The following is a 57,671-nucleotide window of genomic DNA, read 5'->3' on the forward strand; positions in this document are numbered from 1 at the left end:
GGCGCGACGGCGTCGAGGCGCTGTGGATCCTGACCCGCGAACGCCGCCGCCGACCCATCCCCGTCCCGTGAGCAGGCGCCTGTCGACGGCGCGCCCTGCAACGGCGGTCCCGGACCGGGCCGCCCGGTGATCACCGCGCTGAGCTGGATCGTCCTCGCCGCCTGCACCGTCGCGCTGCTGGTCCTCGGCCGCTCCCGCACGGCCGTCCCGCTCGGCGTGTCCGTGCTGGTCGGCGCGGTGCTGCGGATCGGTTACGCGGCGCTGACGTCCCGGCGCTACACGCCGAACGACGTCGCCTCCTACTTCCAGTCCACCGGCCGGCTGGTCCTGGAGGGCCGGGACCCGGTGCACGACCTGCCGCACCGGCAGTGGAACTTCCTCGAGCTCATGCCCTGGGTGCACGCGGCCGAGCTGCAGACCGGGTTGCCCTGGGTCTACGCGGTCAAGATCGCGCCCATCCTCTGCGACCTGGTCGTCATCGTGCTGGTCGCCCGGCTGGCCAGGTCCGACGGACCCGCCCGGGCGCTGCAGTACGCCGTCAACCCGCTGTCGCTGCTGGTGGTGTCGCTGCACGGTCAGGTCGAGCCGGTCGCGCTGGCCCTGGCGCTCGGTGCCGTCGTGCTGCTGCGGCGCCGGTGGCCGGTGTTGGCCGGCGTGCTGCTGGGCGCCGCCGTCGCCGCGAAGACCTGGCCGGTGGTGATCCTGGTGGCCGTGCTGCCGCTGCGCAGACCGGTGGTGGCGCTGCGGATCCTCGTCGGCGCCGCGGTCGTGCCGGTGCTCTGCCTGCTCTCCGGTGTGCTCTTCCTGGACACCGACCCCGTGCACGACGTGCTGCACATGACCAGCTACTCGTCGTACGTCTCGCTGTGGACGTGGTCGGCCGTGGTCATCCAGACCGTCGACGTCAAGGGTGGTTACGACTCCCCGGTCGGATCCGTGGGGTCCCTGCTGCTGCTCGCCGGCGTCGCGGTGACGCTGTACCTGCTGCGCCGCCGGCCGCCCGAGGTGCGGGCCTTCGGAGTGCTGTGCGCCGCGCTGATCTGCACCGCGGGCTTCAGCACCCAGTACCTGATGTGGGTGCTGCCGTGGGCGTTCCTGCTGTCCGGTCCGGTGCGGCTCTGGTTCGTCGCCGCCTCGACCGCCTGGGGCGCGGTGTTCTACCTGCACCCGTTCCCCGAGTACGAGCAGTACCTGCGGGGCATGTCCTGGTTGCCGTGGGCGCTGCTGGTGCTGCTGCTCGTCGAGCAGGTGCGGCAGGCCCGGGTGGCCGAGGTCGCCGGCGCACCCCTGGGCGCCGACCGCCCCGACGGCGCCAGGACCGCCGACCCGGACGCCGTCCGAGCGGAGACCCCCGCCGGAGTCGGCCCCGGCAGCGCGGCGGCCGAGGCCGCGTCCGGATCGGACCGTGGAGCACCCCGCTCCCGGGACGCCGACCCGGTCACCGCACCGTTGGCCCTGCGCCCGCCACCCTGACCGGGGTCACCGGCACGCGGGGGACGGACGGCCCGGGAACGCGCGGGCTGCCACCCTGGCAGGCGCGGGGCTGCCGACCCGGCGGGTACCGCAGGACACGGCCGATCAGGCTCGGACGGGTGGGCGCGGACGGGTTCGAACCGCCGACCGCCCGGGTGTAAACCGGGTGCTCTTCCGCTGAGCTACGCGCCCGTCGCGGGCGTGCCCGGCACGCCCGCCGTCCCTCAGTCTCGCAGACCCGACCGGGTCGGCCCGGCCGTCGGCCCGCTCGGAGCCGCCGGCCGGTGCCCCGCCCGGTCAGACCTCGGCGAGGGCGTCGATCGCCCGCCGCCAGGCCGCCTGGTCGCGCGCCTGTCCCGGCTCCTGCACCTCCGACCACCGCAGCACGCCCGAGGTGTCGACCAGGAAGGTGCCGCGGTTGGGCATACCGGCGTCCTCCCGGAACACGCCGTAGGTGCGGGAGACCGCGCCGTGCGGCCAGAAGTCCGACAGCAGCGGAAAGTCGAAGCCCTGGTCCTGCGACCAGGCCAGCAGCGACGGCGCCGGGTCGCACGAGACGGCCAGGATCTGCACCCGCTCGTTCTGGAAGCTGGCCAGGTCGTCCCGCACGCTGCACAGCTCGCCGGTGCAGACCCGGGAGAAGGCGAACGGGTAGAAGACGACCAGGGCAGCCCGTTCCCCGCGGTACGACGACAGCGTCACCGGCGTGCGGTGGGCGTCGGGCAGGGTCCAGTCGGGCGCCGGGGCGCCGATCTCCAGGGACACGGGGCACACCTCTCCGGCCGCAACGGGCCCGGCGGGTCGGACGCGGCCGCAGGCGCGGCCCCGAAACGTGCACCCGGACCGGGCGACGGGCCGGACCGGGCGATACCGCGGATCAGCGGTGGATCGGCGGCGGCTCAGCGGTGGCTCAGCGGCGGATGCGGCCCTGCTTGGCCCGGGCCAGCTTGCCGATCATCCACGGGCCGCCGCTGGGCACCGTCGTGGTCTGCGCCAGGCCGGCGGTGCGGGTGGCCTCGGCGATGTCGCTCGGCTCGACGTAGCCCTCGGTGCCGGTCTTCGGGGTGAGCAGCCAGATCACCCCGTCATCGGCCAGCAGGGTGATCGCGTCGACCAGCGCGTCGGTCAGGTCGCCGTCGGAGTCGCGCCACCACAGGATCACCGCGTCCAGGACGTCGTCGGCGTCCTCGTCGAGCAGATCGCCCTGGATCAGCTCCTCGATCGCGGACCGCAGGTCGTGGTCGACGTCGTCGTCGTACCCGATCTCGCCCACGACGTCGCCCGCGGACAGGCCCAACCGCGACGCCACGGTCGCGGCCTGTCCCGACACCCCACTCATGGCGCTGTCCACCCTCTCCACGCTCGTCCGACCGCGTCACGCCGCTCGACGGCGGCCGCCGCAGTCCGCTGACCGGCTGCGATCCCGCCACGGCCGGCTGTCACCGGCCCGCGCGTTGCACCACAGTATGCGGGGCGGGCCGCGCCACCGAGACCCTCGGCGCCGATCCGGTGCGCCGGCGTCGCCGGCGCGGCGCCGCGGACCGTCGCGACCGGCCCCGTCCCGGGGGTGCGAGGTGGCTGTCGGGGGCGTGCGGGAGGATGCTGGATGACGGTCGCGTGCACCCCCGCGCGGCCGTGCCGGGCCGGCGTGTCGGCCGGTCGTCACCGACCGGGCCGGTGGGCCGCCCCGGATCCGACAGCGACGAGGAGATCCCTTGGCAGCGCCTGCCACCAGCAGCCCTTCGACCAGCAGCAACGGTGACGCCCGCGGGACCGACGGCCGGTCGGCGCGGCACCACCTGATCCGCGACGGTATCGCCGCGCAACTGCCGGACGTCGACCCGGAGGAAACCGCCGAGTGGCTGGCCTCGTTCGACGCCATGGTGGACGCCGGCGGCCAGCAGCGCGCCCGCTACCTCATGCTGCGGATGCTGGGTCGCGCCGCCGAGCGTCACGTCGGCATCCCGGCGTTGACCACGACGGACTACATCAACACCATCCCGACCGAGGAGGAGCCGTTCTTCCCCGGTGACGAGGACGTGGAGCGGCGGTACCGCGCGTGGATCCGCTGGAACGCCGCGATGATGGTGCACCGCGCGCAGCGCCCGGGCATCGCCGTCGGCGGTCACCTGTCGACCTACGCCAGCTCGGCCACCCTCTACGAGGTCGGCTACAACCACTTCTTCCGGGGCAAGAACCACCCCGGGGGAGGCGACCACGTCTTCTTCCAGGGGCACGCGTCGCCGGGCATGTACGCCCGGGCGTTCCTGGAGGGCCGGCTGTCGGCGGAGCTGATGGACGGCTTCCGCCAGGAGGTCTCGCACCCGGGCGGCGGGCTGCCGTCCTACCCGCACCCCCGGTTGATGCCAGACTTCTGGGAGTTCCCGACGGTGTCGATGGGCCTCGGCCCGATGAACGCCATCCAGCAGGCCAGGGTCAACCGGTACCTGCACCACCGCGGCATCAAGGACACCTCCCAGCAGCACGTCTGGGCGTTCCTCGGCGACGGCGAGCTCGACGAGGTCGAGTCCCGCGGGCTGATCCACGTCGCCGCGCTGGACGGGCTGGACAACCTGACCTACGTCATCAACTGCAACCTGCAGCGCCTGGACGGGCCGGTGCGCGGCAACGGCAAGATCATCCAGGAGCTGGAGGCGTTCTTCCGCGGGGCCGGCTGGAACGTCATCAAGGTCATCTGGGGCCGGGAGTGGGACGCGCTGCTGCGCAGCGACCGCGACGGCGCCCTGGTGAACCTGATGAACACCACCGCCGACGGCGACTACCAGACCTACAAGGCCAACGACGGCGCCTACGTCCGGGAGCACTTCTTCGGTCGCGACCCGCGGACCAAGCAGCTGGTCACCGGCATGTCCGACGACGAGATCTGGTCCCTCAAGCGCGGCGGGCACGACTACCGCAAGGTCTACGCGGCCTACCAGGCGGCGCTGACGCACGAGGGCCAGCCGACGGTGATCCTGGCCAAGACGATCAAGGGCTTCCACCTGGGGTCGTCGTTCGAGGGTCGGAACGCCACCCATCAGATGAAGAAGCTGACCCCGGCGAACCTCAAGGAGTTCCGGGACGAGCTGCACATCCCGATCAGCGACGCCGAGCTCGAGGCCGACCCGTACCAGCCACCGTACTTCCACCCTGGCGACGACGCCCCCGAGATCCGCTACCTCAAGGAGCGGCGCGCCGAGCTCGGCGGGTTCGTGCCGGAACGCCGGGTCACCGCCAAGCCCCTGGTGCTGCCCGGGGACAAGGTGTACGACGTGCTGCGGCGCGGCTCGGGCAAGCAGGAGATCGCCACCACGATGGCGTTCGTCCGGCTGGTCCGCGACCTGTTCAAGGACCCGGAGATCGGCCGCCGCGTCGTGCCGATCATCCCGGACGAGGCCCGGACCTTCGGCATGGACTCGTTCTTCCCGGCGCAGAAGATCTACAACCCGTCCGGCCAGCTGTACACCGCGGTCGACGCCAACCTGATGCTGGCCTACAAGGAGTCGGAGCAGGGCGTCATCCTGCACGAGGGCATCAACGAGGCCGGCTCGGCGGCGACGTACACCGCCGTCTCCACCAGCTACGCCACGCACGGCGAGCCGATGATCCCGATGTACATCTTCTACTCGATGTTCGGGTTCCAGCGGACCGGCGACGAGTTCTGGGCCATGGGCGACCAGATGGGCCGTGGGTTCATCCTCGGCGCCACCGCGGGCCGCACCACGCTGACCGGCGAGGGGCTGCAGCACGGCGACGGGCACTCGCACCTGCTGGCCGCGACGCAGCCGCACATCGTGGCGTACGACCCGGCCTACGGCTACGAGATCGCGCACATCGTGCGGGACGGGTTGCGCCGCATGTACACCAACGACTCCACGGGCGCCGGTCCCGGCGGCGACCGCGTCCTCGCCGGCGAGAACATCTCGTACTACATCACCATGTACAACGAGCCGTACGTGCAGCCGGCGGAGCCCGCCGACCTGGACGTCGAGGGTCTGCTCAAGGGCATGTACCTGCTGTCCCCCGCGCGGGAGACGGAGGGCCGGGCCCGGGTCCAGCTGCTGGCGTCCGGCGTCGGCGTGCGCTGGGCGCTGGAGGCGCAGGAGCTGCTGGCCACCGACTGGAACGTCGCCGCGGACGTCTGGTCGGTGACCAGCTGGACCGAGCTGCGACGGGACGGCGAGGACGTCGACCGGGCCCGGCTGCTCGACCCGGCCGGCGACCACGGGCAGGCCTACGTGACCGCGCGGCTGTCCGCGATGCCCGGCCCGGTCGTCGCCAGCAGCGACTACCAGCGGGCGGTGCAGAACCAGATCGCGCCGTGGGTGCCGGGCGACTTCACCGCCCTCGGTGCGGACGGCTTCGGGTTCTCCGACACCCGCGCGGCCGCACGCCGGCACTACCTCATCGACGGACCGTCGATGGTCGTCGCCGCCCTCGCGGCACTCGAGCGGCAGGACGGCTACCGCCGCGGCGCGGCCGCCGAGGCGGCGCAGCGCTACCGGCTGGACGACCCGCGGGCCGGCCGGTCCGGCAGCGCGGGCGGCGAGTCCTGACCGTCGCGGCGGCCGCTCCAGGGATCCCGCCGGCTCCTGATCGGACGCCCGCTCCCCGGCCACCCGGCCGGGGAGCGGGACCGGGTCGGTGCGGTGGGACGGGCTCGCTCCGGACGGGGTCCGGCCGGCCCGGCAGAGGGACAGCTGATCGTTTTCAGGTGTAGCCACACCCGATCGCCGCACGGTATCTTTTCGGCGTTGTTGCTCTTCTCCTGGTGCCTGTGGCTCCGACGGGGTTGGCGCATCCCCTCGGCCGGAGAAGGACCCGCCCGGGGTGTCCTACAACCGCGATCACCGCGGACAACGCTCGAGGAGAGCAAGCATGGCGCAGGGAACTGTGAAGTGGTTCAACGCGGAGAAGGGCTACGGCTTCATCTCCCCCGACGACGGCTCTGGCGACGTCTTCGTGCACTACTCGGCCATCACCGGGACCGGCTACAAGTCGCTCGAGGAGAGCCAGCGGGTGCAGTTCGAGGTCGAGCAGTCGCCGAAGGGCCCGCAGGCCACCGGCGTCCAGGCTCTCTGAGACACGACGCACCGACGCCACGGCGTCCCCGAAGGCCGGCACCGCACTGCGGTGCCGGCCTTCTGCGTCCCCGTGCCCGCCGGCCGCGCGATGCCGACCTCGGGCCACGCACGCGCCCACCGCACCGTGCCGCGCCTCGGGCTCGGCGGCGCGCGCCCCGCACCGCACCGCCGTCGGTGCACCCGGGCACCGGACCGGACCGCCGTCCGCTCCTTCGCCGTTCCCGCCGGCGCCGCCCGCGCGGCTGGCACGCTGACCGGGTGAGCACCACGGCCGCCGGGCTGAGCACCGCGACGGTCCGGCGCATCGAACGGGCCGCGGGCGGGGCGGCCACCCGCGCCGTCGCCCTGATGGACGCCAAACTGCCCTGGTTCCGCACCCTGCCCGCGGCGCAGCGGTCCGCCGTCACCCTGGTCGCCCAGGCCGGGATCTCCGGGTACGTCGACTGGCTGGCCGCCGGCGAGGCCGCCCGGGGACCGGGCGGAGCCGCCGTCCCGTCCGTCGGATCGATGTTCGGGCAGGCGCCCCGCGAGCTCGTCCGGTGGGTGTCGCTGCGCCGGACCGTGGAGCTGGTCCGGGTGGCCATCTCCGTCGCCGAGGAACTGTTCCCGGCGCTCGCCGCCGATCCCGACGAGGCGTCCGCGGTGACCCTGTCGCTGCTGCGCTACTCCCGCGAGGTCGCGTTCTCCGCCGCCGCGATCTACGCGGCCGCCGCCGAGAGCCGGGGAGCGTGGGACCAGCGGCTCGAGGCGCTCGTGGTCGACGCGCTGGTCCGCGGCGAGAACGACGACTCGCTGGCGTCCCGCGCCGCCGCGCTGGACTGGGACCTGACCCGGCCCGTCGTCGTGCTGGTCGGTAACCCGCCGGACGGCGACGCCCGCAGCATCGTGGCGGACGCGCTGGGCGTCCCCACCCGGGACGGGCGCTGGCTGCTGCTCGGCCAGCACCGCGGCCGGCTGATCGTCGTGGTCACCGCCGGCGATGCCGACGAGCTCGAGGTGGCGGCGACCGCGGCGGTCGCGGCGTTCGGTGCGGGACCGGTGGTCCGCGGGCCGACCGGCGTCGGCCTGCCCGGCGCCATCCGCTCGGCGCGGGACGCGCTGTCCGGCATGCGGGCCGTCGTCGCCTGGCCGCAGGCGCCGCGCGGCGTACCCGCCGCCCGCCTGCTGCCCGAACGCGCGCTGGCCGGCGACGCCGACGCGCTCGAGGAGCTGCGCAGCACGGTCCACGCGCCGCTGCAGGCCGCCGGCGACACGCTGCTGCGCACCCTGGACGCCTACCTCGATCGCGGCGGCGCGCTCGAACCGACCGCACGGGACCTGTACGTCCACGTCAACACGGTGCGGTACCGGCTGCGCCGGGTCGCGGAGCTGACCGGTCTCGACCCCTGGGTGAGCCGGGACGCGGCCACGCTGCGGGCCGCGTTGACAGCCGGGCGGCTGGCCACCGGCGGGTGACGGCCGGACACCCGCGCGTGGCCCCCGGACGGTGGCGGCGGCCCCGAGCCGCACGGCGCAGCGGTCGGGACTTGAACGAACCCGACCGTCGGTTTGTAGGGATCCTCCAGACTTCCGGGCCCAGGTTCGGGCGCGCCGCCCGCGCGCGTCGTGACCGTTCCGTGATTGGCTACGACGCGTGTTGGCCGTCGTCGCCCCCGGGCAGGGCTCCCAGAAGCCCGGCATGCTCGCCCCCTGGCTCGAGACGGACGGGGCCGCCGCCACCCTGGACCGGTTCTCCGCCGCCGCCGGGCTGGACCTGACCAGGCTCGGGACCTCGGCGTCGGCCGACGAGATCAAGGACACCGCGGTCACCCAGCCGCTGGTCGTCGCCGCCGCGCTGCTGGCCGCCACCGCGCTCGACCTGCCGGCCTCCGCCGTCACCGCCGGGCACTCGGTCGGCGAACTGGCCGCCGCGGCACTGGCCGGGGTGCTCACCGACGACGACGCCGTCCGGCTCGCCGGCATCCGGGGCGCGGCGATGGGCCGGGCGTGCGCCGTGACCCCGACCTCGATGGCCGCCGTGCTCGGCGGGACCGCCGACGACGTGCTGGCCGCTCTCGCCGGGCTGGACCTGGTCGGTGCCAACGTCAACGGCGCCGGCCAGATCGTCGCTGCCGGTGCCGAGCCGGCGATCCGCCGGCTGGCGGCCGAGCCGCCGGCCGGCACCCGGGTCATCCCCCTGCAGGTCGCGGGCGCGTTCCACACCGCCTTCATGGCCCCGGCGCAGGACGAGCTGCGGGACCGGGTCGCGGACATCCCGGTGTCGGACGCCCGCCGGCCGCTGCTCACCAACTCCGACGGATCCGTCGTCGAGGGTGCCGGCTCGGGCAGCCGGTACCTGCGCCTGCTGGTGGACCAGGTGACCCGCCCGGTGCGCTGGGACCGCTGCATGGCGACCTTCCGTGGACTGGGCGTCACCGGCGTGCTCGAACTGCCGCCGGCCGGCACGCTCGTCGGGCTGGTGAAGCGCGACCTCAAGGGCGTGGCGACGCTGGCCCTGCGCACCCCCGACGACCTGGACGCCGCGGCCGCGTTCGTCCGCGAGCACGAAGGAGTGCCGGCATGAGCGGCGCCGTCATCCGCCCCGCACAGGGCGCACCCGGGGCCCGGGTGGCCGGGCTCGGCCACTACCGGCCGGACCGGGTGGTGACCAACGACGACCTGGCGCAGACCCTGGACACCAACGACGAGTGGGTGCGCACCCGGGTCGGGATCCAGGAGCGCCGGTTCGCCGGGCCGGACGAGTCCGTCGTCTCCATGGGTGCCATCGCGGCCGCCAAGGCGATGGCCGAGGCCGGCGTCACCGCCGCCGACGTCGACGCCGTCATCGTGGCGACCTGCACGCTGCCCACCCAGATCCCGCACGCGGCCACCCAGATCGCCGGCCGCCTGGGCATCCACGCGCCCGGCTCGTTCGACGTCAACGCCGCGTGCGCCGGCTTCTGCTACGGGCTCGAGGTGGCGGCGCAGGCCGTCCGGTCGGGCGCCGCGACGACCGTGCTGCTGGTCGGCTCCGAGAAGCTCACCGACTGGGTGGACCCCACCGACCGGGCGAACGCGATCATCTTCGCGGACGGCGCGGGCGCGGTGGTCGTCACCGGCGCGGACACCGAGGGCGTGGGGCCGGTCGCCTGGGGCAGCGCCGAGGACCTGACCGAGACGATCAACATCCCCGACCGCGCGTCGTTCATCCACCAGGAGGGCCAGTCCGTCTTCCGCTGGGCCACCACCGCGATCGCCCCGGTCGCAGAGCGGGCGGTGCGGATGGCCGGCCTGGAGCTGGCCGACGTGGACGTGCTGGTCACCCACCAGGCAAACCTGCGCATCGTCGACGCCATCGCCCGCAAGCTGGTCTCGGCCGGCGCCCGCGACGACCTGCGCGTCGCGCGGGACATCGTCACCACCGGCAACACCTCGTCGGCGTCCATCCCCGTCGCGCTGGACCGCATGCGGGCCGCGGGCGAGGTCGCCTCCGGCGAGGTGGTGCTGGCCATCGGGTTCGGTGCCGGGCTGACCTACGCCGGGCAGGTCTTCCGGTGCCCCTGACCCCCGCCCCGACTCTCGCCGTGGCCGTGCCGGTACGCCCCGCGGCCCTGCCGGTACGCCGCCCCCGGGGCCGGCCGGAGCCGGTCGGGCAGAATGCCCGGCGGACCGGGGATCACCGTCCCCCACCGGCCGGCGGCGACCTCCGCCGGTGCCACCCCACCAGAGCCGCGGAGGTCCGCGGACACCGTCGAAAGGACACACCGTGACCAACGAGGAGATCCTGCCCGGTCTTGCCGAGATCGTCGAGGAGGTCGCCGGGGTCAGCAAGGACGACGTCTCGCCGGAGAAGTCCTTCGTCGACGACCTGGACATCGACTCGCTGTCGATGGTCGAGATCGCCGTGCAGGCCGAGGACAAGTTCGGCGTGAAGATCCCGGACGACGAGCTGGCCAACCTCAAGACCGTCGGCGACGCGGTCGACTACATCGCCCGCAACTCCAGCTGACACCGGCCTCCCGGGACGCGCGCACCGCGCCGTCCCGGGAGCCGGCCCCAGGTCCGGGCCCCGCCGATCGGCGCGGGACGACCGGCCGCACCCGGTACCGGACCGTCCCGGACCATCGGGAACCTCTTCTCCCTCCCCACCCGACGTGACAGGCGGTGAACCGCGATGAGCGACGACACGGACGTGGTCGTCACCGGCATCGGCGCGACGACCCCGATCGGCGGCACGGCGCCGGACACCTGGCAGGCCATGCTCGACGGCCGGATCGGCGTCACGGCCAACACCGCGCCGTGGGTCGAGAAGTACGGGCTGCCGGTGGCCATCCACGCCCCCCTCGCCGTCGAGCCGACCGAGGTACTGCCCCGGGTCGAGGCGCGCCGGCTCGACCGCTGCCAGCAGGTGGCGCTGGTGGCCGCGCGCGAGGCGTGGGCCGACGCCGGCGAGCCGGACGTCGACCCGGAGCGGCTCGGCGCCGTCGTCGGCACCGGCATCGGCGGCGCGCTGACCCTGCTCGGGCAGGACGACCTGCTGGAGACCGAGGGCCTGCGCAAGGTGGCCGTGCTGACCATCCCGATGCTCATGCCGAACGGCCCGGCGGCCGCGGTCGGGCTGTGGGTCAAGGCCCGCGGCGGCGTGCACGCGCCCGTCTCGGCGTGCGCCTCCGGCGCCGAGGCCATGGCCTGGGCGTACACGATGATCAAGGCCGGCGAGCTGGACATCGCCCTGGCCGGCGGCGCGGAGGCCTCCATCCACCAGCTGCCGGTCGCCGGGTTCTCGCAGATGCGGGCGATGAGCACGCGCAACGACGACCCGCGCACCGCCTCCCGCCCGTTCGACGTCGACCGGGACGGCTTCGTGCTCGGCGAGGGCGCCGGCATCGTGACGCTGGAGCGCCGCTCGCACGCGGTCGCCCGCGGCGCGCGGATCTACGGCACGCTCGCCGGCGTCGGGATGTCCAACGACGCGCACCACATCACCGCGCCCGAGCCCGACGGCGAGGGCGGCAGCCGGGCGATCGGCAAGGCGCTGCGCTCCGCCGGGCTGTCCGCCAAGGACATCGGCCACGTGAACGCCCACGCCACCTCGACGCCGGTCGGCGACGTGGCCGAGAGCAAGACCATCCTGCGGGCCATCGGCGACCACCCGGTGGTGACCGCGACGAAGTCGATGACCGGCCACATGCTCGGCGCCTCCGGAGCCGTCGAGGCCATCGCCACGCTCCTCGCCGTCCGCGACGGCGTCGTCCCCGGCACCCGCAACGTCTTCACCATGGACCCCAAGATCGACATTGACGTGGCCACCGAGAACCGGACCGTGCCGCTGACCGCCGCGGTCAACGATTCGTTCGGCTTCGGCGGCCACAACGTCGCGCTGGTCTTCACCGGCGCCTGATCCGCCCGGCGGCCCACCGGCCGCCACCCGCCACCGCCTGCCGTAGGAGCCTGCCCGTGACCACCACAGCGCCGCCGACCACGACCCCGCCGGCCCCGCCGTCGGGCGGTGGTCCGTCCGGCTCCGGGCTCGGGCCGCGGCAGCTGGACTACCGGGAGCCCGAGGTCCGACTGGCCAAGCTGCTGGATCAGGACTCGCTGGTGCCGCTGCACGGCACCGACACCTCCGGCGTGTCCGTGGTGCGCGGCCGCATCGACGGCTCCAAGGTCATCGCCTACTGCACGGACGCCACCCGGATGGGCGGCGCGATGGGGTCGGCCGGGTGCCGGCACATCGTGGAGGCCATCGACACGGCGATCCGCGAGCGCATCCCGGTCATCGGGCTGTGGCACTCCGGCGGGGCCCGGCTGGCCGAAGGCGTCGAGGCGCTGGACGGTGTCGGGTCCGTCTTCGCCGCGATGATCCGCGCGTCCGGCCGGGTGCCGCAGATCTCGGTGGTGCTCGGGCCGGCCGCCGGCGGCGCGGCCTACGGGCCGGCGCTGACCGACATCGTGATCATGTCGCCGGACGCCCGGGTGTTCGTCACCGGGCCGGACGTCGTCCGCTCGGTGACCGGCGAGCAGGTGGACATGGAGGAGCTGGGCGGCCCGGCCGCCCACGGCCGCAAGTCCGGCGTCGTGCACATCGTCTCCACCTCCGAGGACGACGCCTACGTCCGCGCCCGCAAGGTGACCTCGCTGTTCTCCCGGCCGGGTATCTCCGGCGTGCAGGGGATGGCCGACGACGAAGGCCTGGCCGCGCTGCTGCCGGCGCAGAAGAACCGCGCCTACAACGTCAAACCGCTGGTCGACCGGATCCTCGACGAGCCGATGGAGGAGCTGCAGGCACGCTGGGCCCCGAACATCGTCGTGGGGCTCGGCCGGCTCGGCGGCCGCAGCGTCGGGGTCATCGCCAACAATCCCCTGCGACTCGGCGGCTGCCTGGACTCGACGTCGGCGGAGAAGGCGTCCCGCTTCGTGCGGATGTGCGACGCCTTCGGGATCCCGCTGCTGGTCATCGTCGACGTCCCCGGCTACCTGCCGGGCGTCGGCCAGGAGTGGGACGGCGTGGTACGCCGCGGCGCGAAGCTGCTGCACGCCTTCGCCGAGGCCGTCGTCCCGCGGGTCACCCTGGTCACCCGCAAGGCCTTCGGCGGCGCCTACATCGCCATGAACTCCAAGGCCCTGGGCGCCACCGCGGTCTTCGCCTGGCCCGACGCCGAGATCGCCGTCATGGGCGCCAAGGCCGCCGTCGGCATCCTGCACCGGCGCAAGCTGGCGTCCGCCCCCGACGACGAGCGCGAGGCGCTGCACGAGCAGCTCGCGCAGGAGCACGAGAAGGTCGCCGGCGGCGTGCAGCGGGCCCTGGAGATCGGCGTCGTCGATGAGGTCATCACCCCGGAACAGACCCGGCGCCGGGTGGCCGAGGCGCTGGCTTCCGCGCCCGCCGGACGCGGCGCGCACGGCAACATCCCGCTGTAGCGGGCAGGACCGGCCGGGTCGCTCGCGACCGGGTCGACGGGGAGGGCTCCCTCTCCCGAGGACCGGGAGGGGCCGGCGCCGTCAGCGGTGGCCGGCTGCTCCCGCGGGGACGCCGGCGGTCAGCACGCGGTCCGGGTCGGCTCGCGGGTGGTGCCGTCCACCAGCAGGTGGTCACCCTGGCGCTCGAGACGGACCGTGGTCTCCCAGTGGATGCACCCGGCCCGCAGGTCGGCGGGAGCCTGCGCCAGCTCCTGCACCGACGTGAACCGGACCTCGGCGGTCCACGGATCGCTGCCCACCGCGGTGACCCAGATCGAGCTGTCCGTGGTGGTGCTGTACCCCGTCATCCAGGCCGACTGGTCCAGTATCGCGGCGACCCGCGGGGTCACCGAGTCGGCCCACGCCCCGTAGTCGTGCGCGTTGATGGCGTCGAAGTAGCGCTGCAGGCCGGACTGCACGTCGCCAACACCGTCGACGTCGTCGAGACCCGGGGCGAGCTGCACGGTGACGTTGGTCGACGGGCCGACCCAGTCGGCGTCGTCGTCGGCAGAGACCGAGGCGGGCGGCGCCGCAGCGGTCGCCGGCCCGGAGGGCTCCGGCCCCTCGACCTGCTCGGGCTGCTCGGACGGCTCGGTCGCGTCCTCCGCGGTGGGTGCGGGCGTGCCCGCCGCAGTGCTCGACGGAACACCCGCCATCGACGGAGCACCTGCCGGCACGGACGGCCGCGCCTGCGGACTCGCCGAGGTCGCCAGGGTCGCCGCGGTCGCGGCAGGTCCACCGGCCGGCGAAGGCGTCGACGACCGGGTGGCTGCTGCAGAACGACCGACCGGGGCCGAGGCGGCCGGGGAGGTCGAGGCCGGCGGCCCGCTGGTGGACGGTGCTGCGGGGCGACGGTGCCCGGTCGTGCCGGCGGCGGTCCGGGGGGCCGGCGAAGACGGGCCGGTGGCGCTCGCGCGGGACGGGCGGGCGGGCGGCGCGGGCAGCGACGAACCGGAGCCGCGGGAGGACGCGCCGGTCGAGCCCGGTCCGGACGGCGCCCGGTCGGCGGCACCGGATGCGACGGACGACTCCGCGGCGTCGGCGACGGAGAGGGCCTGCTGCCGGCCCAGCACGACGGCGGTCGTCCCGCCGGCGAGGATCACGCACACGACGGCCACCAGCAGCACCAGCGTCAGCTGGTGCCCGGACCACCGATTGCGCACGCACCGACTCCTCGAGCCCCGACCCGGCGCGCCGGACGGCGCACCGGCACAAGGACGTGCGTCGTGGGACGGGGTTGCGGCCGGACGGGACGGCGATGGGCCGGACGAGCGGGGTCCGCTCCGCGCCGGTCACGCTCCGTGCGTGGTCGGTGGATCCATTTCGGCAGGTGCGACGCCCCTGACCTCCGTCGGGTGACGGGACGCCACCGAGCGTCCGGCGGGGTCAGCCGACCTGGTGCAACCAGGTGACCGCGGCACCCTCCCCGGCGCTGCGGAACGGCTCCAGCTCGGCGTCGACGTCCACGCCGATCGCGGACGACAGCGCGTGGCGCAGGCCGTCGAGCGTGCTGGCCTGGCCGAGGATGCTGCGCAGCTGGTCCTCGCCGAGCATCACGTCGCCGTTGGCCGACACCGCGGCCCGCCAGATAGCCCGGCCGGGGACGTGGCAGATGCGCTCGCCGTCGCTGCCCGGGCTGGCGTCCTCGGTGATCTCGAACCGGACCATCGGCCAGGCGCGCAACGCCGTCGCCAACCGGCCACCGGTGCCGGCATCGCCCCGCCAGCAGACCTCTGCCCGCAGGGTGCCGGGCAGCGCCGGCTGAGGCGTCCACGTCAGGGACACCCGATCTCCGATCACGCCGGAGATGGCCCACTCGACGTGCGGACACACCGCCGCAGGCGCCGAGTGCACAAAGATCACGCCACGCGTCACCGTCATCCTCCGCTCGAGCTCCTACGTCTTCCCCAACGTGAAGCACGGCAGCAGGCGCCGGTCCGGACCGGTACGGCTCCGGAGAGCCTCACCGACCCGGGTGACGAACAGTTACCACTGAGATTGCTGTGGTCATTGTGCACAACGAAGCACGGACGCGCCAGCCCTTGCCCCAACCGGGTGGTCCCGATCGGGCGCCGGCGGTCCGCACGGGCCTCGCAGGTGCGGGCCGAGTGGCCAGCGGCCGATTCCGGACCGTGGGCGGGGACCGGACCGCGCCCCGCCCGCTGGACACGGGCGACGCGGAGGGCGGCGGCGGGACGGGCGGCTCGTGGGCGGCGGCGGTCCGCGGACCGGCCGGGTCAGACGAGCCGGGTGCGCTCGGAGTCGGAGCGGTCCCGCCAGACGCCGTCCGGGAAGGTGCGGCTGTCGACGCCGAACAAACCGGCGAGCACGGCGAACAGGACGAGCAGGGCGAACAGCACGAGGAGTGTCATACAGAAATCGTGGCCGCCTGCACTGACCGCGTCCATCTGTTTGTTCTTCCGTAGTCCCGTAAGCTGCGCTGCATGATCGACCTGCGGCGTCTGGAGATCCTGCGCGAGCTCGACCGGTGCGGCACCATCGCCGCCACCGCGCAGGCCGTGCACCTGACGCCGTCGGCGGTGTCCCAGCAACTCGCGGCGCTGTCCCGGGAGGCCGGCACCGCGATGCTGGAGCCGGACGGCCGGCGGGTGCGGCTGACGGCCGCGGCGCAGCTCCTGCTCAGCCATGCGCACGAGGTGTTCACCCACCTCGAGCACGCCGAGTCCGACCTGGCTGCCTTCCGCCGCGGCGACGCCGGCACGGTGCGGCTCGGGTCGTTCGCCAGCGCGGTGAGCAGCATCGTCGTGCCCGTGCTGCGGACGGTGGCCGAGCGTTCGCGGCTGCAGGTGTACACCGTCGAGGTGCAGCCCGAGGGCGCCGCGGACGCACTGCTCGGCCGGTCGGTGGACCTGGCACTGACATTGAGCGGCGAGCCGCCGACCGCGGACGACGACGCCCGGCTGCACGTCGAGCCGCTGCTCACCGACGTCCTGGACGTCGCGCTGCCGGTCGGTCATCCGCTGGCCGCGGGACCTGCCGTCGACCTGGCGGACCTGGCCGACGAGCCGTGGATCGTCAACATCCCGGGGACGCCGTGCTGGCAGGTGGCCGTGTCGGCGTGCGCCCGGGCCGGCTTCACGCCGCGCGTGCAGCACCGGGCGGACGAGTTCACCGGGGTCATCGCGCTGGTCAGCGCCGGCGCGGGCATCGCCCTGCTGCCCCGGCTGGCGCAGGACGTGCTCCCGCAGGCACCGGTCGTGCTCCGTCCGGTCGCCGGGGTCAGCCCGGTCCGGCACATCGGCGTGCAGTACCGCGCCGGGACGGCGGCGCAGCCGCACATCGCACCGGTGCTCACTGCGCTGCGCGAAGTCTGCGCCGCCCTGGCGCGGTGCGCACCCGGGGCTCAGCGGCAGCGGCTGACCGCCGTGGCCACCGCGTCCGCGTAGAGCTGCCCGCCGGCCGCGCCGGGGTGCACGTCGTCGGCCGCCAGCAGGTCCTGGTGGCCGGCGATGGCGCCGTGCCAGTCGGCCAAGCAGGTGTGCGGCCTGCCCGCGGCCGCGGTGGCCAGCTGTCGGTTCACATCGTCCTCCCAGGACTGCGGGCCGAAGGCGGTGACCAGCACGACGACCTGGGAGGCCGGCAGCAGCTGCAGCGTCCGGAGCAGGTCCGCGGCGGGCTGGGTGCCGTTCGTCCCCAGGCCCAGCACCAACACGGGCCGGATGTCGCCGGCCACGATGTGGCCGCGCAGCACGTCGCCCAGGTCCCAGAGCTGGCGGCCCACCTTGGCGTCGACGTCGATGCCCGGGAACCGCGCCAGCAGGGCCGGGGCGGACGCCAGCATCACGCTGTCGCCGATGGCGGTGATCGCCGCGCCGCCGGCCGGCTGCGGTGCCGGGGACGGCGCCGCGGCGGATGCCGGCCCAGCCGGGGACGTCGTCGCGGGCGACGTCGGGATCGATGCGGACTCGACGGGCCGTCCAGTGCCGGCCGGCGTGGTCGTCGGGGCGGGTGGGCCGGCGGTCGGGCCGGTGGCGGCGGCCGGCGAGGACGGAGCCGGGGCGGGTGCGGCAGGGCTCCGGGGCACGGTCGGCGGCACGGTCGGCGGCGGGCTCTCGGCACCGCCGGCCGGCGGCGCGGTGGCGCTGCCCGTGGTGGCCCTGGCCGTGGTGGCCCTGGCCGTGGCGGCCGTGGTGGCGGTGGCGGCCGTGGTGGCGGCCGGACCGGGCGCCGGGCGGGTGGCGCGGGCCGCCGGCAGCGGCGGGACGGTCACCACGGCGACAGGCGCGTCGGCCACCCCGCGGGCGCGCGAGGTCGTCGGGGAGGCGGGGACGGCCACCGTCGGGACGGCGGTCCGCGCCGCGACCCGGCTGGCGCTGGCCAGCGCCTCCTCCCCCGCGGCCAGGCTCACCGACACGCTCGACCGCGCCGGAGCCAGCACGATCCCGCAGGCCGCGGTGCCGACGGCGAGCACGGCCGCCACCGCGGCGGCCCAGGAAGCGCTGCGGCGCGCGGGCCGGCCGGGCGCGGCCGACAGCTGCCGGTCGAAGCGGCGCAGGGCCCCGCGGACCCCGCTGCGCCGGATAGGCCGCTCCACCCAGCGCCACGACACCTCGGTGCCGACCGCGGCCACCGCCACGCCGACGACCGCGGCCAAGAACGTCCCCAGGTCCCGCCGGAGCAGCCGGTCGGCCACCACGATGGCCGGCCAGTGCCACAAGTACAGCCCGTACGACCGCATGCCGACGGCCCGCAGCCAGCCGACGGACAGCACCCGGTGGACCAGTCCCCGGGACCGGATGGCCCCGGCCACCACCCCGACCGCCGCCACGTCGAACAGGAACAGCCCGCCGCGGAAGGTGAGCGGCCGGTCGAGGGACAGCTCCGTCATGCCGTAGAGCACCAGCGCCAGGCACACCGGCCCGAGCACCGCCAGGTTCCGCGCACGGCGCCGGCGCCGGCCCGGGTCGATCTGCGACTCCGGCCGGACGAACGCCAGCGCGGCGCCGAGCAGCAGCCCGAAGCCGTGGGTGTCCGTGCCGGTGTAGACCCGGGTCGGGTCCGCGCCCGTCCGGTACAGCACGACCATCGCCAGCGCGGACACCGCCGCCAGCAGCAGCACCCGCCAGACCCGTCCGTGCCGCCGGACGGTGGTCAGCATCAGGATCGTCACCCACGGCCAGAACAGGTAGAACTGCTCCTCCACCGCCAGGGACCACAGGTGGGTCAGCAGCGACGGTTCCATGGCGTCGACGTAGGACGTGCCGTTGGCGATCTGCAGCCAGTTGCTCGAGAAGGTCAGCGCGCCGGACAGCTGCCAGCGCAGACCGACGCCCAGGTCGTGCCCGGCCACGGCGGTGACCGCGCACACGGTGACCAGCAGGAGCAGCAGCGCGGGCAGCAGGCGGCGCGCCCGCCGGTGCCAGAAGGCCCGGATGTCGATGCGGCCGAACCGGTCGTGCTCGCGCTGCAGCAGCGCGGTGACCAGGTACCCGGAGATGACGAAGAACAGGTCGACGCCGGCGAAGCCGCCCGGCAGCCACGACACACCGGCGTGGTACAGCACCACCGCGATCACCGCGACGGCGCGGACACCGTCGAGCGCGGGCGCGTAGGCGACGGGGCGGCTGGCAGCTGGCATGCGTCTCTCCGGCCGCGGACCCGGATGCGGCGCACTCGGTCCCCGGACGGATCCGCGGCCGACACGAGGGGGTCGACGGCGACGCTAGAGCCGCGTGCCCGCCGCGCCGGGAAGGCTCGCCGGAGCCCGACGGCGCCCGTCCGGAACGACAACCGTGTCGGCGTCAACTCGGCCGATCGGGTGGGCGCCGGCCGGGCCCGAGCGCGGTGCCGGCGCCGTGCGGACGACGATCGGCCAGAAAAGTGCAACGGATCGGTCAGGATCCGTGCATCCGAGCGGTCCGCGTGGACAGAATGGACTGGTGCACGCCGCGACAGCCGGCGTCGGGGCCGAGCCGACGCGGCGTGCGCCTGCCGGCTCGGCCGGTCGCGGCCGGGCCGGCCGCGGACCGGTGTCCGGCACGTCGGCCCGGCCGTCGGGGCGTCCCCGCGGTCCGGCCGGGCGAGTGGGGCGAGTGGGGCTCGAACCCACGACCTGACGGATTATGAGTCCGCTGCTCTGACCGACTGAGCTACCGCCCCGCCGAGAGGGTATCGGGGTCCGCGTGGCCCCGGAGTCGTACCGCCGGTGCCTGTCGGTCGACACACCGGACCCGCCCGTCCGGGCGCCGGACGACGAGCCGCGGATCGGGTCCGCGGGTGCTGGCACGCCCCGCGGTGGGCTATCCTGGTCGGGCGCCCTGCAGCGGCGCCGTTCCTCCGTAGCTCAATTGGCAGAGCATCCGACTGTTAATCGGACGGTTACTGGTTCGAGTCCAGTCGGGGGAGCCACACCGGGCCGCCGGCCCGCGCGTCCGGCCCCGGATCGGGGCCCCGATCAAACGTCGTTCGGGCGCTCATCACCTGTTGACGGCCGAATTCACAGCCGCCGCAACACCGCCTGCACCGCGGCGATCTGCGCCGTACGCCCGGCGACCACCGCATCCGCCAGGGCCAGCGCCTCGGTGTTGCGTCCCTCCGCCTGCTCGACACCGGCCAGTGCAACGGCGGCGCGGGCCTCGAGGATCAACCGGGACAGGAAGGCGGTGTCCCAGGCGCGGCCGCGCCGGGCGGGCAGCGTCCCGGACCCCGGCACACCCGTCGTCGCGGTGCCCGTCGACACCGCGCCGCCCGATCCGATCGTGTCCGGGACGCTCCCGGCGCCGTCGGTGGCCCACCGGTCGACCAGGGCCCCGGTGGTCGCGGTCTCGGTCCGCAGGTCGTCGGCCACGGTCCCGGCGAGCTCGCGGACCCGCCCGTCCGTCGCCTCGGCGACGCCGCGCTCGGCCAGCGCCAGGACGTCCCGCTCCCGGGCGAGCAGTGCCGTCACGAACGCGACGTCCGCCGGACCGTGGGTGTCCGCGGCCGGGCCGGACGGCGTCCCGGAGCCCTGCGCGGGCGGCGGGAGGGCGGTCGAGGCGGCCCGGGACTCCGCGGCGACGGACAGCGTGGTGCCCGGCGGCACCGCCGCCCGGTCGGCTCCGCCGCCGCACCCGGCGACCCAGCACAGCGCGACGACGGTCGCGCCCAGTCGAGGTCCCCGGCCCATCACCCGAGCAGTGTCCCCCGACGGTGTCGCCCGCTGCACCTGCCGCCCGGATGCCGCGTCGCTCGCCACGGACCGCTGCGTCACGACCGGCGGACCTCCCGCCGGTCGCCGTCCACCCGGCGGGTCCACCCGCGGCGGTCGAGGTGCTCCAGCAAGGGCACGGCGATCCGGCGGGTGGCGCCCAGCGCCTGCCGCGCCGCGCTGAGCGTGAACGGCCCCGGCAGGGCGGCCAGCACGCGCATGGCCCTGGCGGGCGCGTCGGGCAGCAGGACCACACCGCCCGGCAACCGGAGCACCCGGCCCAGTCGCTCCGCTGCCGCCAGCTGGGCCGGGCCGAGGCCGAGCCCGGCCAGTTCCTCGGCCTCCGGTGCGGCGAACGGCGCGGCCCGGAGCCGGTCCTCGACCTCCCGCAGGGCGCCCTCCGCGGCGCCCAGCGATGCGGTGGTGCCCGCCCGGTGCACCCGGCCCTCCGCGGCCACCAGGCCGGCGGCCGCCGCAAGCGGCGCGACCAGCTCGGCCGCCGGCAGGTCGAGGGCACGGCGCGCCGCGTCGAGCGGCAGTGCCGGGTCCAGAGGGTGCCGGCCGGCGTGGGCGTCGACAGCCGTGGCCAGCTCGGTGGCCCACCGCTGCCAGGTGTCGGCCGCGACCCACCAGCCGCCGACGGCGGTGATCCGCGGGTCGTCACCGGGGTCGAGGTCCAGCCGCCGGGCCTCGTCCCGGCGGACCGCACCGCGGCGCAGCAGCTGACCGACGGCGGACGTGGCGACCGCCTCGTCGGCCAGCTCGCGGGCGCGCGCGGCCGCCGCGCCGCGCCGCCGCAAGGCCGGCGGGTCGACGTCCAGGACCCGGACGCCGGTGAGCACGGTGCCGCCCGGGTCGCGCAGCACGGCCCGGTCGCCCACCGCCAGCGGCACCGGTGCGGGCAGCGACAGCCGGGCACCGTCCGCACCGAGCGGCCGGACGTGCACCACGAAGGAGGCGGTGCCGGTGTGCAGGTGCAGCGTGGCGGGCAGCTCCGCCGCGTCGCCCGCCGTCCGCACGTCCACCACGTCCGTCGGCTGCCACTCCCCCGGCCGCACCAGCACCGTGCCGCGGCCCACCTCGTCCGGACGGACATCGCGCAGGTTCACCGCGACCCGGGCGGCGCCGTCGATCCGCTCGACGGGCCGGCCCAGGGACTGCAGGCCGCGCACCCGGACCCGGCGCCCGGCGACCAGCACCTCGTCGCCCACGGCGATCCGGCCGTCCGGCAGCGTCCCGGTCACGACGGTGCCGCTGCCCCGCACGGTGAAGCTGCGATCCACCCACAGCCGCAGCCGGGCCGCTGGATCCGGCACCGGGACGGCGTCGGCCAGCCGCTGCAGGGCCTCGCACAGCTGGCCCAGTCCGGCGCCGGTGTGGCCGGACACCGCCACCACCTCGGCACCGGCCAGCGAGGTGGTCGCCAGCCGCCGGCGCGCCTGCTCGGCCGCCGGCTCCGGGTCGGCGAGATCGGACCGGGTGACGACGAGCAGGCCGTGCCGGACGCCCAGCGCGTCGGCGGCCGCCAGGTGCTCCTCGCTCTGCCGGCGCCAGCCCTCGTCGGCGGCGACGACCACCATGACCGACGGTGCCGGGCCGACCCCGGCCAGCATGTTGCCGAGAAAGCGCTCGTGCCCGGGCACGTCGACCAACGCCACCGTCCGCCCGTCCGGCAGGTCCGTCCAGGCGTAGCCGAGGTCGATGGTCATCCCGCGCCGGCGCTCCTCGGCCCACCGGTCCGGTTCCATCCCGGTCAGGGCGCGGACCAGCGTGGACTTGCCGTGGTCGACATGCCCGGCGGTGGCGACGACCAGCACGTCAGGCCTGCTCCGGCCCGGTCGCGTCCGCGGACCGTCCGTCGCCACCCGGCACGGCCTGCGCCGCGGCGACCGCGCGGGCCACGTCGTCGTCCCGGTCGGGCGGCACGCAGCGCAGGTCGAGCAGCAGCCGTCCGCCGGCGACCCGGCCCACGACGGGCGGCGTCCCGCAGCGCAGCGGGCCGGCCAGCCGCTCGTCGACCGCGACGGCCCAGCCGGGCAGCACCACACCGGTCCCGCTGCCGCCGCCGACCGCGCCGTCCGACGGCACCACCGCCGCGCCGGGCAACCGGCCCGCCAGGGCCTCGCACCGGCGCCGCAGCTGCGCGGGATCGGCGTGCAGGGCGTCCAGGGTCGGGGTGTGTCCGGCCCGGACGGTCGCCTCCAGCGCGGCCAGGGAGAGCTTGTCGGCCCGCACCGCCCGGGCCACCGGGTGCCGGCGCAGCCGCTCGACCACGTCCGCGCGGCCCAGGACGATGCCGGCCTGTGGCCCGCCCAGCAGCTTGTCGCCGCTGCCGGTGACCAGCGCGGCACCGTCCCGCAGCGTCGACCGGGCGTCCATCTCGTCGGGAACGGCGGGATCCGGCGACAGCAGGCCGCTGCCGATGTCGACCACCAGCGGCAGGCCGGTCGTCGCGAGCTCGGCCGTGGACGGGGTGCCGCCGAACCCGACCACCCGGAAGTTGCTGGGGTGGATCTTGAGCAGGCACGCCACGGACTCGTCGGCCGCGTCGGTGTAGTCGGCCACGGTCGTGCAATTGGTGGTGCCCACCTCGCGGATGCGGGCACCGGTCGTCTCGATCAGGTCCGGCAGCCGGAACCCGTCGCCGATCTCCACCAGCTCCCCGCGACTGACCAGCACGGTCCGGCCGGCGGCGAGCGCCGACACGGCCAGCAGCAGTGCGGCGGCGCCGTTGTTGACCACCAGCGCCGCCTCGGCCTCCGGCACCGCCGCGAGCAGTGCCTCCAGCGCCGTCCGCCCGCGGCGGGCGCGCCGGCCGCCGGCCAGGTCGAACTCCACGTCGACGTACCCGGTAGCCTCTTGCACCGCGGCCCGCGCGGCGGCGGACAGCGGCGCCCGGCCGAGGTTGGTGTGCAGCACGACGCCGGTGGCGTTCAGCACGGCGTGAACCCCCGGCGCCGGCTCGGCCGCCAGCGCCGCCAGGGTCGTGAGCGCCGCCGCCGCGACGTCCTGCGGGGCGATGCCGCCGCGGCGGGCCTCCTGCTGCGCCGCCGTCACCGCCGCCTTGACCGGTCCGCGCCCGAGGTGGCGGGCGGCGGCCACCAGCCGCGGGTCCGCCAGCAGCGCGTCGGTGCGCGGGATGTCCCGCCGCCGATCCACTGCGCCCGTCACCCGTTCCCCCAGTCCTGGCGGAGGCGGACGGGAATCGAACCCGCCGAGCCGAGATCCTCGACTCCACCGGTTTTGAAGACCGGGAGGGCCACCAGGCGCCTGTACGCCTCCGCCGGTCAGGGTAGCCACCCCCGCCGCGGCGCCGCGGGCCCGGTGACGGGCGGCCGCCACCGCCCGGCCGGCGGGGGCCGTGCGCGGCTCGCGACGAGCGGCCTACCGTAGAGCGATGACCGCCACCGCTGCCGGTGTCCGCCTCACCCAGTACGCCCACGGCGGCGGCTGCGCGTGCAAGATCCCGCCGGGCGAGCTCGAGGACGTCGTCCGCGGGCTCACCGGGCAGGCGCGGTCGGGCGGCGACCTGCTGGTCGGCCTGGACGACGGCGACGACGCCGCCGTGGTTCGCCTCGACGAGCACACCGCAGTGGTGTGCACCGCCGACTTCTTCACCCCCGTCGTCGACGACGCCTACGACTGGGGCCGGATCGCCGCGGCCAACGCGCTGTCCGACGTCTACGCCATGGGCGGCCGGCCGCTGGTCGCGGTGAACCTGGTGGGCTGGCCGCGGGACGTGCTGCCGGCCGAGCTGCTCACCGAGGTGCTGCGCGGCGGCCTGGACGTGGCCCGGGAGGCCGGCTGCCACGTCGGCGGCGGGCACAGCATCGACGACCCGGAGCCCAAGTACGGCATGGCGGTGACCGGGACGGTGCACCCGGACCGGTTGCTGCGCAACGACACCGCGGTGGCCGGTCGGCCGATCTCGTTGACGAAGCCGCTGGGAGTGGGGGTGCTGAACAACCGGCACAAGGCGACCGGCGAGACCTCCGATGCGGCAGTGGCATCCATGGTGGCGCTCAACCGCACCGCCGCGGAACAGGCCGTCGCCGCCGGCATCCGGGCGGCCACCGACGTGACCGGCTTCGGGCTGCTCGGCCACCTCTACAAGATGGCCAGGGCATCCGGGGTGACGGCGGTGGTGGACGCCGCGGCGGTCCCCTACCTGGCCGGCGCCCGGGAGGCGCTGCGCGACGGCTTCGTCTCCGGGGGCACGCGGCGCAACCTGTCCTGGGTCCGGCCCCACCTGCGGTCCGCGGTCGACGAGGACGAACTGCTGCTCCTCGCGGACGCGCAGACCAGCGGCGGCCTGCTGCTCGCCGGCGAGATCCCCGGTGCGCCGGTCGTCGGGCACTTCGAGCCGGGCGGCGACGCGGTGCTCGAGATCCGTTGACGTGCGGCGGTGATCGCCGCGCGCAGCGCGCGGCCACCGCCCGGGTGTCCGGGATCACCACCGGCCGGCCGGCGGTCCCCCGTTCGTGGCGGCAACCGCGGGGCGGCTCGCGCGCCTGAGCAGTTGGAGCCCGGCGCAGGCCGCGCCGGACCGGTCGCCGCGGCACACCCGCGGTGGGACGGAGGCGCGCCATGACGCCCGATCTGGTCGCTGCGGGTGGTCCGCACCTGGTGGAGCTGGCCGAACTGCTGCTCGCGTTCGTGCTGTCGGCCGTCGTCGGCCTCGAGCGGCAGCTGCGCGGCAAGAACGCCGGCCTGCGGACGCAGGCCATCGTGGGCACGTCGTCGGCCCTGGTGCTGCTGGTCAGCAAGTACGGCTTCGGTGACGTCCTGGTGCCGGGGTCGGTGGTGCTGGACCCGTCCCGGGTGGCCGCGCAGATCGTCTCGGGCATCGGTTTCCTCGGCGCCGGGCTGATCCTCACCCGGCGCGGCACCGTGCACGGGCTGACCACGGCCGCGGCGGTCTGGGAGACCGCGGCCATCGGCATGGCCGCCGGCGCGGGCCTCCCGCTGCTGGCCGTCGCGGTGACCGTCCTGCACTTCGTCGCCGTGCTCGGCTTCGGCTGGCTGGACCGGTACCTGCCGGGGCGGCCGACCGACGGGACCACGGTCGAGCTCGTCCGCGACGGCGGTGTCGACGGTGGTGCCGGCGGCGGTGTCGCGGACGTCCTGGACCGCTGCGCCGCCCGCGGGTGGACCGTGCTGTCCGTCGCGATCCGCCCGGCCGGCACCGGCGAGACCCCGCAGGACGCACCGGCTCTCGCGACGGACGCAGCCGGCACGGCCGGTCTTCGCGCGGGTCTCGCGAGGGGGACCGCCGTGGCCGGCACCGCTGGCGTCCGGACCCCGTCCGGTGGTGCGGTCGGCACTGCCGGCACTGCCGGCACTGCCGGCACCGTCGTGCGCCTGGAGCTGTGCGGCCCCGGCGCCGAAGGTTCGGTCGCCGTCCTCGGCGGGATGGACGGCGTGCGCGCGGCCCGCCGGCTCGCCGACCCGGACTGACGGCCCGCCGTCAGGTGGTGGCGCGGCCGCTGCGCTCGAGTCGCTCCCGTTGCGGCACGACGGTGTACTTGGGGTCCCGCGCCGAGGCCTGGCCGGCCTCGAAGACGCCGAAGCGGGTGCAGACCGAACTGGCCAGCAGCGCGGCACCGGCCGGCCGGCGCAGCCAGCGACCCAGCTGCGGCACGGCGGCGGACACGGCCGCTCCGGCGGCACCCAGCACGCCGAGCACCTTGCTGGCCCGCATCAGCCGGCCGGCCGTGCCCTGGTGCAGCGGTTCCGCCGTCAGCCCCATCGAGCGCTCCATGCGCTGCTCGGCCAGCATCTCCAGGGCCGTGCCCGCCACCGCGAGCCGGGTGGCCGGGCCGGTGTCCCCGCCGTGCGCGGCGAGCAGTCCCAGGCCCCCGGCGGCCGCGCCGGCGGAGCCGACGAACACGAACGGCAGCTCCCGGTACGCCTCGTGCCAGCTCGGCGTGGCCGTGTCGGCCAGCAGCACCGCGGTGTACGCCGCGACCGCGGGACCGGTGCCGGCAGCGACCATCCCCGCCGGCCGTCCTGCGGCGTGCAGCAGCCGGGCCACCGGTCGCAGCCGCTGCGGGAGCCAGCCGCGCCGCAGGGCGTTGCCGGTCAGCTCCGCAGCACCGGCGACTCCGGCGAACGGCCCGTACAGCGTCAGGATCCAGGTGCCGACCGACATGGGCGACGACGGCTTGGCCACGCGCAGCATGTTGACGAACCGCCTGGGACGGCCCAGGTCGTGCACCAGGGCCGCGAAGCTCACCGAGATGGCGCCCAGCGCACCGATCCTCGCCACCCGGCGGAGCGACGGCCGCCCGGTGAGGTCGGCGCCGGCGGCCAGCAGCGACGACCCGCCGGCCACCCCGCCGAAGAACAGGTACGCCGGGATGTCGGCCTCCCACGGCGACGGCTTGACGACGGGCCGGCCGTAGTACGAGGTGAACGTGGCGTCCGGGACGACGGGCTGCTCACCGCGCCCACCCCGGCGACGACGCCGGCGGCCGCCGCCGGCGCCGCGAGAGGTGTCCGGTCCATCAGGACGGCCGGTGCGGAAGCCGGTACCGGCGGTCGCGTCCGTCAGCCGCTCGGTGCCCGCGTCGTGGACGCTCACCGCCGCCGCCCCAGGAACGACGCCGCCGCCCCGGCCAGCAGCGTCACGGCCGCCACCCCGGCCCGGCGCCACATCGCCGGCAGGTCCCGGGTCGTCACCACCGGGTCCGGCGGGAACCCGTAGACCTCCGGCTCGTCGAGCAGCAGGAAGAAGGCACCGGCGCCGCCCACCCCGTCGTCGGGGTCGTCGCCGTACAACCGCGCCTCCGCCACGCCCTGGTCGTGCAGGGTGGCCAGCCGGGCCGCGGCGCGCTCCCGCAGCTCCTCGACGTCGCCGAACTGGATCGACGCGGTCGGGCAGGCCTGCGCGCAGGCCGGCGTCCTGCCGACCTCCAGGCGGTCGTAGCACAGCGTGCACTTCTGGGCGATGCCGACGTTCTTCGGTCCGTGCTCCTCGACGCGCCGCTCGATCACCCCGTACGGGCAGGCGGGAACGCAGTAGCCACAGCCGTTGCAGATGTCGTCCTGGACCACGACGGTGCCGAACTCGGTGCGGAACAGCGACCCGGTCGGGCAGACGTCCAGGCACGCGGCGTGGGTGCAGTGTTTGCAGACGTCCGAGGACATCAGCCAGCGGAAGTCGGTGCGCTCGGCCGGCCCGGTGGAGGCGCCGGCGGTGTCGCCGGTGCGATCCGCACCGGGCCCTGCCGACCCCCGGTGCCGCGCCGGCATGCCGAGGTCGACCGCGGGCCGGGCGGGGGCGGCCGGCTGCTCGATGAAGGCCACGTGCCGCCAGGTGCTCGCGCCCAGCCCCCCGGTGTTGTCGTAGGACGTCCCGAGCAGGTCCAGCCCGTCCTCGGGGACGCCGTTCCACTCCTTGCAGGCCACCTCGCAGGCCTTGCAGCCGATGCAGATCGAGGTGTCGGTGAAGAAGCCCTTGCGGCGCGGCGCCCCGTCCCAGCCGGACTTGCGGGCCGGGTCGTCCGGATCGGCCGTCCGCACCGGTGCGCCGTCCGGCACCGCCGCGGCGACGCCGGCGCGCACCGGCGGCACCCCGCCCGTGGTGAGTGTCATCTCGGTCCTCCGTGGTCCGTCGGCACCGTCACGACCCCGTCAACGGGCTGGGCTGGTCGCCCACGGGAGTGCGCTGCTGGTTCCCGGTCGCCAGGGTGATGCCCGCACGCCGCTGGTACTCCGCCACGAGCGCCAGCAGGTCCGCTCCCGTGGGTCGCCGCCCCGCCCGGACGTCGCACGTCGCGACCTTCGTCTCCTGGATGTGCACGTTGGGATCCAGGGTCACACCGAACAGGTCGTTCGCGGAGTCACCGGTGGTCAGGGCGTCCGAGCCGACCCCCCAGTGATACGGCAGCCCCACCTGGTGCACCGTCCGCCCGTTGACCCGGAGCGGCACCATCCGTTCGGTCACCAGCACCCGGGCCTCGATCGCGGTCCTGGCCGACACGATCGTGGCCCAGCCACCGTTCTCCAGGCCGCGCTCGGCCGCCAGCGCCGGCGAGACCTCGCAGAAGAACGCCGGCTGCAGCTCCGACAGGTACGGCAGCCACCGGCTCATTCCGCCGGCCGTGTGGTGCTCGGTCAGCCGGTAGGTCGTGAACACGTAGGGGAAGACCTGGGCGCCCGGCTCGTCACCGGAGGGACCGGACGGGTTGTCCGGTCGCGGGAACACCTGCCGCGTGGGATTGGCCTGCTGCCGGTAGAGACCGTTGCTGACCGGCGACTCCTGCGGCTCGTAGTGCGTGGGCATCGGCCCGTCCAGCAGGCCGGTCGGCGCGTACAGCCAGCCCTTGCCGTCGCCCTGCATGATGAACGGGTCGTCCCCGGCCAGGCCCTTGGGACCGCCCACACCGGGCTCCGGACGGTAGTCCGGGGCGGTGTCGAGCGGGAAGTCGGGCACGTCGTGCCCGGTCCAGGTGCGCTTCTCGGCGTCCCACCAGACGTAGGCCTTGCGCTCGCTCCACGGCCGCCCCTGGGGGTCGGCGGACGCCCGGTTGTAAAGCGTCCTGCGGTTCGACGGCCAGGCCCAACCCCACTCCGGGGCGACCCAGCTCTGGTCCTGGCCGGGTTTGCGGCGCTGGGACTGGTTGACGCCGTCGGCGTAGACGCCGGTGTAGATCCAGCAGCCTCCGGACGTCGAGCCGTCGGGTTTCATCTCGGTGTAGCTGGACAGCGGCTGCCCCGCCTTGTCGCCGGACAGGTGCACGCCGTTGATCTCCCGCAGCACGGCGTCCGCGGAGGGCTCGCCGTGCTCGTCCACCGGGTAGTCCCAGACCAGGTCCAGCAGCGGCCGGTCCCGCTCGAGCGGACCGCTGCCGTCCTCGCCCCGGGCGAGCCGCTCGCGCATCATCCGGCCCAGGTGGAAGAAAAAGTGCAGGTCGCTGCGGCAGTCCCCGGGTGGCTCGACCGCCTTGTGGTGCCACTGCAGCAGCCGCTGCGTCTGCGTGAAGGTGCCGTCCTTCTCGACGTGACTGGCGGCCGGCAGGAAGAACACCTCGGTGCCGATGTCCTCGGTGCGCAGCTCGCCGGTGTGGATCTCCGGGCCGTCCTTCCAGAAGGTCGCCGACTCGATCAGGTTGAGATCCCTGACCACCAGCCACTTCAGGTGCGACATGGCCAACCGCTGCATGCGGCCGTGGGCCGACCCGACCGCCGGGTTCTGGCCGAGGAGGAAGTAGCCCTCGACCGTGTCGTCGAGCATGTCCATGACGGTCTGGTACGTCCCGTGGTCGCCGGTCAGTTTCGGGATGTACCGGTAGCAGAAGTCGTTGTCGGGCTGCGCTGCGTCGCCCCAGTAGGCCTTGAGCAGGCTGACGGTGTAGGCGTCGGCAGCGGTCCAGAAGCCCTTTTGCTGCGGGCTGGCGATGGTGGCGACGTAGTCGGCGAGCGAGTCCGAGCCGTGCTCCTGCACCATCGGCATCGGCAGGTACCCGGGTAGCAGGTTGAACAGCGTCGGGATGTCGGTCGAGCCCTGGATGCTGGCGTGGCCGCGCAGCGCGAGGATGCCGCCGCCCGGCCGTCCCATGTTGCCCAGCAGCAGCTGGATGACGGCGGCCCCGCGGATGTACTGCACACCGACGGTGTGGTGCGTCCAACCGACGCTGTACACCCACGCCGTGGTCCGCTCCCGGCCGCTGTTCTCCACCACCGCCCGGCACACCGCCAGGAAGTCCTCGGGCGGGACACCGCAGACCTCCTGCACCATCTCCGGCGTGTAGCGGGCATAGTGCCGCTTGAGGACCTGGAAGACGCAGTGCGGGTCCTGCAGCGTCTCGTCGCGGTCCACCTGCCCGTGCCCGAGATTCGCGCCGTGCCCTCCCAACTCGTGACCCGCGCCGCGGGCGCCCTGCGACGCCTCGTCCTGCGAGCCGTCCTCGCCGCCGCTGTGCCGGCCGCCGCCCTGGTCCGATCCGTGTCCGTGCTGCTGGCTGTCCCCGCCCTGCCCGGTGTCACCGTCGGCTCCGCCGGAGTTGCGGATCTGCTCCTCCTCGCCGGCCGCGGCCGAGACCGAGGTGCGTCCCCGGTACTGCCAGGTGGCCGTGTCGTAGGTGCCGCTCTCCGGGTCGTAGCCGGAGAACACCCCGTCCAGGTCGTCGACGTCGACGAAGTCGTCCCGCAGGATGGTCGCCGCGTTCGTGTAGGCCACGACGTACTCGCGGAAGTAGCTGTCCGTGGACAGGATGTGGTTGACGATGCCGCCCAGGAAGGCGATGTCGCTGCCGGCGCGGATGGCGACGTGCCGGTCCGCCACCGCCGAGGTCCGGGTGAACCGCGGGTCGACGTGGATCACCGTGGCGCCGCGCGCCTTGGCCTCCATCACCCACTGGAAGCCCACCGGATGGCACTCGGCCATGTTCGAGCCCTGGATGACGATGCAATCCGCGTTGGCCAGGTCCTGCTGGAAGGACGTGGCACCACCGCGGCCGAACGAGGCCCCCAGACTGGGAACCGTGGCGCTGTGTCAAATACGGGCCTGGTTCTCGATCTGGATGGCCCCCATGGCCGTGAAGATCTTCTTGATCAGGTAGTTCTCTTCGTTGTCCAGGGTCGCGCCACCGAGGCCGGCGATGCCGAGCGTCCGGTTGACGTCGCGGCCCTGGTCGTCGGTGGCCTGCCAGGTGCGGGCACGGGTGTCGAGCACCCGCTCGGTGATCATCTGCATGGCGGTGTCCAGGTCGAGCGACTCCCACTCGGTGCCGTACGGCCGCCGGTACAGGATCTTGATCTGCCGGCCCGGGTTGTTGACCAGCTGCTCGCTGGCGGAGCCCTTCGGGCAGAGCCGGCCGCGCGAGATCGGCGAGTCGTGGTCGCCCTCGATCTGCACGACCTTCTCGTCCTTGACGTAGACGCGCTGGCCGCAGCCCACGGCGCAGTACGGGCAGATGCTCTGCACCACGCGGTCGGCGGTCTCCGTCCGGGCGGTCACCGCGCGGGTGTGGTCCGAGACCACCGCTGCGCCGCGACCTGTCGGGTCCGACCCGGTCAGCTGCCGGACCACGGGCCAGGACAGGAACGTCCGGCGGATGTCCTGCAGGGCCACGGCCCACCCCCTTCGCCTCGGGTGTCCCCGGTGACTGCACGGTGCCCCGTGCGGTCCGGGTCACACGCTACGACTGTCACCGGGTTTCGCACCTGGCGGGGGCGCGACACGCGGTGGCCCGGTCCCGCGGCGCCGTCGGTACCCGGACGGGCGCACCTCCGGGCGCCGCGCCGGTGCACATCACCGTGCGTGACCACCGGTGCCGCCGGTCGGCGGAACCGGGGTCGAGCGCCGCCTCGGCGGCAGGCCGGCGGGCTAGCGTCCGCTGCGGGCACGGAGGGGGATGTGATGGCGGGACGGGACACCGGGCGGCACCCGGTCACCGGTGACGGGCGCGCCGTGGTGCGGCAAGCGGTGAGGCACGCGGTGCGGCAAGCGATGCGTCAAGCGGTGCACCAGGAGCGGCGAGCCGGCCACCGGACGTCGCCGGACGGTCGGATCGGCGGACGGCCGGCCCTGCGGCCGTGGCTGGCGGCGCTGCTGCTGGTGCCACTGCTGGCCGCCTGCAACGGCGGCGCCGCATCCGCCGGCACGTCCGGCACGACCGGCACGGCCTCTGCCGGTCCGACCGCGACGTCCGGCGCCGCCTCCTCCGCGGCCGGGACCGACACCGCCGCGGGGACCGTGACCGCCGGCGGTGTGACGACGCCGGCCGCGGTCACCGCTCCCAGTGCCACCGGCACCCGGCCGACCGTGCGCAACGACCTGGCCCGCAACAGCCTGCGCCGGTCGCTGCCGGTGGACGGCGAGCGTTTCGGCCTCCGGGTCGACTACTGGACGCAGGTGCCCACCGCGCAGTGGTCGGCGACCTCGGCCCGTGATCTGCACCTGGCCGCCTACCTGTCCGTGACCGGCGCGACCGCCCCGCAGGTGCTGCTCGACCGCTGGACGGTGCAGTGGCGCACCCTGGCCGTCGTGCCCGTGCTGGACGACGTGCTCCTGGACCAGTGGACCGACGCGCCGACCGGCGACCTGCCGGGGTGGACCGTGACCGCCACGTACCCGTACGCCTCCGCCGTCACCAGCGGCGGCATCGCCGACGCCCTGCTGGAGCGCTGGCGCGCCGACGGCGGCACCGGCGTCCCGTCCGATGCCGCGCTGCACACCGCCGGGGTGGACGCCGTCGTCGTCGAGCTCCGCTACGACCTGTCCATCCGCAGCCCGGGCGAGACGCTGTGGCACCGCAGGACGGTGCTGGACCGGCTCACCGTGCCGGTCGCCGGCTGACCGCCGGCCGCGGCGGTGGGCGCACACCCACCAGCGGGTGGTGTGGGCGGCCGCTGCGGTGAGGGACACTGACGGGCGCGCCCGGGCAGTCGGCCCGGAGCCGTCCGGCCGATCAGGCCCTGCAGAGAGGTGTGCCGATGTTCCGACTCGTCCTCGGCGCCGCTATCGGCTACGTGCTGGGTTCCCGCGCCGGCCGGGAGCGCTACGAGCAGATCAAGCGCTGGAGCTCCCGTGCCGCGGACCATCCCGCCGTGCAGGGTGCGGCCGGCGTCGTGCGCGCCAAGATCAGCGAGCTGATCCACGGGCGCTGACCGCCGACCGCTCGCCGGCCGGTCGGCCCGGCTGCCGTCGACCGGCCCCGGCACACCGGCGGCGCGCCGGCCGGCCGCCGGCGTCAGTGACCGGGGAGCTCCTTACGGTGATCGGCACGGTCGGCGCGGTCGGCACGGTGCACCTCGACGCCGCCGAAGACCGCCGCACCCGTGATGCGGACCAGCGGTGCCCCGGGCGTCTCCGACGTCGAGGTGCGGTCCTGCTGGAAGGCGCCGAGGACGCCGGCCCCGTCGACCCGGACCGCGACGCCGTCCGGGACGGTGATCTCGATGCCGCCGAAGACCGCCACCGCGGTGATGGTCACCTCGGCCTCGGCGAACCGTGCCTCGGTCAGGTCCAGCTCGATGCCACCGAAGACGGCGAGCGCCGTGAAGCGCTCCGGCACCACCCAGGGGCCCTTGCGCTCCGCCCCGGCGAACACGGCGATCGCCGACCGCGAGGTCGGGATCCCGCCGACGCCGGCCACCGCGCCCGTCGAGGGCCGGACGGCGGGCGCCCCGGCGACTGTCGGGGCGAGCGGACGGTGCGCCGGCAGGTCCCGGGTCAGCGGCTCCAGCTCGCCCAGGGTGCGGGCGCGGTAGACGGCGTCGAGTCGTTCCTGCAGCTCGTCGGCCGTCAACCGGCCCTCGGCCATGCTGGTGGACAGCACGGCGGCCACCTGCTCACGGTCGCGGTCGGAGGCCCGTAGGCGCCCGGGATCGGCGGCCGGCAGTTCCCCCGTCATGGCCGACACCGTACCGGCCCGCGGAGCGGCCGCAGCGGCCCTCGGCGTCGGGCCCGGGATCCCCGACCGGGACGTCCGACGGGCACCCCGCGCCGACCGGGCCGGCGCCGGCCGCGGCGGGGCAGCCGCACGCCGGCGCTGTCGCGGCACCGCGCGGTGCCGAGCAGCACCGGGCGGCACCGGGCGGCACCGGGCGGCGCAGGTCAGCGCCGGTCCCCCGCACCCGCCCCGTCCGGCCGCAGCGAGGCCAGACCCGCGGCCGCCGCGGCGGCGAACCCGGGCGCCGCCGCGTCCGTGCCCGGGTCGAGCCGGACCTGCCGGGTGAGCCCGTCCCGCCCGGCGACGCGGCGCCACACCAGCCACGCGCCGCCGGCGGGGTGCGGCAGGTGGGCGCTGACGGCCACGGAGCCGCGGACCCGAGCGTGCACAACGTCGGTGAGCACCGTCCGGTCCGCGAGGGTGAACCGGCGGGGCGGCAGGTCGACCATCAGTTCCGTGCCGTCGGGCCACACGTCGATCCGCTCGGCGAGCGTCACGGTCAGCACCCGGTCGGCCAGCGCGGCGCGCGAGATGCCGTGCCAGTCCCAGCGCACGGCGTCGTCGCCGGTCTGCCACCACAGCCCGAAGCGGGTCGCCACCAGGGCGTCGCCCTCGGCGAGTGACGCCACCGCCAGCACCCGCTCGTCCGGCGCGACCCGGGCGGCCACCGGCGGGGGCAACCGCCGCGACCGCCGGCCGAACAGCGCCACGTCAGACGCCGCCGTTCGCCCGCTCGGCCAGCGCCCTGCGGTACGCCGACACGCTCATCAGGTCGGCGGCCAGCAGCCGCGCCCGCTCCTGGTCCCCGGACGCCTCCGCCCGCTGCAGCTCCGACCGGATGTCCCGCTCGTCCGCCGCGGCGACCCGCTCCGCCAGCTTCGCCAGGATCGCGCCCGCGTAGCGGGCGTCCGGTTCGGAACGGGTGTTGACCGGCTCGACGGCCAGCTCGCTGACCAGGGTCCGCAGCGGGCCGGTGGGCAGCTCGCCGGAGACCGCGGTGATCCAGGCGGCCACGCCCTGCCCCAGCGCCGCCGCCGGACCGCCGGCCGCCGTCACCGCCTCGTGCACCCGCCGGTACGCCTCGCCCGCGAACGACCGGGCGTCGACCTGGCGGTAGCCGAGGGCGAGCAGGGCCGGCTGCTGCAACGCCATCTTGAGCAGCTCCCGCTCTGGCAGCAGCCGCAGGTCGTCCGCGCGCGGCAGCCCGGCCCGCACCGGCCGCCCGGCCGGCTCGGCACCGGCCGGCCGTGCCGGCGCCGGGCGGGTCGCCGGCCGCGACGGCGACCTCGGCGCGTCCGGCGCGGTACCCCGGGCCGCGGACCGGACCCGCCCGGCGATGTCGGTGTGGTCGGCACCCAACCAGCCCGCGAGCTGCCGGGCGTACTCGTCCCGCAGCCGCTGGTCCTTGATCCCGGCGACGATCGGCACGGTCGCCGCCGCCGCGGCCACCCGGCCCTCGGCGGTGTCCAGGTCGAAGTGGCCCAGCCGTTCCCGGATCGCGAAGGCGAACAGCGGCTGCTTGCGGTCGAGCAGCTCGCGCAGCGCGGCGTCGCCGCCGGACTGCCGGAGCTCGCACGGGTCCATGCCGTCCGGTGCGATGCAGACGAAGGTGCGGGCGGCGAACCGCTGGTCGGAGTCGAACGCCTTGAGGGCGGCCTTCTGACCCGCGGCGTCCCCGTCGAAGGTGTACACGACCTCGCCCGGCACCAGGTCGCCGTCCGCGAGGTACCGGCGCAGGACGCTGATGTGCTCGTCGCCGAACGCGGTCCCGCACGACGCGACGGCGGTGGTGATGCCGGCCAAGTGCATGGCCATCACGTCGGTGTAGCCCTCGACCACCACGGCGCGCCGCTGCCGGCCGATGTCCCGCTTGGCCAGGTCGAGCCCGAACAGCACCTGGGACTTGCGGTACAGCACCGTCTCGGCAGTGTTGACGTACTTGGCCTCGATCCGGTCGTCGTCGTACAGCCGGCGGGCACCGAAGCCGACGACGTCGCCGGAGGCATCACGGATCGGCCAGAGCAGCCGGCGGTGGAACCGGTCGATGTGACCGCGCTCGCCGGCCCGCGACAGGCCGGCCTTCTCCAGCTCCTGCAGCGAGAAGCCCTGCGCGGTCAGCGCCGTGGTGAGCGCGTCCCAACCGGCCGGGGCGTAGCCGCAGCCGAAGTGCGCGGCGGCCGCGTCGTCGAAGCCGCGCTCGGCCAGGTAGGCGCGGGCCGGGCCGGCGGCGTCCGTCCGCAGCTGGGCGACGTAGAACTCCGCGGCGGCCCGGTTGGCGGCGATCAGCCGGGACCGGGTCCCGCGCTCCTCGCGGGTCGAGCTGCCGCCCTGCACCAGGGTCAGGTGGACGCCGGCGCGGTCGGCGAGCCGGTGGACCGCCTCCATGAACTCCAGGTGTTCCATCTGCATGACGAACTCGAAGACGTCGCCGCCCTGGTCGCAGCCGAAGCAGTGGTACCGGCCGCCCGAGCGGTTCGGCGACACCTGGAACGACGGAGTCTTCTCGTCGTGGAAAGGGCACAGCCCCTTGAGGTTGCCGCCGCCGACCGGCCGCAGGGCGACGTACTCGGCCACCACCTGGTCGATGCGGTTGGCCTCGCGGACCCGCCCCAGATCCGTCTCGGAGATCCGGCCCGCCACGGGACGAGTCTATGTCCGGGCGGCGGCCGGCCGAGCCGGTGCTGCACCTGCACCGGTCGTGGGGCCCGGGTCCGCTCGACGGCAGGTCGGGCGGCGGCCGGTGCAGGCGGCGTTCCCCCAGGCGGTCGGCTCGGCGGTCCGGCCGGTCCTTGCCGGGCCGCCGATCCGGCGGCACAGCCGCCCAGCAGCCGTGGCGCCGGCGGTCAGCCGCACAGCCGGCGGTGCCGGAGCACGGCCTGCGCGTCGGTGAGCAGGGCCACCTGGTCCAGCACCACCCGCAACCGGCCGGCGTCGTCCCCGGCCTGCCGGTAGGCGTCGGCGAAGACGGCGTCCAGGACGGCGGGTCCCCGGTCCGCGAGCACGGTGACCAGCTCGACGACGACCTCCTGCTGCCGTTCCTGCACCACCCGCCGGGCCGGGTCCGCCATCACGTAGCGGACGGCGATGGCCTTGAGCAGCGCGACCTCGTGCCGCAGCACCTCCGGGACCTCCAGGTCGGCGTCGTAGCGGTGCAGCGGGCCGGGTCCGTGCGCGGCCCGGGTGGCGGCGACGGCCCCGGCGACGAAGCGGCCGGTCAGCTCGCTGGTCACCGCCTTGACGGCGGCTCCGGCCCGGTAGCCGTCCAACGGCTCGGCGGCGGCCGCCCGCAGCCCGCCGGCGACGGCCGGCAGCGCCAGCAGGTCGTCGAACACCTCGCGGAGTCGACCCGCCTGCGTCCCCGGCAGGTCGGCCGCCGCCCGCTCGGCGGTGGCGTCCCGCTCGCCGGGGTCCACCAGCAGGTCGAGCGGGATGCGGCCGGCCAGGATCCCGTCCTCGACGTCGTGGACCGAATAGGCGACGTCGTCGGCCCAGTCCATGACCTGGGCCTCCAGGCTGCGCGGCGGCTGGTCGGAGGCGAGGGGCACGTCCCGTCGCACCCAGTCCAGCACCGCCTGCTCGTCGGCGTAGACCCCGAACTTTCCGCCGCCCGGCGGCCGGGGCCAGGGGTACTTGACCACCGAGTCCAGCGCCGCCCTGGTCAGGTTGAGCCCGGCCGGCCGCCCGTCGGGGTCGACCACCTTGCGCTCGAGCACGGTCAGCAGCCGCAGGTTCTGGGCGTTGGCCTCGAAGCCGCCTGCGGCCGCGCCGACCCGGTCCAGAGCCTGTTCCCCGTTGTGCCCGAACGGCGGGTGACCGATGTCGTGGGCCAGCCCGGCGAGGTCGACCAGGTCCGGGTCGCAGCCCAACCGGCTGCCGACGTCCCGGGCGATCTGCGCCACCTCCAGGGAGTGCGTCAGCCGGGTGCGGGGGACGTCGTCCTCCTCCGGTGCGACCACCTGGGTCTTGCCGGCGAGGCGCCGGAACGCCGCGGAGTGCAGGACCCGGGCCCGGTCCCGGGCGAAGTCGCCGCGTTCCGCGGTGGCGGCGTCCGTGCCGGCCAGCACCGCCGACTTGGCGGCCTCCGGGACCCGCCGCTCGCGGTCGGCGGCGCGGTAGCGGGCGGTGCCGCCGCCGGTCGGAGGCGGGGTCACAGCACCGCCGGACCGAGCTGCGAGGAGCCGCCGGTCAGCAGGTAGAAGGCGGTGGCCAGGGTCTCCCGCAGCACGTAGCGGGGCTCGACGCCGGCCCGGACCGCGGGTCCCTCGGTGACCGGCGCGGAGCGGACGGTCAGGCCCAGGTCGGCGGCGATGGTGCGGGACCGCTGGATGTGCCACGGGTCGGTGACCAGGACGACCCGGGTCCAGCCGCGGGCGCGCAACTGCTGCGCCGCTGCCCGCAGCGACACCAGGGTGTCCCCGCCGATGCCCACGGCGAGCAGGTCAGCGGGGTCGACGCCGGCCCCGGCCAGGTAGCGGCGGCCCGCCTCGCCCTCGGTCACCCTGTCGCCGGCCCGCCCGCCGCCGACGGTGACGATGCGGGAGGCGACGCCGGCCCGCTGCAGCGCGGCGGCGTGGTCCAGGCGCGCGGCGTACACGTCGGACGGGCGCCCGTCGTACTGCGCGGCACCCAGCACCACGATGGCGTCCGCCGGGTCCAGCTGCTGCAGATGGCCGGCCTGGACCACCCGGACCGCCAGGCCGCCGACCGCGAGTGCCAGCACGACGAGCGCACCGGCCAGGTACCGGCCGAGACCGCGGGCGGCACGGACCGCGGGTCTGCGCTGCACCGATCCCTCCGTCCGGTCCGCCGCGACTGTCGGCACAGGTCTCCTGTCGGGGGTCCGCCGCCGGTACCGGCGGCGGTGGCCTGTCGACGCGGCGCCCCCAGCGGGGGTTGTCCCCGGCCGCGCTGCTGCGGTCGCTCGACACCGCGTCCGGGTCCGCGTCCATCGGCTGACCGAGTCGGAATCGGACCCGACCCGGAAGCGACTCGGGTCCGACTCCGACTCGACTCCGACTGGACTTCGACTCGACTCGGGCCCGACTCCCGACTCGCCCGGTCCTGCCTGATCATGCCAGCCGCCCGCCGGTTCCTCGCCGGTCGTTCCCACCCGTGGGCACCGGCGCCCGGGTTAGCGTGGCCGCGTGAGACCTCGGCGCGGGACGCGAGCGGCCGCCGCGGTTGTCGCGGCCGCGCTGCTGGTCGGCTGCACCGCCACCGTGGGCGGCACCGCACAGACCCAGGGTTCCCTGCCGACGTCGGTCGGACCGTCCGGCACGCCCGGGGTCACCGGCACCCGGACGGACCCGTCCACCCCCGACCTGCCGGTGAGCGGCTCGGGGACGGCGACCGGGAAGAGCGGCACGGCCCCGTCCGCGACACCGTCCACAGGCCGCGCGGCGGACCCCGACGGCGCCGCCGGTGCAGCCGGGATCGGGGACCCGTACTACCCGCTCGCCGGCAACGGCGGCTACCAGGTGGATTCCTACGACGTCACGCTGACGTACGACCCCGCGGCGAACCGGCTGTCCGCCCGCACGGCCGTCGAGGGCTCGGTGACCGCGCCGGGCCGGCTCGGCCGCTTCGACCTGGACCTGCAGCCGTCGATGCGGGTGTCCCAGGTGCAGGTCGGCGACACGGACGCAGCGTTCCGGCAGGACGGTGCCGAACTCGTGGTGACGCCGGCCCGTGGTCTCGATCCCGGCGCCGCCCTGTCGGTCGTCGTCGACTACGCCGGGCAGCCGGGTGAGATCCGCGGCGGCACAGCAGGTGCGAGCGGTGGCGGCTGGTACCGGACGGATTCCGGCGGCGCCGTGGTGGCGGGCGAGCCGTTCTCCGCGTCGGCGTGGTACCCGGTCAACGAGCACCCCGCGGACCTGGCGACGTTCACCGTCACCGCCACCGTGCCCACCCCGTGGCAGGTGATCTCCGGCGGCGTCCGGCTGACCGACGGTGTCGTGCCGCCGCCCGCCGGCATGGCGACCTTCCGCTGGGCGCAGCGGGTCCCGGTCGCCAGTTACCTGACCACCGTCTACATCGACCGGTTCAGCACCGAGGTCGGCACGCTGCCCGACGGGCGGCTCATCGTCTCGGCGTTCGCGCCGGGGTCCGAGGCGGGCAGGTACCGCAAGCTGGCCGCCGACACGGCGCGGATCGTCGAGGTGCTCGCCGACCACTTCGGCAGGTACCCGTTCGAGGCGGTGGGCGGCATCTACACCGGTCAGCCGCTGGCGTTCGCCCTCGAGACGGCGACCCGGCCGGTGTACGCCGACTGGGTCGACACCGACACGATCGTCCACGAGCTGGCCCACCAGTGGTACGGCGACTCGGTGGCCGTGCAGCGCTGGCGGGACATCTGCCTGAACGAGTGCCTGGCGTCGTACGCGCCGCTGCTGTGGCACGAGGACGTCGATGGCACCGACCTGGACCGGTGGTGGACCGGGCGGATGAAGGCGGTCGCCGGTGACGCCCGGTTCTGGCGCACGCCCCTGGTCGACATGGGCCCGGGACGCGAGTTCTCGTCGGTCTACGACCGCGGACCGCTCGCCGTGCACGCGCTCCGCAAGGAGATCGGCGAAGCGGCGTTCGCCACGGTGCTGCGGGAGTGGCCGACGCGCAACGCCGGCCGGACCGTCACGTTCGAGGCGTGGCAGGCGTTCGTCGAGCAGGTGGCCGGCAGGGACCTGTCCGGCTTCTTCGACGCCTGGTTCCGCGGCCGCGTGGTCCCGTCGGACCCGTACCGGCATCCCGGCGGACTCTGAGCCGGCCGCCGGACCGGCGGGTTCCGAGCCGGCCGCCGGACCGGCGCGGGCAGCGGGAGCAGAGGCGCGGCCGGTCAGCGAGACGGGCGCGATCCGGCAGCACCGGCGCGGCGGGCCGGTTGAGTCGCCCCAGGAGGCCGCGGCCGGCCACCGGCGCGACTCTCGGTGGACCCGATGGCCGTCGGTCCTCGCCGCAACCGGCCGGGCGCTGCCGGACCTACGAGCAGCGGGGGTCAGGCGCCGACGAGCCGCTCCGACAGGTAGGACCGCACCTGGTCGATGCCGATCCGCTGCTGTTCCATCGAGTCGCGCTCCCGGATGGTGACCGCCTGGTCCGTGGCCGTGTCGAAGTCGACCGTCACGCAGAACGGCGTGCCGATCTCGTCCTGGCGGCGGTACCGGCGGCCGATCTGGCCGGCGTCGTCGTACTCGACGTTCCAGGAGCGGCGCAGCTCGTCGGCCAGCGCGCGCGCCGCCGGTGCCAGGTCGGCGTGCCGGGACAGCGGCAGCACCGCCGCCTTGACCGGAGCCAGTCGCGGGTCGAGCCGCAGCACCACCCGCTTGTCGACGCCACCCTTGGTGTTCGGCGCCTCGTCCTCGGCGTAGGCCTCCAGCAGGAACGCCATCATCGGCCGCCCGACGCCGGCCGCCGGCTCGATGACGTACGGGTACCAGCGCTCCCCCGACTCCTGGTCGAAGTAGGACAGGTCGGTCCCGGAGTGCTCGGAGTGCGTGCGCAGGTCGAAGTCCGTGCGGTTGGCGATGCCCTCCAGCTCACCCCACTCGCTGCCGGCGAAGTGGAACCGGTACTCCACGTCCACGGTCCGCTTGGAGTAGTGCGACAGCTTCTCCTGGGGGTGCTCGAACAGCCGGAGGTTGTCGCGGTCGATGCCCAGGTCCACGTACCAGGCGAGCCGGTGGTCGATCCAGTACTGGTGCCAGTCCTCGTCCGTGCCCGGGCGGACGAAGAACTCCATCTCCATCTGCTCGAACTCGCGGGTGCGGAAGATGAAGTTGCCGGGAGTGATCTCGTTCCGGAACGACTTGCCGATCTGGCCGATGCCGAACGGCGGCTTCTTCCGCGACGACGTCGAGACGTTGTTGAAGTTGACGAAGATGCCCTGGGCGGTCTCCGGCCGCAGGTAGTGCAGCCCGGACTCGTCCTCGACGGGACCGAGGAACGTCTTCAGCAGGCCGTTGAACTCGCGGGGCTCGGTCCAGGTGTGGCGCATGCCGCAGTTGGGGCAGGCGATATCGTCGAGCCCGTTCTCCGGGGCCCGACCCTTCCGCTCGGTGAACTCCTCCTCGAGGTGGTCGGCGCGGTACCGCCGGTGGCAGTTCGTGCACTCGACCAGCGGATCCACGAATGCTGCGACGTGGCCGGAGGCGACCCACACCTGCCGCGGCAGGATCACCGAAGAGTCGAGCCCGACGACGTCCTCGCGCGAGCGGACAATCGAGTTCCACCACTGGCGCTTGATGTTGTCCTTGAGCTCGACGCCCAGCGGGCCGTAGTCCCAGGCGGAGCGCGTGCCGCCGTAGATCTCGCCGCTCGGGTACACCAGGCCCCGGCGCTTGGCCAGGGACACGACGGCGTCGATCCGGTCGGTGGCACGGGAGGCGGGCACGGCGGAGTCCCTCTGTCGGCGGCCGGGCGCGGCCCGGCGTGCTGGCGGCCGGACGCGGGCGCGCGGGCCGGACGCGTCGGTGCGCCGTTTCGAGCCTAACGATCCGCAACGCCGCCGACGACCGCCCGGACCACCCACCCCGTCGGTCGCGGGCCGGCGGCCCGACCGTGGTCACCCACCGTCGGGATCGACGGTGGGCACATGTCGGTCGACGCTGCCGCCGTCGGCCGACAGCAGCACCTCGCTCAGCCCGGTCCACGCCACGTCCGCGGTCGACAACCACGGCACGACCGACTCCCGCACGTGGAACGGGGACAGCGCCGCTCGGTAGTCGGCCGCCGTGCCGAACTCCGCCACCAGCACCCTCCGCCGGACGTCCTCGGTGGACCGTGCGTACCGCAACCACCGGCATTCCGGGGCGGCGGCGAGCAGCTCCGCCGGCGACGGCACCTCCGGCTCGCCGGTACCTGCGGCCCCGTCGGGCCGGTCGTCCCGGAAGTGAGCGACGAGCAGGAACATCGCACCATCCTGACCCGGCCGGCCCGCAGACCCGGGGAGGCCCGGCGGGTGCCACGGGCTGAGCGGCACCTGACAGGTCCCGACGGGCGCCCGGTCGTGACGTCGCCGGCGTCATCCCGACCGCACCTGGTCGATGCGCCAGCCCGCTGCCGTGCGGACCAGCACCCACCGGCGGGCCGCGGCTCCCCGAGGTGGCGTGCTGGCCACCTGCCGCCCCGAGTCGTCGAGCACGCGGTAGGCGGGCAGCACGTCGACCACGGTCAGCTGGACCGTTCCGGACGCCGGGGACCTCACCACCGAGACGGTGCGGTGCGCCGCGCCGCTGACCCGCCATCCGCGGTGACGCAGCTCGCCGATGCGGGCGGCATCCTCTGCGCGGGCCGCCGCCGTCGAGGTGTACACCGAGTCCAGCACGTCGGCCCGCCGTTCGACGAAGGCCCGGGCCCGCCGTTGGTCCAGCTCCCGCACGAGGTCCAGCCACGCCGCGGGACGGTCGACCGCTCCGATCGACCCGCCGCCCGTGGCGCCGCTGCCCGTCGCCCGATCCGCCCCAGGCCGGGCCGGCGTGGACGTCGGTCCGGCCGGGCGCCCGCCGGCGCCCGAGGCTGGTGGTGGCGAAGCACCGAGGTCGCCCGACAGGGCCGACGGACCTCCCGACGTGGTCCCGGTGCTGGACCCGACGGCCGCGGGCGCGGGCGACGGCCTGTGTCGTGCCGGTGGCGCCGGTGGCGCGGCTCTGCCGGACGTCCGCCGCGCCGCCGTCGTGCGTCGGGCTGCCGCCGACGACGACCCGGGTGCCGTACCTGGCGGCGCCGCCGAGCCGGATCCGACCATGCCGGTCGGTCTGGCCCGGGCGGGCGACGTCGTCGTGGCGATCGGCCCCGCGGTGCCGGACGCGCTGGGCGGTGGCACCGCGGCGGCTGCGCGGCCGCGGTCGTCCCACCGCGCCCAGGACAGCCCCACCTGCACCGCGACGACCACGAGTACGGCCGCGGCGACGCACACCGCCGCGGCGCGCCGCCAGGTCGTGGCGGGGCTGCCGTCGTCGCTCCGGCTGCGGTCCGCATCCGGCCTGCGGTGCCGGGGGCCTGTCGACCCGCCCGCGAACGGTCGCGCCGGCCGCCGGGCGGCTGTGCGTCGGTCCTGCGCGGATCCGGTGCCCGACCGCGCCGCTCGGCCCGCCGTCGATCGGCGCCCGGACCTCTCCCGCGATCCGGGTCCCGACGCGGAGACCGATCCGCCCGGGCCTGATCCTTCCGGGGCCGCGGCGTCGTCGAAGCGGACGGGCACCGGTCGTCCGGCCGACCGCAACTGCAGGGCGACGGTGGCAGCGCCCGGCCGGTGACCCGGATCGGCGTCGAGCATGGCGCGGATCAGCCGGCCCACCGGCGTCGCGCCCGGGCCGTCACCGGGGTCCGGCCACTGCCCGACCGTCGCCTGGACGACGACGTCCTCCAGGTCCAGGGCCGACGCCCACGCCGGCGCTCCGGTCAGGCAGGCGAGGGCCAGGGACCCGAGACCGAACACGTCGGACGCCGCGGTGACCGGGCCACCCCTGGCCACCTCGGGCGCCACGTCGGCCGGGGTCCGCCGCCCGCGTCCGGACACTTCCTCCGCGGCCTGCACCGCGCCCAGGCCGTCGAGCCGGGGCCTGCCGTCCGGGTCGAACAGGACGTCCGCCGCCGTCAGGTCGCCGTGCAGCACTCCCCGTTCGTGCGCGACGGACAGCGCCTCGGCCACCGGCCGCAGCACCGTGACGACCTCGCCCGCGGTGAGCCGTGTCCGCCGGTGCAGCAGCGCGGCCAGCGTCCCGGCTGCGGGGTCGTCGGTCACCAGGGCGGCGAGCTCCCCGTCGACCACGACCTCGCGGACGGGCAGGACGTGCGGGTGGTCGACGGCGCCGGCGAGCTCGGCCCGGCGGCGCAGCACCGCGACGTCGTCGTCGCTCGTGACGGTCAGCCGGACCGGCTGTCCGTCGGCGACCCGGACACCGCGCACCGTGCACCCGACAGGGTCGACGCCGACGTCCTCGACGAGGCGGTAGCCGGCCAGCTGTGCATCCACGGACCGGACGCTAGGGATTCGCGGCGCGACCGCGTCGGCGTTGTCCACAGCCCCCCGGGGGGCCGACGGGAAGGGGCGCCCAGGCTGCGTCGTCCACCCGCCCCGACCGCGCCGCGAGGCGCAACGACGCCGATCCGCTGTCGGCGCTGCGGCGTACCGTGTCGCTCGTGCGAGACGGGACACACCCACTGCGGGTGATCGAGGTCGGCGAGGTCGACTACGTCGCTGCCTGGGACCGGCAACGCCGGCTCGCGGAGGGCCGGGTGGCCGGCTCCGAACCGGACACCGTCCTGTTCCTGACGCATCCCGCCGTCTACACCGCGGGCCGCCGCACGCAACCCGAGGACCGCCCGGTGGACGGGACGCCCGTCGTGGACGTGGACCGCGGCGGTCGCATCACCTGGCACGGGCCCGGCCAGCTGGTCGGCTATCCCGTCGTGGCGCTGCGCGAACCGGTGGACGTCGTCGGCTACGTCCGGATGCTCGAGCAGGCCTTAATGGGCGCCTGCGCGGAGCTCGGCCTGCCCGCCGCGGGCCGGGTGCCCGGGCGCAGCGGCGTCTGGCTGCCCGCCTCGGACGGCCGACCGGAGCGCAAGGTGGCCGCGATCGGCGTCCGCATCGCGCGCGGCGTGACGACCCACGGATTCGCCCTGAACTGCGACGCCGACCTCGGTGCCTTCGACAGGATCGTCCCGTGCGGCATCCGGGACGCCGGCGTCACCTCGCTCTCGGCGGAACTGGGCCGCACCGTGACGGTGACCGACGCGCTGCCCGTGGTGATCGAGTGGATCACCCGCGGTCTGGATGGAAAGCTGTCTGTCGACAGCAGCGTCCTCGACCGCCAGGCCCCGGCGCCCGGCGTCTCGTGGCGCCTCGACCCGGCCCTGACGCGATGACGGCGGACCGGCCCGACACCGACGGGGGTTGCGCGATGCACGACCGGACCAGCGTGGACGATCCCGCCCGGGACGACCGGCCAGAAGCGCGGACCTCACGAACCGCGGACGACCCCACCGCCGCCAGCGCGGCGCCTACGACCCCGACGACAAGGAGCACCCCCATGAGCAAGTCCACCTCTCTGACCACCACCGCGCAGGAGGCCGCGGTGAAGGTCGGTGACGTGGCCGAGAAGGTCCTGGACCAGGCTCACGAGGTGGCCGGCAAGGTGGCGCACGTGGCGTCGGACGCCGCCAAGGAGCTCGCCGGGCGGGCGACCGAGGTGTCCGAGAAGGTGGCCGGCGGCCTCGCCGTGACCGCCGACAAGGCCACCCGCCGAGGTCGCAAGGCGGCCCAGCGTGCCGCCCGGCGCGGCCGGGCCGTCGCCGCCAAGGGTCAGGCGCAGGCACAGACCGCGTTGGACACCGCCGCCACCGCGACGAAGGGCCGGGCCGCCAAGGCCGCCGCCGTGCTGGCCGCCAAGGCCGCCGCCGCAGCTCGCGAGGCGGACAAGAAGACCGCCAAGATCGCCGCCCAGGCCGAGAAGAACGCGCGCAAGGCGGACAAGGCCGGCCGCAAGGGCCACCCGATCCTGCGTCTGGTCCTCCTGGCCGCCCTCGCCGCTGCCGTCGCCGGAGCGGTGAAGGCACTGCGCAAGCCGTCGCTGCCCGCGCCCGAATCCCGCCCGGCGCCCACCACGCCGCCGCCCACGGCCGGCAAGCCGGCGGGCGGGGACCTCAAGGACAGGGTCGCCGACGCGGCGGACGCCGCCAAGGAGAAGCTGGCCGACGTCTCCGGCAAGGTGGCCGAGGCCGTGAAGGACGCCGCCGGAACCGCCAAGGAGGCGGTGGACAACGCCCGTGAGACGGTCGCCTCGGCCGGCGACAAGGCAGCCGTCGCGGCCGCCCGTGGTGTCGACACCGCCGCGGACAAGGCCAAGGACACCGCCGGTTCCGCCGCCGACAAGGCCAAGGACACCGCCGGTTCCGCCGCCGACAAGGCCAAGGACGCAGCGGGCACGGCGACGGATGCCGCCGCCAAGGGCGCCGCCACCACGTCCGGTGGCACCCCGGGACAGGCCGGCAAGGAGTCCGCCCCGGGCACCGCAGCGTCCGGCACCACGACGTCCGGAACCGCAGCCGGTGCGAGCCGCACCCCGACCCCCGGCTCCGGCACGACCGGCAGCACCGGCACCACCGGAACGACCGGCACCTCCGGCGGCAAGGCGTGACCATGGCACCGGAGGGCCGCAAGCTGCTCCGCCTGGAGGTCCGCAACGCCGCCACGCCCATCGAGCGCAAGCCCGATTGGATCAAGACACGGCTGCGGACGGGTCCGGAGTACACGGCGCTGCAGTCGCTGGTCACCCGCGAGGGACTGCACACGGTGTGCCAGGAGGCCGGCTGCCCCAACATCTACGAGTGCTGGGAGGACCGCGAGGCCACCTTCCTCATCGGCGGCGACCAGTGCACCCGCCGGTGCGACTTCTGCCTGATCGACACCGGCAAGCCCGGTGAGCTGGACCGGGACGAACCGCGCCGGGTGGCGGAGTCGATCCGCACGATGAACCTCCGGTACGCCACCATCACCGGCGTCACCCGCGACGACCTGCCCGACGAAGGCGCCTGGCTCTACGCGGAGACCGTCCGCAAGGTGCACGAGCTGGCGCCGGACACCGGCGTCGAGATCCTGACACCGGACTTCTCCGGGCGACCGGAACTGCTGCAGCAGGTCTTCGACGCCGCTCCCGAGGTCTTCGCGCACAACCTGGAGACCGTCCCGCGCATCTTCCGCCGGATCCGTCCGGCCTTCCGCTACGAGCGGTCGTTGGACGTGCTGACGCAGGGACGCCGGGCGGGCATGGTCACCAAGTCGAACCTGATCCTCGGCATGGGCGAGACCCGGGAGGAGATCTCCCAGGCGCTGCGGGACATGCACGAGGCCGGCTGCGACCTGGTCACGATCACGCAGTACCTGCGACCGACCCCGCGACACCACCCCGTCGAGCGGTGGGTCAAGCCGGCGGAGTTCGTCGAGTTGCGCCAGGAGGCCGAGGAGATCGGCTTCGCCGGTGTCATGTCCGGGCCGCTGGTCCGCTCCTCCTACCGCGCCGGCACCCTGTACCGGCAGGCGCTGGAGGCACGGGGACTCACCCCCGCGACAGGCACACCGGCGGAGACGGCACTCACCGCCTGACACCGGACCGCGACCCGTCGGCTTCCGCGAGGACGACGGAGCTCCGACGACGACGCCCGCGGCCGGGACCTGGTCCCGGCCGCGGGCGTCGCGTGCATACGCGGCACATCCGCTCGAGGCGGTACCGACCTGCGGGACGGCTTCCGGGCGACGGCAGCGCAGGCGTCGTATCGGCGCCGGTGGCGCACCCCGGGCCGTAAACTGGGGGTATGGCCAAGAGCACGTCGTCGGGATCCTCCCCGCTCTCGAAGGAGGGGAAGAAGGCGGCGAAGGTGGCGTCGCGGGCCGCCAAGAAGGAGCGCCGCAGCCAGATCTGGCAGGCGTTCCAGATGCAGCGCCGCGAGGACAAGAAGCTCGTCCCGATCCTGGTCGGCGTCCTCGTCGTCGTCACCGCGGTCATCGTCAGCATCGCCCTGCTGCTGGGGATCTTCTGGTGGCTCGGGCTGATCTTCGGCCTGATCATGGGCGCGATGGTGGCGTTGATCGTGTTCGCCCGGCGGGTGCAGTCAAACGTCTACCGGCAGGCCGACGGGACGCCCGGCGCGGCCGCCTGGTCCCTGCAGAACAACCTCCGCGGCCGATGGCGCATCACCCCGGCCGTGGCCGGGACCTCGCACCTGGACGCCGTGCACCGCGTCGTCGGCCGGCCCGGGATCATCCTCGTCGGCGAGGGCGCCCCGCACCGGGTCAAGCCGTTGCTCGCGCAGGAGAAGAAGCGCATCTCCCGGGTCGTGGGCGACACCCCGATCTACGACATCATCGTCGGCAACGAGGACGGCCAGACGCCCCTCAAGAAGCTGAACCCGTCGCTGCTGAAGCTGCCGCGGAACATCTCCCCGACCGAGGTCACCGATCTGGACAACCGCCTGTCCGCGCTGTCGGCCAAGGCCGGCCCGGCCGCCGGGATGCCCAAGGGCCCGATGCCGGCCGGGGCCCGGATGCGGAACGTGCAGCGCACCGCCCGGCGTCGCTGAGGCCGGACGGCCGCACCGCTCGCTGCGGATGGACCCTGTCGGTTCGAGCACCGTCCCGCCGTCCGGCCGTCACTCGCCCCCACACGCACGGCACGTCCCGGTCGCGGCAACGGCGCAACGGCGGTCACGCTGGATCCGGCTCCCTGCTACATGCCAGACGCCGACGGCGCGGCACCCCTCCGGCGGCGCACCAGCCCTCCGGCGGCGCACCAGGCCTCCGGCAACGCACCAGGCCTCCGGCAACGCACCAGGCCTTGGGCAACGCACCAGGCCTTGGGCGGCGCCTGAACACCCCGCGCTCGCCGGTCCGGCGGCGATCCCGCGCCGACCGCCTACCGGCTGCGGACGACCACCGTCCGGCACAGCCGGTCGTGCAGCCCACGACCGTCCTGATCGGTGAGCAGCGGCGGCACCACGACGAACACCAGCGCCGTCCGCGGCACTGCCCACAGCCCGACGAGCGCGGCCCCACCCACCGGTGCCACCCGGATGCCGAGTGCAACCTGACCGGGGCTCGACCCGAACAGGCCGACCGACACGACCGTCAGCACCGCCCAGACCAGCAGGCTCCAGTTCTGCGGCAGGGCAGGGCGGGTGAACGCCAGTGCCACGAGGAACGAGACGGCCAGGTCGAGAGCGAACGCCCCCACCCGCACGCCCATCGGCGCCACCGCGCCGACCCCCTCGCGAGGCAGCCCGAAACGCCTGCCGGGGTAGGTCTCGTCCGCCGCGGTCACGCTGCCCAGGGTAGGTGCCGCCCGACCCGGGCCGGCGCGTCGCCGAATCGACCGCGTTAACGGTCGCGAAACGTCGCGGAGACCCTCGGGCAACACCTCGTTCCTAGCGTGAGCCCGGCGCCGGATGCCTCCGCGAGCGGACCCGGAAGTGTGCGCGCCGACCGGATCCCCCGCCGGAGGCGCCGTCACCCGAGGCGACGAGTCCAGCAGGTCCGCCCGCCGTCCTGCCGCCCGCCGGCAGGGCGATCGTCACGTCGACACGAAGGAGTGTGTGAGTGTTCTCCACGCCCGAAGAGCTGGTCGCCTACATCAAGGACAACGACGTCGAGGTCTTCGACATCCGGTTCTGCGACCTCCCCGGCGTCATGAACCACCTGACCGTGCCCGCCGCCACGGTCTCGGCCGACTCGCTGGCCGGCGGCATGGCGTTCGACGGGTCGTCCATCAAGGGCTTCCAGTCCATCCACGAGTCCGACATGACCCTGCTGCCGGACGTCACCACCGCGCGGATCGACCCGTTCCGCCGCCGCAAGACCATGACGTGCAACTTCTTCGTGCACGACCCGCTGACGCTGCAGCCGTACTCCCGCGACCCGCGCAACGTCGCCCGTAAGGCCGAGGAGTACCTGGCCAGCACGGGCATCGCCGACACGGCTTTCTTCGGCCCCGAGGCGGAGTTCTACATCTTCGACGACGTCCGTTTCGGCGAGTCGGCGCGCGGCAGCTTCTACTCGGTGGACTCCGAGGAGGGCTGGTGGAACACCGGCCGCGAGGAGGTGGGTGGCAACCTCGGGTACAAGACCCGCTTCAAGGGCGGCTACTTCCCCGTCCCGCCGTACGACCACCAGGCCGACCTGCGCGAGGACATCGTCGCCAACCTGACCTCGATGGGCTTCGCCGTCGAGCGCGGGCACCACGAGGTGGGCACGGGCGGGCAGGCGGAGATCAACTACCGCTTCAACACCCTGCTCGCCGCGGCCGACGAGATCATGCTGTTCAAGTACATCGTCAAGAACACCGCCTGGGCGGCCGGCAAGACGGCCACCTTCATGCCCAAGCCGCTGTTCGGTGACAACGGGTCGGGCATGCACGCCCACCAGTCGCTGTGGATGGGCGGCCAGCCGCTGTTCTACGACGAGGCCGGCTACGGCGGCCTGTCCGACGTGGCCCGCTACTACATCGGCGGCCTGCTGCACCACGCGCCGTCACTGCTGGCCTTCACCAACCCGACGGTCAACAGCTACCACCGGCTGGTCCCCGGCTTCGAGGCCCCGGTCAACCTTGTCTACTCGGCCCGGAACCGGTCCGCTTGCATCCGCATCCCGCTGACCGGCACCAACGCCAAGGCCAAGCGGCTCGAGTTCCGCTGCCCCGACCCGTCCTCGAACCCCTACCTGGCGTTCGCGGCCATGCTGATGGCCGGCCTGGACGGCATCAAGAACAAGATCGAGCCGCCGGCACCGGTGGACAAGGACCTGTACGAGCTGCCGCCGGACGAGGCCGCGAACATCCCGCAGGTGCCGGGTTCGCTCGGCGCGGTGATCGACCGGCTGGAGTCCGACCACGCCTACCTGCTGGACGGCGGGGTGTTCACCGACGACCTGATCGAGACGTGGATCCGGCTCAAGCGCGAGGAGATCGACGCCATCCGGCTGCGGCCGCACCCGCACGAGTTCGCGATGTACTTCGACATCTGATCGCTGCGCGGCGACCTCCGGCGTCGCCGGAGGTCGCCGCGGCCGTCCACCACGGCGTCGCCGTCCCGGCCCGCCACCCGCTCCCGGGGTGGCGGGCCGTCGTCGTCCACAGGACGGCGCGATCGGCGGACCGGTCGTGCGCGGCCACCCGTCACGCTCGGCCCCCGGGCCGGACACCGCCCGTCGCGCCCGGCCGCCGGGTACCGCCGCCCATCCGGAGCCGGTGGCGGCCGGGCGAGGGCCGGGGTCCCATACTCGTGACGCCGGCAGCCCCCGGACCCGCTCGCCGCCGTCCGGCCGCGCGGGAGTCGCAAGGCGCCGGGACGGACCGGCCGACCACCAGGAGGAACCGCCCATGCCGCTGTTCGCGGTGCTGTACACCTACGGCGAGCACACCGACCAGCTGCGCGACGAGCACCGGCCGGCGCACCGGGCGTTCCTGCGCGACCTGGCCGACCCGGCCGGCACCGTGGTCATGCTGTCCACCGGCCCGTTCACGGATGTCCCCGGTGCCCTGCTGGTGGCGCAGGGGCCCGACGCCGCCGCCGTCGAGCGCGCCCTCGACGAGGACCCCTTCCTGCACATCGGCGCCATCGCGGAGCGGCGGGTGCACGGCTGGTCGCCGGTCAGCGGTCCCTGGGCGTCCTGAGGCCGCCGGCCGCGGCCCGACCGACCCGCACCGGACGCCACCGCGGCGTCGGGGTCAGGACCCGTCGGCCGCAGCCGTCCCGCCGGCCGCCGCTGCCCCGGCGGCCGCGCCGACCGGCTCGGCGGCGCGGATCCGCTGGCTGATCACCTGGCTGATCCCGTCGCCGCGCATCGAGACGCCGTACAGCGCGTCGGCGGCCTCCATGGTGAACTTCTGGTGCGTGATGATGATCAACTGCGAGGACGCCCGCAGCTGAGCGAGCAGGCCGACCAGCCGGGTCAGGTTGACCTCGTCGAGTGCCGCCTCGACCTCGTCCATGATGTAGAACGGGCTGGGACGGGCCCGGAAGATGGCCACCAGCAGCGCCACCGCGGTCAGCGAGCGCTCCCCGCCGGACAGCAGCGACAGCCGCTTGACCTTCTTGCCCGGCGGCCGGGCGTGCACCTCGACGCCGGTGGTCAGCATGTCCGACGGGTCGGTGAGCACCAGCTCGCCGTCGCCGCCGGGGAACAGCGCCGCAAAGACCTGGCCGAACTCCCGGGCGACGTCGTGGTACGCCGACGTGAAGACCTCCAGGATCTTGGCATCCACCTCGGCGATCACCGACTGCAGGTCGCGCCGCGTGGACCGCAGGTCCTCGAGCTGCGTCGACAGGAACGAGTGCCGCTCCTCCAGCGCCGCGAACTCCTCCAGCGCGAGCGGGTTCACCTTGCCCAGCAGCGCGAGGTCCCGTTCGGCGCGGCGGGCCCGGCGCTGCTGCGTCTCCAGGTCGAACGGCACCGGACCGGGCGCGGTGACGTCCTCCCCCCGGTCGCGAGCGGTCTCGAACTCGGTCATCTCGACCACGCCGGGTGGCACCGGCACGTCCGGGCCGAACTCGGCGACGAGGTCCGCGGCGGTCATCGCGAACTCGGTGGCCGCCCGCTCGGCCAGCTGCTCCAGCCGCAGTGCCTGCTGGGCGCGCTGCACCTCGTCGCGGTGCACGGCGTCGGTCAACGCGTCCCACTCGCGCTGCAGCTCCAGGGACCGCGTGCGGGCGGCGGACAGCGCCTCGTCGGCCGCCGTCCGGCGGCGGGCCGCCACGTCCCGCGCCGCCACGGCGGCCTGCAACGACCGCTCGAGCCGCTCGGCGGCCCGGCCACCGGCCTCGACCACCCGCCCGGCGGCGGCCGCCTGGGCGGCCCGGCGCTGCTGCGCCGCCTCGGCACGTGCCCGGGCCTCCCGCTCCTGGCGGGCCGCGCGGCGCAGAGCCTCCGCCGTGCCGGCCGACGACCGGGCCCGCTCCTCCGCGGTGCGCAGCGACAGGCGGGCGTCCATCTCCCGCTGCCGGGCCGCCCCGACCCGGTCCCGGAGCCGGTCCCGCCCGGTGGTGTCGGACTCCTCCGGAACCTCCGCCCGCTGCGCCACCGAGAGCCGTTCCTGCAGTTCGGCGACGGTGGCAGCGTGCCGTTCCCGCTGCTCCAGGGCGACCGAGCGCTGCCGGGTGAGCCGGTCGGCCTCTGCCGCGGCCGACCGGGCCGCCTCCCCGGACCGGCCCAGCTGCTCGGCCACCGCAGACAGCCGGGCGTCGGACTCGTGGAGCGCGGCCAGGGTGCGGTCCGCGTCGGTCCGGCACCGCTGCTCCTCGGCCGCTGCCCCGGCGTGGGCCGCGGCCAGCTCCGCCACCCGGGCGGTGACGGCGTCGAGCTCCGCGCGGGCGCCGTCCAGCGCGGCCTGCAGCTCGAGCACGCCCTGGCCGCTGCCCTGCCCGCCGACGGCCGAAGCGGTCGACAGCAGGTCACCGCCGGCGGTGACCAGGGTCAGCTCCGGATGCCCGGCCAGCACCGCCGCGGCGGCGGTCAGGTCGGTCACGACCGCCACCCCGGCCAGCACCCGGTCGACGGCGGCCCGCAGCTCCGGCGGCACGGTCACCAGGTCGGCCGCCCACCGCGCACCCTCGAGCGGCGCGGGCCGGGCGGCGGGATCGGGTGCGCCGCCCACCAGGAGCGCCGCCCGCCCGGCGTCGCGCGCCCGGAGCAGGTCCAGCACTGCGACGGCGTCGTCGACGGAGCCGACGGCCACGCCTTCGGCGAGCGCGCCGAGCGCGGCGGTCAGCGCCACCTCGTCGCCGGGAGCCACCTCGACCAGCTCGGCGAGCACGCCGCGGAATCCCGGCAGCTCGCCGGCACGACGCAGGTCCGCGGCGCCGTCCCGACGCTCCGCCGCCAGCGCCAGGGCGTCGACCCGCGCGGTGAGCCGGGCCTGCTCCGCCCGGGCCGACCGGGCGGACTCGGTCAGCTCGGCGACGCGGGCGGCCGTCGACTCCCAGGCCGCCTGGGCCGCCTCGTGCGCCTCGTCCAGGCCCTCCTCGGACTGGTCCAGATCACCGACCGAGTCCTGCAGCGTCTCGAACTCGGCGGTGGCCGCCGCCACCCGAGCCGCGGCCGCGTCGATGGCGCGGCCGAGCCGCTCGATCTCGTCGTCGGCCGCCGCCAACCGCGACCGGACGGCGTTCACCTGGCCGGTCAGCCTGGCCAGGCCCTCACGGCGGTCGGCCGCCGCCCTGGACGCCTGCAGCAGGGCGGCCTCCGCGGCGCGCAGCTCGTCCTCGAGGGCGGCGCGGGCGGCGGTCGCCGCGTCCACCCCGGAGCGGGCCGTGTCCACCGCCCGGTCCAGCACCGCCTGCTGGGTCTCGGCGCGCTCGGCCGCGGCGTCGAGCTCGTCGGGATCACGGCCGCCCCGCGGCGGCTCGACGGGTGCGGCCAGGTTGCGCTGCCGTTCCTGGGCGAGCGTCACGGTGCCACGGAACCGCTCGGCCAGCGCGGACAGCGCGAACCAGGTCTCCTGGGCGGCTGCGTGCGCCGGCCCGGCCGCGGCCGCCGCGGCGCCTGCCGCGCGCTCCTCGTCCTGCACGGCGGCCAACTGCTGCTGGACCTGCGCCCGGTGCTGCTGGGCGAGCGCCTCGTCCCTGGTCTCGTGTTCGATGTGCGCGGACAGCTCGGCCAGGTCGTGGGCCAGCAGCCGCGCCCGTGCGTCGCGCAGCTCGGCCTGCACGCCGGCGGCGCGCCGGGCCACCTCGGCCTGCCGGCCCAGCGGCTTGAGCTGCCGGCGCAGCTCGGCGGTGAGATCGGTGAGCCGGGTCAGGTTGGCCTGCATGGCGGCCAGCCGACGCTCCGCGCGCTCCCGCCGCTTGCGGTGCTTGAGCACCCCGGCGGCTTCCTCGATGAACGCCCGGCGGTCCTCCGGACGGGCCTGCAGCACCGCGTCGAGCCGCCCCTGGCCGACGATGACGTGCATCTCCCGGCCGATCCCCGAGTCGGACAGCAGCTCCTGGATGTCCAGCAGTCGGCAGCCCCGGCCGTTGATCTCGTACTCGCCGGCGCCGTCCCGGAACATCCGGCGGGTGATGGCGACCTCGGAGTACTCGATCGGCAGGGCGCCGTCGGAGTTGTCGATCGTCAACGTCACCTCGGCGCGGCCGAGCGGCGGCCGGTCCGCCGTGCCGGCGAAGATGACGTCCTCCATCTTGCCGCCGCGCAGCGCCTTGGCACCCTGCTCGCCGAGCACCCAGGCGATGGCGTCCACGACGTTGGACTTGCCCGACCCGTTCGGGCCCACGACGGCGGTGATGCCCTTCTCGAACACCAGGGTGGTCGACGACGCGAACGACTTGAAGCCCTTGAGCGTCAGCGACTTCAGGTGCACGTGCGGGCTCCTCCCTGACTCCGTGGCGCCGGCGCGGCGGCCGGTGCGACACGGGCGGCTGCCAGGGTAACCGCGGGGCGGGCCGCGACGGCGGCGCCGGGCCGGTGCCCCGGCCGGGCGGCGCACGCGGGATCAGCGCTCCACGAACCCCTGCTCGCCGCGGGCCGCGCCCCACTGCTCGCCGACGTGCACGACGGTGCCCGGGGTGTCCGGACCCTGCAGCGCCGCCAGTAGCGCCGCCGCCGCCGCGCGCGGACCCTCGGCCACCACCTGCACCCGGCCGTCCGCCAGGTTGGTGGCGCTGCCGGCGAGGCCGAGCTCGAGCGCGCGGGCCCGGGTCCACCAGCGGAAGCCGACGCCCTGCACCCGGCCCTGCACGAACGCCGTCAACCGCACGGCGTCCTCGCCGCCCGGGCCGTCGGCGTCCCCCGGCTCGCCGGACACCTCAGGACCCCGCGGGCAGGTGGTAGACGGTCAGCCGCCGCGGGTCCACCGCGAACTCCACCTCGTCGACCGGGTCGCCGACCTCGCCGTCGAACGCCGGCGGCAGCGGTCCGGACAGCGACCGGATCCGCACCCGGGGCAGGTCCAGCGCCTCGAACACGGTGCTGCGCTCCACCAGGCCGAGCACGGAGTAGAGGATGCCGCGAGTCCGGGACAGCGGCCGGTCGGCGCGCAGGTATTGCACGTCCAGGACGCCGCTGGCCAGGTCGTCCCGCCAGGCTGGCGCGAGCCCGCGCGGCCGGTAGCGGCCGTTGCCGACGAAGACGATCCACACCGGGAGCGTGCGCCCGTCGATCTGCAGCTGCAGCGGGCGGTGCCGCAGCAGCGTGCGGAACAGCGCGTACCCGGTGGCCGGCCACTTGCCCATCCGCGCGGTCATCCGGTCCCGCCGCTGCACCATCTCCGGGTACCCACCGATGCTGGCGGTGTTCAGGAACGGCCGGCCGTCCACCGTCGCGAGGTCCACCGCGCCCGCCCGGCCGTTCTCCACGGCCTGCGCGACGAGCGCCGGTTCGACCAGCCCGAGCGCCACCGCGAAGTGGTTCAGCGTCCCGAACGGGAAGACCGCCAGGGGCAGCCCGTGGTCGTGGGCCCAGGCCGCGACCGCTGCCGCCGTCCCGTCCCCGCCGGCCACGCCGACGGCCTGCGGGCGCTCGCCGAGCACGTCGCCCAGGTCCTGCGAGGTGGGGTCCCACGCGACGATCCGGGCCTCCGGCAGCAGCTCGGACAGCTGCTCGCGGCCGGGCTTCGCGGTCCCCGAGGCGTCGTTCACCACGATCGTCAGGCCGCGACCGCGGGGCAGGGCCGGCGCCGTCGCGGGTGCGGTGTCGGCCGGACCCCACGGCTTCACCGGCCACAGCCGGCGCCCGGCGAACGCCACTGCGGTGCCGATGGCGGCGCCGGTCACGACGTCGGACGGGTAGTGCACACCGACGTGCACCCGGGAGTACGCCACGGCACCGGCCAGCGGCGCCAGCACCGCGGCCGCCGCCGGGTACTCCAGGGTGGCGCCGGTGGCGAAGGCCGCGGCGGACGCGGCGTGGCCGCTCGGGAACGACGAGGTCCACGGGACCCGGCCGATGCGCCGGGCGACCGCCGTGCGCTCCGCGTCCGGGCGGCGCCGGCCGACCAGCGGCTTGATCACCGAGTTGGCGACCGTGCTGGACAGCGCCAGGGAGGCGACGCCCCGCAGTGCCGCCCGCCGCGGCCGCTTGCCGGCCAACCAGCCGGCCGCGGCCAACCCGAACCACAGCACGCCGTGGTTGGCGCTGGTGGTCAG

At 75.2% G+C, this 57,671-nt stretch carries 44 protein-coding genes, 4 tRNA genes and 1 pseudogene (1 of these 49 running past the window's edge); 22 read left to right on the forward strand and 27 right to left on the reverse strand.

All coding sequences use genetic code 11. From position 1 onward, the window contains the following. Positions 1–126: 126 nt before the first annotated feature. Positions 127–1,473, forward strand: a complete 1,347-nt coding sequence (locus IEY37_RS13680; RefSeq protein ID WP_188942456.1) for a glycosyltransferase 87 family protein — start codon at positions 127–129, stop codon at positions 1,471–1,473. 120 nt (positions 1,474–1,593) lie between these two features. Here the strand turns inward: IEY37_RS13680 and IEY37_RS13685 are convergent. From IEY37_RS13685 to IEY37_RS13695, 3 genes are all read right to left on the reverse strand, one after another. Further along, positions 1,594–1,665, reverse strand: a tRNA-Val gene (locus tag IEY37_RS13685). A gap of 105 nt (positions 1,666–1,770) precedes the next feature. After that, the gene (locus IEY37_RS13690) at positions 1,771–2,238 is read right to left on the reverse strand and encodes a peroxiredoxin (protein ID WP_188942458.1); all 468 of its coding nucleotides are present in this window, start codon (positions 2,236–2,238) and stop codon (positions 1,771–1,773) included. Positions 2,239–2,383: 145 nt separating this feature from the next. Then, positions 2,384–2,812, reverse strand: a complete 429-nt coding sequence (locus IEY37_RS13695; RefSeq protein ID WP_188942460.1) for a DUF3052 domain-containing protein — start codon at positions 2,810–2,812, stop codon at positions 2,384–2,386. Between the two features lie 376 nt (positions 2,813–3,188). Between IEY37_RS13695 and aceE the strand changes: the two genes are divergently transcribed. The 8 genes from aceE to IEY37_RS13735 all read left to right on the forward strand — a co-directional run bounded on the left by aceE (position 3,189) and on the right by IEY37_RS13735 (position 13,457). Further along, positions 3,189–6,029, forward strand: coding sequence for a pyruvate dehydrogenase (acetyl-transferring), homodimeric type (gene aceE, locus IEY37_RS13700; protein ID WP_229674429.1), 2,841 nt, complete (start codon positions 3,189–3,191; stop codon positions 6,027–6,029). 322 nt (positions 6,030–6,351) lie between these two features. Next, a complete protein-coding gene (locus tag IEY37_RS13705; protein ID WP_188942462.1) occupies positions 6,352–6,555 on the forward strand; it encodes a cold-shock protein in 204 nt (67 codons plus the stop codon). 260 nt (positions 6,556–6,815) lie between these two features. Beyond that, positions 6,816–8,012: a PucR family transcriptional regulator gene (locus tag IEY37_RS13710; protein ID WP_229674430.1), complete on the forward strand. Its 1,197-nt coding sequence runs from the start codon at positions 6,816–6,818 to the stop codon at positions 8,010–8,012. Between the two features lie 178 nt (positions 8,013–8,190). Then, a complete protein-coding gene (locus IEY37_RS13715; protein WP_188942464.1) occupies positions 8,191–9,120 on the forward strand; it encodes an ACP S-malonyltransferase in 930 nt (309 codons plus the stop codon). Further along, complete coding sequence (locus IEY37_RS13720; protein WP_188942466.1) at positions 9,117–10,100, forward strand: beta-ketoacyl-ACP synthase III; 984 nt, start codon at positions 9,117–9,119, stop codon at positions 10,098–10,100. Before IEY37_RS13715 ends, IEY37_RS13720 begins: the two co-directional genes overlap by 4 nt. 202 nt (positions 10,101–10,302) lie before the next feature. Further along, positions 10,303–10,545, forward strand: coding sequence for an acyl carrier protein (locus IEY37_RS13725; RefSeq protein ID WP_188942468.1), 243 nt, complete (start codon positions 10,303–10,305; stop codon positions 10,543–10,545). A gap of 165 nt (positions 10,546–10,710) precedes the next feature. Beyond that, on the forward strand, positions 10,711–11,937 hold the full coding sequence (locus IEY37_RS13730; RefSeq protein ID WP_188942470.1) for a beta-ketoacyl-[acyl-carrier-protein] synthase family protein: 1,227 nt from the start codon (positions 10,711–10,713) through the stop codon (positions 11,935–11,937). Positions 11,938–12,080: 143 nt separating this feature from the next. Further along, positions 12,081–13,457: an acyl-CoA carboxylase subunit beta gene (locus IEY37_RS13735; RefSeq protein ID WP_188942848.1), complete on the forward strand. Its 1,377-nt coding sequence runs from the start codon at positions 12,081–12,083 to the stop codon at positions 13,455–13,457. Between the two features lie 119 nt (positions 13,458–13,576). Here the strand turns inward: IEY37_RS13735 and IEY37_RS13740 are convergent, their stop codons facing one another. The 3 genes from IEY37_RS13740 to IEY37_RS22555 form a co-directional block, all read right to left on the reverse strand. Continuing rightward, a complete protein-coding gene (locus IEY37_RS13740) occupies positions 13,577–14,659 on the reverse strand; it encodes a hypothetical protein (RefSeq protein WP_188942472.1) in 1,083 nt (360 codons plus the stop codon). A 223-nt stretch (positions 14,660–14,882) separates the two neighbouring features. Then, a complete protein-coding gene (locus IEY37_RS13745; RefSeq protein ID WP_188942474.1) occupies positions 14,883–15,377 on the reverse strand; it encodes a DUF3145 domain-containing protein in 495 nt (164 codons plus the stop codon). A gap of 356 nt (positions 15,378–15,733) precedes the next feature. Continuing rightward, complete coding sequence (locus IEY37_RS22555) at positions 15,734–15,868, reverse strand: hypothetical protein (protein WP_268238012.1); 135 nt, start codon at positions 15,866–15,868, stop codon at positions 15,734–15,736. Positions 15,869–15,940: 72 nt separating this feature from the next. Here IEY37_RS22555 and IEY37_RS13750 point away from each other — a divergent pair, with 72 nt between their 5' ends. Then, positions 15,941–16,903 (forward strand): LysR family transcriptional regulator, encoded by a 963-nt coding sequence (locus tag IEY37_RS13750; RefSeq protein ID WP_188942476.1) that lies wholly within the window; start codon positions 15,941–15,943, stop codon positions 16,901–16,903. On the opposite strand, the gene IEY37_RS13755 is transcribed toward IEY37_RS13750, so the two are convergent. Together IEY37_RS13755 and IEY37_RS13760 are read right to left on the reverse strand one after the other, a co-directional pair. Further along, positions 16,861–19,095, reverse strand: coding sequence for an acyltransferase family protein (locus IEY37_RS13755; protein ID WP_188942478.1), 2,235 nt, complete (start codon positions 19,093–19,095; stop codon positions 16,861–16,863). The genes IEY37_RS13750 and IEY37_RS13755 overlap by 43 nt on opposite strands. 446 nt (positions 19,096–19,541) lie before the next feature. After that, a tRNA-Ile gene (locus IEY37_RS13760) sits at positions 19,542–19,616 on the reverse strand. Between the two features lie 173 nt (positions 19,617–19,789). Here IEY37_RS13760 and IEY37_RS13765 point away from each other — a divergent pair. Then, positions 19,790–19,865: transfer RNA gene (locus IEY37_RS13765), tRNA-Asn, on the forward strand. An 88-nt stretch (positions 19,866–19,953) separates the two neighbouring features. On the opposite strand, the gene IEY37_RS13770 is transcribed toward IEY37_RS13765, so the two are convergent. From IEY37_RS13770 to IEY37_RS13785, 4 genes are all read right to left on the reverse strand, one after another. Then, positions 19,954–20,706: a DUF305 domain-containing protein gene (locus IEY37_RS13770; RefSeq protein ID WP_188942481.1), complete on the reverse strand. Its 753-nt coding sequence runs from the start codon at positions 20,704–20,706 to the stop codon at positions 19,954–19,956. Then, positions 20,703–22,460, reverse strand: a complete 1,758-nt coding sequence (gene selB, locus IEY37_RS13775; protein WP_188942483.1) for a selenocysteine-specific translation elongation factor — start codon at positions 22,458–22,460, stop codon at positions 20,703–20,705. Before selB ends, IEY37_RS13770 begins: the two co-directional genes overlap by 4 nt. Before the next feature lies 1 nt (position 22,461). After that, positions 22,462–23,814 carry an L-seryl-tRNA(Sec) selenium transferase gene (gene selA, locus IEY37_RS13780; protein ID WP_229674431.1) on the reverse strand — a complete coding sequence of 451 codons (1,353 nt, stop codon included), beginning with the start codon at positions 23,812–23,814 and terminating at the stop codon, positions 22,462–22,464. Positions 23,815–23,829: 15 nt separating this feature from the next. Beyond that, positions 23,830–23,925 (reverse strand) — tRNA-Sec (locus tag IEY37_RS13785). 115 nt (positions 23,926–24,040) lie between these two features. Between IEY37_RS13785 and selD the strand changes: the two genes are divergently transcribed. Then, a complete protein-coding gene (selD, locus tag IEY37_RS13790) occupies positions 24,041–25,039 on the forward strand; it encodes a selenide, water dikinase SelD (protein WP_188942485.1) in 999 nt (332 codons plus the stop codon). Between the two features lie 191 nt (positions 25,040–25,230). Further along, positions 25,231–25,651, forward strand: a pseudogene (locus IEY37_RS22810) (MgtC/SapB family protein); the annotation flags it as partial. Positions 25,652–26,110: 459 nt separating this feature from the next. On the opposite strand, the gene nrfD reads toward IEY37_RS22810, so the two are convergent. The 3 genes from nrfD to fdh are packed head-to-tail and all read right to left on the reverse strand — an operon-like array spanning position 26,111 to position 31,705. After that, a complete protein-coding gene (nrfD, locus tag IEY37_RS13800; protein ID WP_229674432.1) occupies positions 26,111–27,226 on the reverse strand; it encodes an NrfD/PsrC family molybdoenzyme membrane anchor subunit in 1,116 nt (371 codons plus the stop codon). Then, on the reverse strand, positions 27,223–28,239 hold the full coding sequence (locus IEY37_RS13805; protein ID WP_188942491.1) for a 4Fe-4S dicluster domain-containing protein: 1,017 nt from the start codon (positions 28,237–28,239) through the stop codon (positions 27,223–27,225). Before IEY37_RS13805 ends, nrfD begins: the two co-directional genes overlap by 4 nt. 28 nt (positions 28,240–28,267) lie before the next feature. Continuing rightward, positions 28,268–31,705: a formate dehydrogenase gene (fdh, locus tag IEY37_RS13810; protein ID WP_188942851.1), complete on the reverse strand. Its 3,438-nt coding sequence runs from the start codon at positions 31,703–31,705 to the stop codon at positions 28,268–28,270. Between the two features lie 393 nt (positions 31,706–32,098). Between fdh and IEY37_RS13815 the strand changes: the two genes are divergently transcribed. Continuing rightward, the gene (locus IEY37_RS13815; protein WP_188942493.1) at positions 32,099–32,947 is read left to right on the forward strand and encodes a hypothetical protein; all 849 of its coding nucleotides are present in this window, start codon (positions 32,099–32,101) and stop codon (positions 32,945–32,947) included. A 137-nt stretch (positions 32,948–33,084) separates the two neighbouring features. Then, complete coding sequence (locus tag IEY37_RS13820) at positions 33,085–33,258, forward strand: hypothetical protein (RefSeq protein ID WP_188942495.1); 174 nt, start codon at positions 33,085–33,087, stop codon at positions 33,256–33,258. 83 nt (positions 33,259–33,341) lie between these two features. Here the strand turns inward: IEY37_RS13820 and IEY37_RS13825 are convergent, their stop codons facing one another. The 5 genes from IEY37_RS13825 to IEY37_RS13845 all read right to left on the reverse strand — a co-directional run bounded on the left by IEY37_RS13825 (position 33,342) and on the right by IEY37_RS13845 (position 38,829). Next, the gene (locus IEY37_RS13825) at positions 33,342–34,004 is read right to left on the reverse strand and encodes a DUF1707 SHOCT-like domain-containing protein (RefSeq protein WP_188942497.1); all 663 of its coding nucleotides are present in this window, start codon (positions 34,002–34,004) and stop codon (positions 33,342–33,344) included. A gap of 203 nt (positions 34,005–34,207) precedes the next feature. Then, a complete protein-coding gene (locus IEY37_RS13830; protein ID WP_188942499.1) occupies positions 34,208–34,753 on the reverse strand; it encodes a hypothetical protein in 546 nt (181 codons plus the stop codon). 1 nt (position 34,754) lies between these two features. Then, positions 34,755–36,683, reverse strand: coding sequence for a DNA primase (dnaG, locus tag IEY37_RS13835; RefSeq protein ID WP_188942501.1), 1,929 nt, complete (start codon positions 36,681–36,683; stop codon positions 34,755–34,757). Positions 36,684–36,886: 203 nt separating this feature from the next. After that, entirely contained in the window at positions 36,887–38,107 is a 1,221-nt protein-coding gene (locus IEY37_RS13840; RefSeq protein ID WP_373298346.1) for a deoxyguanosinetriphosphate triphosphohydrolase, read from the reverse strand. Between the two features lie 83 nt (positions 38,108–38,190). Further along, positions 38,191–38,829, reverse strand: a complete 639-nt coding sequence (locus IEY37_RS13845; protein WP_188942505.1) for a YdcF family protein — start codon at positions 38,827–38,829, stop codon at positions 38,191–38,193. Between the two features lie 358 nt (positions 38,830–39,187). Between IEY37_RS13845 and IEY37_RS13850 the strand changes: the two genes are divergently transcribed. Further along, on the forward strand, positions 39,188–40,804 hold the full coding sequence (locus IEY37_RS13850; RefSeq protein WP_188942507.1) for a M1 family metallopeptidase: 1,617 nt from the start codon (positions 39,188–39,190) through the stop codon (positions 40,802–40,804). A 233-nt stretch (positions 40,805–41,037) separates the two neighbouring features. On the opposite strand, the gene IEY37_RS13855 is transcribed toward IEY37_RS13850, so the two are convergent. From IEY37_RS13855 to IEY37_RS13865, 3 genes are all read right to left on the reverse strand, one after another. Then, entirely contained in the window at positions 41,038–42,432 is a 1,395-nt protein-coding gene (locus tag IEY37_RS13855) for a glycine--tRNA ligase (protein WP_188942510.1), read from the reverse strand. A 171-nt stretch (positions 42,433–42,603) separates the two neighbouring features. Then, the gene (locus IEY37_RS13860) at positions 42,604–42,951 is read right to left on the reverse strand and encodes an antibiotic biosynthesis monooxygenase (protein WP_188942512.1); all 348 of its coding nucleotides are present in this window, start codon (positions 42,949–42,951) and stop codon (positions 42,604–42,606) included. A 111-nt stretch (positions 42,952–43,062) separates the two neighbouring features. Further along, on the reverse strand, positions 43,063–45,015 hold the full coding sequence (locus IEY37_RS13865; RefSeq protein ID WP_188942514.1) for a protein kinase domain-containing protein: 1,953 nt from the start codon (positions 45,013–45,015) through the stop codon (positions 43,063–43,065). Positions 45,016–45,182: 167 nt separating this feature from the next. Here IEY37_RS13865 and lipB point away from each other — a divergent pair, with 167 nt between their 5' ends. The 4 genes from lipB (at position 45,183) to IEY37_RS13885 (ending at position 49,121) form a co-directional block, all read left to right on the forward strand. Next, on the forward strand, positions 45,183–45,911 hold the full coding sequence (gene lipB / locus IEY37_RS13870; RefSeq protein WP_229674433.1) for a lipoyl(octanoyl) transferase LipB: 729 nt from the start codon (positions 45,183–45,185) through the stop codon (positions 45,909–45,911). Positions 45,912–46,075: 164 nt separating this feature from the next. Beyond that, a complete protein-coding gene (locus IEY37_RS13875) occupies positions 46,076–47,182 on the forward strand; it encodes a hypothetical protein (RefSeq protein WP_188942516.1) in 1,107 nt (368 codons plus the stop codon). A 2-nt stretch (positions 47,183–47,184) separates the two neighbouring features. After that, positions 47,185–48,147, forward strand: a complete 963-nt coding sequence (lipA, locus tag IEY37_RS13880) for a lipoyl synthase (protein WP_188942518.1) — start codon at positions 47,185–47,187, stop codon at positions 48,145–48,147. 209 nt (positions 48,148–48,356) lie between these two features. Beyond that, positions 48,357–49,121 (forward strand): DUF4191 domain-containing protein, encoded by a 765-nt coding sequence (locus IEY37_RS13885; protein WP_188942520.1) that lies wholly within the window; start codon positions 48,357–48,359, stop codon positions 49,119–49,121. A 332-nt stretch (positions 49,122–49,453) separates the two neighbouring features. Here the strand turns inward: IEY37_RS13885 and IEY37_RS13890 are convergent, their stop codons facing one another. Continuing rightward, positions 49,454–49,858 carry an RDD family protein gene (locus IEY37_RS13890; protein WP_229674434.1) on the reverse strand — a complete coding sequence of 135 codons (405 nt, stop codon included), beginning with the start codon at positions 49,856–49,858 and terminating at the stop codon, positions 49,454–49,456. Between the two features lie 275 nt (positions 49,859–50,133). Here IEY37_RS13890 and glnA point away from each other — a divergent pair, with 275 nt between their 5' ends. Both glnA and IEY37_RS13900 read left to right on the forward strand, forming a co-directional pair. Beyond that, positions 50,134–51,555, forward strand: coding sequence for a type I glutamate--ammonia ligase (gene glnA / locus IEY37_RS13895; protein WP_188942522.1), 1,422 nt, complete (start codon positions 50,134–50,136; stop codon positions 51,553–51,555). Between the two features lie 355 nt (positions 51,556–51,910). Further along, a complete protein-coding gene (locus IEY37_RS13900; RefSeq protein WP_188942524.1) occupies positions 51,911–52,204 on the forward strand; it encodes a YciI family protein in 294 nt (97 codons plus the stop codon). Positions 52,205–52,258: 54 nt separating this feature from the next. Here IEY37_RS13900 and smc read toward each other — a convergent pair whose 3' ends face one another. The 3 genes from smc to IEY37_RS13915 all read right to left on the reverse strand — a co-directional run. Beyond that, the gene (smc, locus tag IEY37_RS13905) at positions 52,259–55,888 is read right to left on the reverse strand and encodes a chromosome segregation protein SMC (protein WP_188942526.1); all 3,630 of its coding nucleotides are present in this window, start codon (positions 55,886–55,888) and stop codon (positions 52,259–52,261) included. Positions 55,889–56,020: 132 nt separating this feature from the next. Then, entirely contained in the window at positions 56,021–56,332 is a 312-nt protein-coding gene (locus IEY37_RS13910) for an acylphosphatase (protein ID WP_188942528.1), read from the reverse strand. Between the two features lies 1 nt (position 56,333). Next, positions 56,334–57,671, reverse strand: the 3' portion of a protein-coding gene (locus IEY37_RS13915; RefSeq protein WP_188942530.1) for a bifunctional phosphatase PAP2/diacylglycerol kinase family protein. 87 nt of this gene lie beyond the right edge of the window; only the last 1,338 of its 1,425 coding nucleotides appear in the window; the start codon falls outside the window, past its right edge; the stop codon is at positions 56,334–56,336.

Origin of the sequence: Nakamurella endophytica, assembly GCF_014646215.1 — a bacterium.
Classification (GTDB): Bacteria; Actinomycetota; Actinomycetes; order Mycobacteriales; family Nakamurellaceae; genus Nakamurella; species Nakamurella endophytica.

Bases quoted from the DNA above. Each gene is read 5' to 3' on its own strand.
- IEY37_RS13695 (WP_188942460.1), bottom strand. From the start codon at position 2,812: ATGAGTGGGGTGTCGGGACAGGCCGCGACCGTGGCGTCGCGGTTGGGC.
- IEY37_RS13705 (WP_188942462.1), top strand. From the start codon at position 6,352: ATGGCGCAGGGAACTGTGAAGTGGTTCAACGCGGAGAAGGGCTACGGC.
- IEY37_RS13720 (WP_188942466.1), top strand. From the start codon at position 9,117: ATGAGCGGCGCCGTCATCCGCCCCGCACAGGGCGCACCCGGGGCCCGG.
- IEY37_RS13730 (WP_188942470.1), top strand. From the start codon at position 10,711: ATGAGCGACGACACGGACGTGGTCGTCACCGGCATCGGCGCGACGACC.
- IEY37_RS13745 (WP_188942474.1), bottom strand. From the start codon at position 15,377: ATGACGGTGACGCGTGGCGTGATCTTTGTGCACTCGGCGCCTGCGGCG.
- IEY37_RS22555 (WP_268238012.1), bottom strand. From the start codon at position 15,868: ATGACACTCCTCGTGCTGTTCGCCCTGCTCGTCCTGTTCGCCGTGCTC.
- IEY37_RS13750 (WP_188942476.1), top strand. From the start codon at position 15,941: ATGATCGACCTGCGGCGTCTGGAGATCCTGCGCGAGCTCGACCGGTGC.
- IEY37_RS13755 (WP_188942478.1), bottom strand. From the start codon at position 19,095: ATGCCAGCTGCCAGCCGCCCCGTCGCCTACGCGCCCGCGCTCGACGGT.
- selD (WP_188942485.1), top strand. From the start codon at position 24,041: ATGACCGCCACCGCTGCCGGTGTCCGCCTCACCCAGTACGCCCACGGC.
- IEY37_RS13805 (WP_188942491.1), bottom strand. From the start codon at position 28,239: ATGACACTCACCACGGGCGGGGTGCCGCCGGTGCGCGCCGGCGTCGCC.
- IEY37_RS13815 (WP_188942493.1), top strand. From the start codon at position 32,099: ATGCGTCAAGCGGTGCACCAGGAGCGGCGAGCCGGCCACCGGACGTCG.
- IEY37_RS13820 (WP_188942495.1), top strand. From the start codon at position 33,085: ATGTTCCGACTCGTCCTCGGCGCCGCTATCGGCTACGTGCTGGGTTCC.
- IEY37_RS13825 (WP_188942497.1), bottom strand. From the start codon at position 34,004: ATGACGGGGGAACTGCCGGCCGCCGATCCCGGGCGCCTACGGGCCTCC.
- IEY37_RS13860 (WP_188942512.1), bottom strand. From the start codon at position 42,951: ATGTTCCTGCTCGTCGCTCACTTCCGGGACGACCGGCCCGACGGGGCC.
- IEY37_RS13875 (WP_188942516.1), top strand. From the start codon at position 46,076: ATGAGCAAGTCCACCTCTCTGACCACCACCGCGCAGGAGGCCGCGGTG.
- lipA (WP_188942518.1), top strand. From the start codon at position 47,185: ATGGCACCGGAGGGCCGCAAGCTGCTCCGCCTGGAGGTCCGCAACGCC.
- IEY37_RS13885 (WP_188942520.1), top strand. From the start codon at position 48,357: ATGGCCAAGAGCACGTCGTCGGGATCCTCCCCGCTCTCGAAGGAGGGG.
- IEY37_RS13900 (WP_188942524.1), top strand. From the start codon at position 51,911: ATGCCGCTGTTCGCGGTGCTGTACACCTACGGCGAGCACACCGACCAG.